Here is a 57,671-nt window from a genome sequence, read left to right as displayed (position 1 = left end):
AGAATGAGAAGCATTCCGGGCGTTGCGGTCTGCGGCAGCGGAACGCTGGCCTGAGCCGGTGCCGAGATAGGCTCAAGTTCCGCGTTGCCATCGACGCTCTGCAACTTATCGGCCGTCTGTAGATGCCTTGCATCAGCCTTCGCATCCCGCATTGCCTCGATGCCGAGGAGCTTGTTGTAATCCCAGCCCGCGGGAAGCTGCAATGGAATGTCGGCCTGTGTCAGCGGCGCGTTTGTCGATCGCAGACGCTTCGTATCGACGGCGACGAGACTTGTGAGGCGCGTCACCAGGTGATGGTCGAGTGCCAATTGCAGGATGCGCTTGTCGGCATCGGCCTGCGAGATTTTGCCGAGCGTGAGATTGACCTCGGCATCATCGATCTGGCGCCGTGCCCAGATCTTCGAGATGCCCTTGGCATTGCTTGCCTGATCGAGCGGCAGGGAGATCGTCCACGGGCGGTCACCGATCTTGCCGCTGACGGTCAGGGTTCCGGCTGCTTTTCCCATACGGGCCGCCAGAACGAGCGGTTCGCCACGGTAGATGTCGGGCAGGAGGTTTGGTGACAGGTTGACATTCTTTTCCGAAAAGGCAGCCGCGACGTCGGTGGCAGCCGGGTTCTCCAGCTTGTCGAATAGGGCGCGCATGCGCTCGTTCACTTCGGCGACCGAACCGATGTGGGTGAAGCTGCCACGGCCAAGTTCGGCGGCGCGGCTCATCATGTACGTGTTCGGCGCGGAACCGATGCCGACCATGAAGATGCGAGAGCGTCCTCGCGACTTCGCGATGGCATCGAGAAGCTGCTGCTCATTGCTGACTTCGCCGTCGGTCAGAAACACGACCTGGCGCAATCCGTTGGCCTGGTGGCTGTCGTCGAGTGCTGCTTGAAGCGGCGGCAGCATTTCCGTTCCGCCGGCAGCTTCCAGGCCGGTAACGAAGCGGCGGGCCGAGGCGATATTCTCAGCCGTTGCCATGACCGAATCGGGGAAGAATTTGGTCATCGTGTTGTCGAAGCGAATGACGTTGAAGCGGTCGTTCGGCTCGAGCCGGGACAGGGCATAATCGAGGCTCGCCCTTGCCTGTTCGATCGAGGTGCCGCCCATCGAGCCGGAATTGTCGATGACGAAAACCACCTCGCGGCCGGCCTTTTGCGGCGTCGCCACCGCCGGCGGCATCACATAGGCAAGCACATAGTCATCCTTGCCGACGTGTTCGCGGAAGAGGCCGACGCTTGGCATATTGCTTGCGACCGCGCTCCATTCGAGCACAAAGTCGCGGTCCGCAGTCGCATCGCCATCAAGAACGATCCGGCGCGCGCTATCGCTTACTTTGTCGATCTTGACTGCGTGATAGAGGCTTTTGACGTCATCGAGCGGAAAGCCGGCATTGAGATTGACCTTGAGGGTGACAGGGTTGGTGTGGTCGCCGCCGGGGGCCATGAGCGGCGCGGAGATGGGCTGGTTGCTGCCCTTGCGCGATGAACTCTGTTTGGACTGACCCCAGCCGGCTTTCAAATCGGCTTGTTGCGTGATGGGCGACGCATCTTGCGGGCTGTAGCGCGGTGCGACGACCAGCGGCACCCGCAGGGAGAAGCGACCGTCCGCCAGGTGGATCGACTGCTGATATTCAATCTGCACGACGATTTTTTCATGTGGGCCGATGTTTGCGACCGTATTGGTAAAGACATTCGGACGCTGCTGTTCGACCAGGGACGCCTTCTTTCCTTCTTTGCGCGCTTTCTCGTATATGGCGCGCGCAGCCTGCTTCTCCTTGATATCGGCGACAACGACCCGATTGCCGACGATCATCTTCAGGGAATAGACGGCGCTGTCTTCCGGAAGAGGAAATACATAGAGGGCTTCGACCCATTTGTCGGTCGTGTTCTCGAAGGCTTGCGTGAGGACTGCGCGTGCCGTCGGCCCATTGATGTCGAGATCGACATCGGTCGCAAGGCGGGGCGCCTCGATATATTTTCCGTCTTCGTTGGTCTGAAGAAGAAGGCTGCCCGCGCCCATTTGGTTCGGCGTGACGAAGGCTGCCGGTTGCGCGTGCGATTCCAGGGGATGCAGCAGTGCGAAAATGACGGCAAGCACCGGCAGCAGGACGGCATTGCTGAACCAGAGCAGCAGGCCGAATCTGATGAGGAAACTTTGCCGCTTCTGGTAGCGCGAGACGTTTGGCGAGGCTGACATGACAGGCTCCTTATTCGTTGGTGAAATGACTGAAGCCATTGTGAACAAAGGCCATTTTCTCGCCAGCGTAAGCTTTGCCCTGTTTCGTCCGCATCTTGCCGCAAACGGTCTTGCCGGTTACGGCCATGTGTGGAATTGTGAAGAAAATTACGCAAACAGGAAACGAAGGAATGGTCCAGGGCGACCCCTATTTGTCCGACAGCCAGAACAATGCCGTGGCGGCGCGGGTTCGCGAGGAGATCGCCCGACGGCGCATTTCCAGGCAGCGTCTTGCCAATGATGCACGTATCAGCCTCTCGACCTTGGAGAAGGCTCTTTCCGGCCATCGCCCCTTCACGCTTGCCACCCTCATTCGGCTTGAGCAGGCCATGGGCGTCGTCCTGCGGGAACCTGCTGGAACGCAAGCACCTGTCGTCAACGACAGGCCCGGTCATGCCCCTGAAGAGCTTGGGGCCTATTCCCGCGCCTCGGTTTCCTGGCTGGAAGGCACCTACCTGACGCTTCGTCCGTCCTTCGGCGATACGAAGGCGATTTTTGCCTATTGCACCGAGATCGCCTGGGATGGAGAACGGACATGTTTGAGCTTCCGGGAACGCGAGCGCAGCGATGCCTCGTTTTCACAGCAAGGTTCGGTGTCGGTGCCGCACCTGTCGGGGCATATCTATCTGGTGACGAATTCGTCCGGGCAGTATCGCATGGCGATATTGTCGCGGCCGAGTATCACCGGCGAGATGTTTGGCCTGCTGACGACATTGCGCGCCGGGCAGGGGTCGCATCTCACACCCGTCTCGACGCCGCTTGCCCTCCTGCCTATGTCGGCTTTCGCGCAGCCGTCGCTCGGGCGCATCTTGGCGGGCGATCAGAATCACGAGGCATACTCGGCCATCATGGACAGAATTACCGGAGAAAATTACGCCGGCTTCGTCGGGTAGCGACGCCCTCAGCGGGCGTCGTGAAAAATGATGCCGACAGTGTGGCGCATGCCCGAGCGGACCCGGCTTACCCCGTGCCTGAGATTGACACGGTAGTTCCCCTTCGATCCCCGTACAGGCCGATTATGGACTGCGAAGGCGACGGCATCACCTTGTCGAAGCGGCACGACGTCCACGCGGCTTTGCATGCGCGGCCGCTGTTCGGTCAGGACAAACTCACCACCGGTGAAATCCCGCCCCGGCTCGGACAGCAGAATGGCCACCTGGATTGGGAAAGCGAGTTCGCCATATAGGTCCTGATGCAGGCAGTTGAAGTCTCCAGGCACATATCGCAGCAGCAGCGGCGTCGGGCGCCTCTGACCGGCCTCGTGGCATTGCCTCAGGAAGGCAGCGTGATCATCGGGATAGCGCTCCTCGATGCCCATCCGTTCGTTCCAGCCGTTTGCGATGCCGGCAAGGTGAGGATAAAGCGCTGTGCGCAATCCACCGAGAAGTTCCGGCAGCGGATAGCTGAAGTAGCGGTATTCGCCTCTTCCAAAACCGTGGCGCGCCATGATGATATGGCTGCGGAAATGACGTTCCTCGGGGTAGAGCCCGGAGATCGCAGCGCATTCATCGGATGCGAGAAGCTTCGGGAGAACGGCGCAGCCGAAGCCGTCAAGTTCTCCCGCCAGTGACGGCCAGTCATAGGCGTCGACCCGGGCCACGATGGGGCTTTCCAAGGAACCCGGAGATAAAGTAGAGATCGATACGTTCATGTTCATATCCTCGGTCTGGGCGGGCTTTCGAGGGCGTTCGAGGCCTGCGAATGCCGCGATAACCTGGAGCCTAGCGCCCGAACCGGAACTGCCGCCACCCGATTTCCGATGAGCGGCTCACACGAATGGGCCTCGCCGGCTACATTGCGATACAATCGCGCCGTTTCCTGAAATTTCGCGGATACAATTCCAGGCGATCTTCCCGCGAGATCATCCATCAGGCAGGAGGCCAGAATGAAATTTGCGTTCTTTGGTGCATTTGCCGTCTCAAGCCTTGCCGTCGGCGTCGCCGCTTCGCTATCGGCGGGTTCCGCGACGCCGCCGGAAAATGCCTCGCCGATCTATGGTGTGACCATACCGGAAGACTACAGGGACTGGAAATTCATTGCGCCTGCGCAGGAGGCTCCGCCGCTCGACGAACTTCGCGCCGTGCTCGGCAACGATATCGCCGTCGACGCCTACAAGAAGGGTACCCTACCTTTTCCGGATGGGTCCATCCTCGTCAAGCTGGCCTATAAGCGCAAGCAATCGACGGAGTTCGCACCGGCAACGGTGCCGGGAGCGCCGACCACGGTTCAGGTCATGGTGAAGGATTCCAAGAAATATCCCGACAGCCACGGCTGGGGTTTCGGGCGGTTCGTCGATGGTAAGCCGGTCGATATCGCCCAACATGAAACCTGTCTGAGCTGCCATGTCGGTAACGTTAGGGATCACGATTACGTCTTCACGCGCTATGCGCCGTAAGGTGCGCTAACGCGATTAAGTGGAATTTGCCGGCCTGATCTCATCATACGCGGCCGGCTATATCCATGGTTCTCCTCCCGCCGGGATAGCCGCCTCTATTTGGCCGATGGGCGAGCGTTGCTCCGAGCAAGCGGCTATCGAGCCGCTTCCATCATCATGGAAGACAACTTTCACAAACCCGCGCAATCTCCATGGTGCCGCCTCGGGAGAGGTCTCCAAAATTCTTCTTCGCCGGCTAATTTGGCGGGTTCCGGAATTCCGGCGTGCATTTTGTCGGTGGCAAAGTCAACGCGCGTAGTTCTGTATTCTATTGTAGCCTCGGTCGATCAGGACATGGAAGGATACAATTTGGCTGGGTTGAGGACACAACCGGGATACACGCACAGAGCAAAACTTCGCGGCATTCAACAAACCTCCCAACCATATGGAGATTCTGATGTCGCCTTTATCATTCTCAATGAATAGACGTGCCTTTGTGACTGCGGCTGCCGTCGCTGGAGCGGCCTCGCTCCTGAAGCCTGCCATGTCCTTTTCCGCATCGGACGCTTTGCCCGACGGTGTCAAGCCGTTCAAGGTCCATATACCCGACAGCGCAATTGCCGAATTGAAGCAAAGGCTTGCAATGGCACGCTGGCCACTCAAGGAAAATGTTGCTGACGACTCCCAGGGCGTGCAACTCGAACGTCTGCGTGATCTCGTCGGATATTGGGCCGACGATTATGATTGGCGAAAGGTGGAACAGAAGCTCAATTCCCTGCCGATGTTCATCACGGAAATCGACGGGCTGGATATTCACTTCATTCACGTGCGTTCTCCGCATCAAAACGCAATGCCGCTGATCATGACCCACGGCTGGCCGGGCTCGATCCTGGAAATGCTCAAGGTGATCGATCCCTTGACGAATCCGACAGCGCATGGCGGCAGCGCCGAAGACGCCTTTCATCTCGTTGTGCCATCGATCCCCGGTTTCGGCTTCTCCGGTAAGCCGACGACGAGGGGGTGGGGCTCGGACCATATCGGCCGGGCTTGGGGCACGCTGATGCATCGTCTTGGCTACGAGCACTTCGTCTCGCAGGGCGGCGATTGCGGCTCCGTCATCTCCCAGCGCATGGCACTCCAGAACGTGCCGGGATTGCTCGGTATCCATCTCAATATGCCTGGGATCGTTCCCAAGGAAATTGCCCATATTCTGGCGGCCGGCGATCCCGCTCCGGCCGATCTGACGGATAAGGAGCGAGCCTGCTTCGACAAGCTGGCGGAGTTCTATCGCGATAGCTCGGGCTATGCCAACATGATGGTCACCCGCCCGCAGACCATTGGTTATTCGCTCGTCGACTCGCCGGTGGGCCTGGCGGCCTGGATCTACGACAAGTTCGCTACCTGGACCTATAGCGGCAAGCAGCCGGAAAAGGTCCTGACCCGCGACGAGATGCTGGATGACATCTCCCTTTACTGGTTCACGGAAACCGGAACCTCTGCGGCCCAGATCTATTGGGAAGACCATTCCAACAATTTCAATGCCATCCAGATTCCGACCCTGCCGGTTGCGGTCAGTGTCTTCCCGGGTGAAATCTACCAGGCGCCGAAAAGCTGGACCGAGCGTTGCTATGGCAACCTGATCTACTTCAACGAAACCGACAATGGCGGGCATTTTGCGGCTTGGGAGCAGCCGGCGATTTTTACCAACGAAGTCAGAGCGGCATTCCGGTCGCTGCGTTAAGCGGGCCGAAGCTCCTGGCTTGGTGAAAGCACCGCAGGCGAGCGATACCCACGCTCGGCTGCGGAAGAGGGGAAGCGTATAGCGTTCCCTCACTGTGAATAATGGATCCCGACGGATTTAATTGCAGGAGGCTTTCCCGGGATCGCAGAATGCTTACGCAAAGGCGCTTCGGCGTCCAGAAAGCGAACCCACACCCACCAGGGCGGCCAGGATGACCGGGATGCACACCAGATAGGCGGTGCGAATGCCGGCGTGTTCGGCAATGAAGCCAAGCAAGGGCGGCGCCAGAAAGAAGACGACAAAGGACATCTGCCCGAGGGCCGCGACGTTGACATGGGCGGGACGATCGGTGCGCTGGGCGGCGGCCGAGACCACAAGCGGATAGACCGCGCTGCAGCCGGCGCCCATGAAGGCAAATCCCAGAAGCGCGACGTTGGGGTGAGGTGCGAGCCAGACCGCGCAAAGCCCGGTTATCGCCAGGAGCATCAGGGAAAGCGCGACGGAGCGGGAGCCGTAGCGATCGACGAACCGGTCGGCAAACAATCGCGTCAATGCCATGAAGAAGGTGAACAGCGTCAGGCCGAGACCGCCGACGAAGGGCTCGACGTGAAAGACGTCGCGCATGTAGATCGCTGACCAGTCTATGCCAGCACCCTCGACCAGGAATGCCGCGATGCCGATGACGCAGAGCGGCAAAAGGCCGAGGGTCGGCAATGCGATGTGATGGGTCTCGACATGATCCTCGGTCGGGCGGGCCGGCGCGTTGCGCATGCCGGCAATGGTGATCGAGCCGACGATGAGGACGAAGATAAATGTCAGGCCGAGATGCATGTGCATCGGCACGCCCTCCTGCCGGATCACGGACGACACGAGTGCCGTTACAAAGAAACCGAGGCTCCAGAACCCATGGGCGCGGTTCATGACGCCGCGGCCAAGCTGGGCCTCGATGCGATCGATCTCGACGTTGAGATTGATTTCGAGCGCTCCCGCCAGCAATCCCTCGCAAAACAGGATCGCGAAGACCAGCGGAGCAACGCCCATCCATGGCACGAGCGCAAGGGATGCAGAGGTTCCGAGCACGGTGATGAATGCCGTCTTGCGCGCACCGAGACGCGCAACGATCGGGGAGGCGAAGGTGAGCGATATCAGCGCGCCGATGGCCGCACCGATCAGTGTCAGGCCGAGCTCGGATTTGTCGATCTGCAAGGCATCCTGCAGATCGGGAAGGCGCGACAGCATCGCCCCCATCGAGACCGCAAAGAGGAAGAAGCAGACGTAAATTCGCTGCTGCGGTTCAAGACGCATTTCGATGCTCCGGAGAATCTGAACACGAGAGATGGAAAGGGTCTATCCGAAAGCAACCTGCGCAGGCAATCCGAAGGCTCTTAATTCATCAGACAAATTAGGAGTGTGGGCTAATTCGGCAAGTGCGGCGCAGCCGATCAGAAACAAAACCCGCGACTGGACAAATAAATTTGCCGACCTAACTCAGCCGGGCAGGACACGCATAAATCGCATCGCACTCCATTTTTCATCCTTCGTCAACGGATCAAGAAACGGCAGATCAGATATGGGATTAGCACCGCTCACGAGGCCGACGGGCCAGACGCCGCAAACGGATTTGAACAGCTACCGGCTGATACCGCTCTCCAGTTGCCCGATTCTAGGCAGCAGTGCAGAATGGGGACTGCCGTCCGGCGTCGTTTTTTCCGGCCGCTCTTTCGAAGCGGCAAGCGATAACGCCCTGTCCTGCTGCGGTCGCTATAACCTGAGGAACAGCCTGCATCAGGGCGTAGCCGCAATTGGCGACGACGGACATCTGATCTTTGCGGTCAACAGCTGGGTGAGCGGACAGCGCTGCACGGTCATGGGTGCCTTTGACCCCTTGGGTAAGCCCGTTGCGCCAACCAAACCGCAGCAGGATTTGCTTGGAAAATATTTCCAGTCGCCCGAGCGTCCGATCGTTCTCGATTCAACGGCGAAGAGCGACATCGGCTTCAAGACGAATGGGCTCAATCCGAACGTCGGTGTCTATGTCGGCAACAAGACGATTATCTTCAACGTCAAGGCACGGTCGTCGGATGGTAAGACCGAAGGCAGAGCCACGATCACGACTGATTTCAACGGCAAGGTTCAGGATCAACTCTACGAGCTGTCGACTAAGGGTAACAATTCGTCCCTGAGTGGCAGCTATGAACGTAAAGGCACCCAGACAGCGGAGAGCCTGAAAGCATCATGGGATAAATGGTCCTTGGAGGGCAAGCATTCCCGGGATGGCACAAGCAGGAACCGCGAGTTCAATCTTTCTTATCGCGCCACGGACAATATAACGATCAAGGCCTCCTGGAGGCCGGACGTGAAGCCACCATCTACGCCTCCGCGCATAACCGACTATTCGATCTTTTCAGCCACCAACCCTAATCCGCCGCCGGCTCCTCCGAACTACAGCAACTATATGATTACGCTCGAAATCAACTGGCCGTGAAGCCGGTTTTCCGTGTAACGAAGAAGCCGCCTGCAGGCGGTGACAGCAACCTGCAGACGGCGTGATCGGACGCGGTATCGAGGACTTTCGACCCCTCATGCCTTCAAGCGCCGCAATTGGCCGGCAGTGATGACGGTTTGCGCGTGCCGATCAACACCAACGCTAAGCCGGCAGTGGCCAGCATGCCTCCGGCGATCGAAACTGCCGCATAGCCGAAACCAAGGCTGATGACGGCGGCACCCGCTGCGGCCCCAAGGGCGTTACCAAGATTGAAGGCACCGACATTGATGGAGGAGGCAAGGCCAGGCGCTTCTGCCGCTGCTTCCATGACGCGCATCTGTACTGGCGGGACGATGGCAAATGCAGCCCCGCCCCAGAGAAGCAGGCCGATGGCGGCTCCTACGTGGGTGATCATTGCCAATGGCAGCGCGAACATGATGGCGGCGAGCAAGGCCAGGAAGATCTTGGTCGCGCCGTCGAGCGACCAGTCGGCCAGTCGACCGCCAAGCCAGTTGCCGATCGTGAAGCCGACGCCGATTAGGACCAGTCCAAGGGTCACGAAGCTATTGGATGCGCCCGTGAGCTCGGTAAGCGTGGGAGCGACATAGGTATATAGCGAGAACATCGCGCCTGCACCCATGACGGTGGTTGCCATTGCAAGCAGCACAGTGGGGTGGGTAAGCACGGCGAGTTCCCGCCTGATATCAGGCATCGCGCCGCGCTCGCCTTTCGGCAGTGCAAACCATAGCGCTGCAATGGCGGCAATGCCGATCAGCGCTGTGCCTGCGAAGGCCATGCGCCAGCCGATCTGCTGGCCAACCCAGGTTGCGGCCGGCACGCCGCCAATATTGGCGATCGTCAGCCCCATGAACATGGCGGCGACCGCACTTGCCTGTTTTTCCTTCGGCACTACGCTTGCCGCCACGACGGCGCCCAGACCAAAGAAGGCGCCATGGTTGAGGCTGGTGACGAGGCGGGCGAGCAGCAGTGTGAAGTAGCCCGGCGCCATCGCCGACATGAGATTGCCGATCGTGAAGATGCTCATCAGCAGCATCAGCGCCGTGCGCTTGCCGAAGCGGCTGAAGGCGAGCGTCATGAAGGGGGCGCCGACCATGACGCCGATCGCATAGGCACTGATGAGAAGGCCGGCGGTCGGGATGGAGACATCGACCCCTTTGGCAATGACCGGGAGAAGGCCCATCGGCGAAAACTCGGTCGTGCCGATGCCAAAGGCGCCGATCGCAAGGGCGAGAAGAGCCCATCGGGCGTGAAAGGAAGTTTGGGCCTTTTCGGCCGTCGAAATCTTGGCGTCCATGTTGAAACTCCTTAGGCGTCCCATTGGGGGGCGAGGCCTGGAGGGCTGACGATGCGGCCATCCGGGCGGGCGAGAGCGGCGATGGCGGCTATATCCGTCTCATCGAGATTGAAGTCAAAAATCGCGATGTTCTCCCTGACGCGCTCGGGATTGGCCGTCTTGGACAACGCGATGTGGCCCTGCTGGATCAGCCAGCGAAGACCAACCTGCGCGGCGCTCTTACCGTATCTGGCGCCGATCCGCTGCAGCACTGGATCCTTCGGCGCCGCACCGTCGGCCATTCCGTAGTAGGCGGTGATCGCAAGGCCGCTTGCCTTTGCGGCCGCAACGAGCGCGTGCTGTGGCAGATAGGGATGGATCTCGACCTGATTGGTCACGATCGGCGTGCTGGAAAGTCTGACCGATTCTCGCATCTGCGCGATATTCTGATTGCTGACGCCGACAAAGCGGGTCTTGCCCGCTGCCTTGACAGTGTTCAGCATTTCGATCTGCTCCGCGACCGGAACCTTGTCGCCTGGCCAGTGCAGCAAGAGGAGATCGACGCGTTCGGTCTTGAGCTTGTCGAGGCTTTCGTCGACTGAGGCGCCGAACTTGTCCTGACTATAATTGTCGACCCAGACCTTGGTGGTCAGGAACAGTTCTTCGTGTCGCGCACCGGCCCTTTGCAGGGCTCGTCCGAGCGCTTCCTCGTTCTGATAGATCTGTGCGGTGTCGAAATGACGGAAACCGGCCTCGAGCGCAGCTGGAATGACATGCTCTACTTCCGCGTCCGACATTCGGAAGACGCCGAAGCCGAGCGCCGGAATTGAAGCGCCATGGGCAGTAACGGTGAGCATCGAAAACTCCTTTTGAAAACCTCGGCAGCTTTGGCCGCCTAGAATGGACGAGCGCCGGATTGAGGGCGCAATCCCTTCGGCCTATGAAATAGAGTGAACGTACACACTTGATAATTGGGTGAGTTTTCACATTATTTATGAAACAAAATCAAAAATAGGTGCTTCGTGGACAATCGCGCAGGTGAGATGCAGGTATTTCTTCGCGTGGTGGAAGCAGGCAGCTTTTCAGAAGCGGCGCGCCTGCTGCGCATGACGCCTTCGACCGTTAGCAAACTGATTTCACGCATCGAAGCCAGGCTCGGCGTGCGGCTTGTCGAACGCTCGACACGACGGCTGTCGCTGACCCCGGAGGGCCAGATCTATTATGAGCGCAGCCAGGCGCTGCTGCATGATCTTGACGAGATCGAACAGGAGCTGGCACAGGGTGCGGCGACGACGGGCGGCACCGTACGGGTCAATATCGCCGTTGCTTTGGGCGTGCTCGGCCTCGAGCCGCTCTTGCCGGAATTTTGGCGGACCTACCCTAATGTCGTCATAGATCTGTCGCTGTCCGATGAAATCGTCGATCTTTATCTCGACCGCACCGACGTTGCTTTTCGTGTCGGTGCCTTGCCGGCGTCAGGCATGATTGCGCGGCGCATCGGTATTGCCCGCCGCAAGATCGTCGCCGCGCCCAGCTATCTCGATCGCCACGGAATACCGCTTACCGTCGATGATCTCTCGCGGCACAATTGCCTGGGATTCAATTTCCGCCGTCTTGCACCCGTCTGGCCGATCAGGGAAAGCGGCCGTATCGTCGATCGCGCCATGACGAGCTCGCTGCTTGCCAATAATGGCGAAACCGTGCGGCGTATGGCGCTGGCGGGTGTGGGGCTTGCGCGCATGGGTGATTATCATGTCCGAGCCGACATTGCTGCCGGCCGTCTCATTGAGGTGCTCGCCGATGTCGTCGAGCCGGATGAAGAGCAGATTCACGCGGTCTTTCTCGGTGGTGCGCGCATGCCGCAGCGCGTGCGCGTCTTCCTCGATTTCGTCGTGCCGCGCCTCCGGCAATTCCTTGAGGAGGAAGCTTGAGAGGCCTTGGCAGGGATTTAATCCCGACTACGCTCTGTGGCGGCAACCCGCCACCAAGACGTCGGCGGGCAGGGATCACTGTGGGGGTCGCGGTATCGCGCCGGGTCGAGGCTGGATCGACAGATTTTCGTCTTCCTGATCGGTCTCGAGCCGCTGCAGGATTGGGCAATGCGGACGATGGTCGCCCTGGCAGGAATTAACGAGCATGGTGAGTGTGTGCTCCATATCCTGCAGGTCTGCGATCTTTTTCTTCAGTGCCGCGATATGACCTTGAGCGAGGTGCTTGACCTCGGCGCTCTGGCGGCTTTCGTCGCGCCAGAGTTCCAAAAGCTCGCTGATTTCGGCAACCGCGAAGCCAAGATCGCGCGCCCGGCGAATGAAACGCAGCATATGCACGTCGGTATCCGAATAGTCGCGGTAGCCCGATGCAGTTCTGCCGGCGGCCGGGATAAGGCTGGTCTCCTCGTAGTAGCGGATCATCTTGGCCGATACGCCCGATGCTTTCGCCGCCTGTCCGATATTCATGAATGTTCTCCTGACAGGCATTGCCTGATATCGCCGATGGAAGGTGCGCCTTCCAACCATGGGAAGGTCAATAGCATATTTTTCGCTGGAGGACACTTGACCTTACCATGGTTGGAACCTTCACTTTGAGCAGCATGAGATCAAAACAGATGAGAATTCTCATGGAGCTGAGACTTGAAATTACGGCCTGCGGCGGCTGCGCCAGATCCGTCACTAAGGAATCACTCTGTCAATCCAGACGCCGGAGTCGCGACCAGTCCAGATGCGTTCACGGTAGTGAGCGGCCCTATGAGGATATCGCTGAGTAAGAGGAAGCAATCGATGCATCGACGTAATTTTCTGGCAGGGCTGGCGGGCCTTGCGATTTCCGGGCCGGCCGCGGCCCAGATGATGCATGACATGGGGCATATGGGGCCAAACGGCGCTGATGACATGCCGATGACCGGCGGTAGGCCTGTCTTGCCGGAAGGGCAGCCTTTACGCGAGTTGCCGCGCTTGGTGAACGAGGCTGGCGAAGCCGGTCTGTTCAAAACAAGGCTTACCGCCGAACCGGGTTCGGTCCGCTTCGCCGAGGGGCTCGACACGCCCGCGCTCCTCTATAACGGCGGAAATCCGGTAATCGAGGCGCATGAGGGCGATAGAATCGAGATCAGCTTCAGGAACAGGATTCCCGATGAGCCGACGACGGTTCATTGGCATGGCATGCCGGTGCCGGCGGATCAGGATGGCAATCCCATGGAACCTATCGCCTCGGGCAGCGAGCACATCTATGCTTTCGATCTGCCGCAAGGCAGCGCCGCATCCTTTTGGTTCCATCCCCATCCGCACGGCTTCACCGCCGCGCAGGTCTATCGCGGCCTCGCAGGTATCTTTCTCGTGAAGCCCAAGGATGACCCGATCCCTGCCGAATATGGCGATACGGTCCTGATGTTCACCGATCTTCGGATCGCCGAAGATGGAAGCATGCCGGCGAGCAACATGATCGATGTGATGAACGGGCGTGTTGGCGATCATGTGCTGGTCAACGGCCAGAAAAATCCGGTGCTGACCGCGAGGAAAGGGGAGAAGCGCCGCCTGCGCCTTTTCAACGCGACAAATGCGCGCTTCCTGCGGCTGACCTTCGAGAATGCCGCTATGGTGCTGGTCGGAACAGATGGCGGTCTTATCGAGGCTCCGATCGGCATCGACGAGTTGCTGCTTGCACCTGCCGAACGCGTCGAACTCATCATCTCCTTCGATAGGCCGGGAGCGGCAAAGCTTGTCACGCTCGACTATGAGCGCGGATGGATGGGACCCGGTAAGCCCAAGGATGCCGGCATCACCCTGCTGACCGCAAATGTTTCAGAGGAGGCTGCACCTGGTGTGCCGCCGCTTCCAGCGAGATTGCGTTCCATCGAACGCCTTGCGGACCCGGTAGTCACACGTCGTTTTGAATTGACGGAATCCATGGAAGGCATGGAGATGAAGTTCCTCATCAATGGTGCGAGTTTCGATATGAACCGCATAGACCAAGTCTCGAAGGTCGGGCAAGTCGAGTTATGGGAGATCGTCAATCAGGCGGATATGGATCATCCGTTTCATGTGCATGGGACGCAGTTCCAGCTTGTCGAACGCGAAAGGGATGGCGCGGTCATAAAGTCATCCTACCGGGCGTGGAAAGACACCGTGAACGTTGCTGCTGGCGAGACGGTACGCATGCTGCTGCGGCAGGATTTGCCGGGGCAGCGCATGTATCACTGCCACATTCTCGAGCATGAAGACCTCGGCATGATGGGCACAGTCGACGTCAAGGCCTGACGAGCTCCATCATCAATCGAAGCATGGAGGGAACTGTCGTTCCCTTCATCTCTGGCCGCGGAACTTGCATTCGAGAAGGGTGTGGCCGGTTTCGCTTTTGCCGGTGTGAACGTGATGTCGGGTCTTGCATAAACAGCAGGTTCGGCGCTTTTATGTAAGCGCATTCTACTGCAGCAAGCGCTTCGCGGCGGCCTCGGAGGAGGGCCGATTGCGATCCCGCAGTGGATGCCAAATTGTACTGAGGGTGGCATTCAGGGGAGGGGACTCGATGGCCGCTGATCATCAGATGCAATATCGCGAACGCGTGCGCTCTGCCCATGAGGCCGTTGCCTTGATACCATCAGGCGCGAAGATCGCCATGCCGATCGCTGCCGGCCAGCCGCCTGCCATCCTTGCAGCGCTGGCCGAACGGGCCCGGGCCGGCGCGGTGGACGATGTCCGGCTGTACTATCTCCTTTGTACAGGCGTCGCCGGCTCGAGCGTGCTCGACTTCGACCTGCGCGACCGCATCATTCCCATGAGTTATTTTCATGGAGCGGTGGATCGCGCCCTGGATAAGCGGCGAATGGCGGAGATGCTGCCTGCCGCCGAAATCGTGCCGTGCCATTTCAGTCAGGTGCCGCGTTCCCTGGTGGAACATGTCGGCGTCGATACCTTGATAGCTACCGTCTCGCCGATGGATGCGGACGGGAATTTCAGTCTCGGCGCCAGTACGGATTATGCCCTTGCGGTCGCCCGCAAGCCCGGTGCCCGGCTGATCCTCGAAGTCAATCCCAGCATGCCCTATGTGCGGGGCAATTGCATGATCCCGGTGTCGAGCGTCGCGGCTGTTGTCGAGAATGACGCAAGCCTGCCGGCGCTCGCTGCCGCGCCTCGTTCGCAAGTCGATGATGCGATCGGCGCCATCATTGCCGGGCTTGTTGATGATGGTGATTGCCTGCAGATGGGCATCGGTGCGTTGCCGGATGCAGTTTGCGCCGGCCTATCGCAGCACCGCCACCTCGGCATCCATACAGAAATGATGACATCGGGACTTGCCGCTCTGGTCAGGGCCGGCGTGGTCGACAATAGTCGCAAGCAGATACATGTCGGGCGAACCATCTTCACCTTTGCGCTAGGAGACAAGCCGCTCTACGACTTCCTAAACGATAATCCCGATGTTGAAGCGCATCCCGTTGATTATGTGAACAACCCGTTCGTCATCGCTCAGAATGATCGCATGGTGTCGGTGAATGCGACGCTGCAGATCGATCTCAATGGTGCGTGCAATTCCGAATTCGTCAACGGACGGCAGTTCAGCGGCTCGGGCGGACAGGTGGATTTCGTCCGAGGCGCCTACGGCTCACGCGGCGGGCGCTCGATTATCGCCTGTCACGCCACGGCGGCGAAGGGAACGCTTTCTCGTATCGTTCCGACCCTCACGGGCCCGGTAACGACGTCGCGCAACGATATCCATATCGTTGTTACGGAATATGGCTGGGTGAACCTCAAGGGCAAATCGGTGGCAGAGCGGGCAAAGGCGATGATCGCGCTTGCTCATCCCGATTTTAGGGAGGCGCTGGATCGCGCCGCCCATCAGGCGGGATACTATGCGCCAGACGGATGTCGTTTCTAACGGCGGGAAGGGTGCCGGTTCGCCGGAGTAATAAAAGGAGCCGGAGGGAAAACCGGATCCTTTGCTTTGATCGGAGGTCAACCGATCGATGAAAGAAGCCTGACGGATTGGAACGTCAGGCTTCTCATACCCGGCGGCTAAGCCGGGTAATTCGATATTAGAAGCTACGCTGGAAGCGCAGGATACCAGCCCACTGATCCTGGTTCACAGAATCGAAGTTGGTGTAGGAGACTTCCGGCTCGATGAGCAGGTTCTTGACCGGGTTCCACTTGACGTTGGTGGTAGCGGCAAAGATCTTCGAGTCGGTGTAGGCGAGCTGCAGGTTCCACTTCAGCTTTTCGTTGATCGGAACGCCAACGCCGCCCCAGACAGCCCAGTCACCCCAGCCGCACTTCGATGCATCGTTAGCCGGGCAAGAAGAACGAGCCAGGTTGGTGCCGGCATACTTGTTCAGGTTGTCGCCATCGGTGTTCCAGCCGCCCATCAAGAAGGCCGAGAAGACGCCGAAGTCGGCATCGACGCGAGCCTTGATGGCGCCTTCCGACTTGATCGAGTCGTAACCGCCGACGACCTTGAAGCCCCATGCGCCCGACTTGAAGCCAGCACCGGCGACAACATCAGGAGCGTAGTGGTTAGCCTTGTCGTCCGACGCCCAGCTTGCGCCGTAGCCGGCGCCCGAGCCGCTGGAGTTCGAGTCTTCAACCGAGACGACAGCCGTGAAGCCATTACCGGCATCGTAGTTGTAGGTCAGCTGATTGAGTTCGTACGGACCGTCATAGATCACGTCGTCGTTGATGACGTCGCCGGCGTAACCGATGTAGGAGTTGAACTGCGAATCGGCCTTACCGACCAGGAAGCCGCCGAGGCTGATGTTTGCGAACAGCAGCTTGGAGGAGGTGGAGTTGCCTTCCTGCCAGTCCCAACGGATGACCGTGTTGGTCTTCAGCGGACCGTATTCGGTGTCGGTCGCGGTGTCGAGGCTTAGCTGAGCACGGGTATGCCAGAGAGTGCCGTTATGGCTATTGGCATTGTAGGCGTCGTACCACTTGCCTTCGGTGCGAACCATGCCGCCGACCTTGAGGCAGGTTTCGGTGCCTGGAATGAAGAAGTAGCCTGCACCGTATGCATCGCAGATGCGAACGTATTCCAACGGCTCGGGCTCAGCAGCGACGATCGCGTCGGCCGCATGGGCGCCAGAAACTGCTGCCAGTGCAGCAGCGGAGCCGAGAAGAAGGCTCTTGATGTTCATTATTAAACTCCTGGTTGTAACTGATCGTAGACATTCCAAGGAGCGAGCATAATGGACCGTCCCGGAGGCGCTTCTTCCAACAAGAAGCAAATACCAGGCACTGCATCTGCAATAGACCGCGGGTATTATCCCCACCCCTTTGGAACCTCGTTAGCTGGCGGCTGAAACATACCCCACCAGATCGCAAGCTAATTAGCTCCTGGCAACATAGGTATATACATTCAGATTGTTTGTAAATTGGTGCTGGAACCACTCGGAAACGGAAAAATGGGTTGTTGATTTCATGCAACACATGCCAGGCGCGAAAATTCGGGCTGGAGGTGGGAGAGGAACCGGCCTCCCGTTAACGCCCTGCGCGCATCTCTTGTGTGCCGCTTCAATGAGCGACCGTGAACAGCTCCATCGCCTCGGCAAAGCCCTTCAGCCTCTGCCGGCCAACGGAGATTGCGTCTTTTATTCCGGCCTTGGCTCGAAACGCGTCTGATATCAGGAGTGCTTCGCCTCTTTCGCTGCAGACGTTCTGTATGCGGCTAACGATATTGACATCAGGACCAATCAACGTGAAATCCAGGCGGTTGCCGGAGCCGACATTGCCATAGCTCACCTCGCCATAGTGCAATGCGATGCCGACCTTGACTGGCACGTTGCAATATTCAAACCCGCTTATCTCGGAGAGGATTGTCTTTGCTGCGGTCAGCGCTGCATCGCAGGCCCCGGACGTGTCAGCGCCTGGAAAGAATGCCAGAACTGCATCGCCCATGAATTTCAGGACTTCACCGCCCTCATGGGTAATCGCCGGTATTACCTTGTCGAAATAGGCATTCAGCAGCTCGAGGACGGTGCTGCCGGGCAGACGGTTGGAAAGCTCGGTGAAGCCGCGCAGGTCGCACAGCAGAAGCGCCGCCTCCATCGATTCGATTTCGCCGCGACGAATGTGTCCGGCAAGGATACGGCTCGCCGTCAGCGGGCCGATATAGGTATCGAGAAGGCTGAGTTCGCATTGTCTGAGGACGCGCAGTTCGCAGCTATTGCGCAATGCCGGAAGAATGCGCCCGAGCAGATCCCGCTCGCCGAATGTGAAGCCGCCGGGCCGCCGCGTGGCGAAGGCCGCGCAGCTGATCGGTCCGTCGGCGTTGCAAAGTGGTGCTACGATCAGTTGCACAAGCCCGCGTCCGGAAAACATGTCGATATGCTGCCAGCGGCCATAGGGGCTTTCGCCCGGGCCGACGATGAGTACTTCGCGCATTTCCTGCGCCTTCACGAGCGGCGTATCGGCAAGCGCGAGGCGTGAGCCATGTTCGCGCTCATGGATCTCGACAGGTTCGCCAGGCGCCCAGGCGAAGGTGCGGCCGATGAATTCGGGATGCAGCGTCGTCAGGTGCAGCGTCAATCGGTCGACAGGAAGGCCAAAGGCCTGCAGGCGGCGCCCGAGCCCCGCAACCAGGCCGGCCTCATCGAGAGCATGGCATTCGTCTCCAGTCAGCCATTCGATCAGGCTCAGCGTTGCCGCGGTATCGATGCTGCCGCTGCGCGTCACTCTCGAATTCATAATTGCCGTCTTTGGCATATCCTGCAGCAAGGTCATGACGGCCTCCTCCTCTTCGAGGTGCGGTGCTTAGTGTGCCGCACCACTGGCAATGTGACCGGCTTTCTTCAGAAGCAGGCTGGCGGCGAGGGCAACGACCAGCGCGACGCCGAGCAGATAAAAGGTGTCGCTGAAGGCCATGATATTGGCCTGCTTGCGAAGGCTGGCGGCTACCGCGACGATGGCCTTGTGCGTTGCAAGCGCCTGATCGCTCACCCCATGGTTCATGAAGTAGCTGGTGAGGCTGGCAACGCGTGCGCGGGTCGCCTCTTCGAACACCGAGACTGAATTGGTGAGAATGTTCGAGTGGAACTGCTCGCGCTTTGTAAGAAAGGTCTGCAGCGCGGCAATGCCGACTGCACCGCCAAGATTGCGCATCATGTTGAAGAGCGCAGAGGCGGAGCCGGCATTTTCCTGTTCGATGCCGGCGGTCGCAATTGCAGTCAGCGGTGTGAAGGCAAGGGCCTGGCCGACGGCACGTACGATATTGGGCCAGAACAGCTGGTCGCTTGCATAGTTGCCCGTCATGTAAATGTTCATGAAGTTCGAGGCAGCAAAGAGCGCGAAGCCGATAATGATCAGCAGGCGGGCATCGATGCGCTTCATCAGCCGCGGGACCAGCGGGATCAGGATCAGCTGCGGAATGCCGGTCCAGGCAAGCACCATGCCGATCTGCTCGGAATTGTAGCCCTGGATGCGCGTCAGATAGATCGGCAGGATGAAAACCGAGCCATAGAGGGCGACGCCCATCAGGAAATTGGCGACGATACCGAAGCCGAAATTGCGGCGCATCAGCAGACGCAGATTGAGGAGCGGATGAGAAGCGCGAAGCTCGATGATGAGAAAGAGCGTCAACGAAACCGCGGCAATGATGGAGAGACGGACGATGAATGGCGAACCGAACCAGTCGTCCTTGTTGCCTTCTTCGAGCACGGTCTGCAGCGCTGCAAGGCCGACCGCCATGGTGATGATGCCGGGCCAGTCGCCCTTGGCGAGCAGAGAGAGGTTCATCGGCGCGCGGTCGAGTGAGATCCAGAGCATGCCGATCATCAGCACGCCGGGCACGAGATTGACGTAGAAGATATATTCCCATCCCCAGTTTTCGGTGAGATAGCCGCCGATGGTCGGGCCAATCGCCGGCGCGAAGGTGGCGGAAAGGGCAAAGAGGGCAAGACCCATCGGTTGCTTGGGTTTCGGCAGCAGCGTGATGATGATCGTGAAGGCCATGGGGATCAGCACGCCACCGGAAAAGCCCTGTATGGCACGCAGAATGATCATCTGCTGCAGGTTTGCGGCAAAGGCGCAGGCGACCGAAAAGAGCAGGAAAAGGATCGCGTTGGTCAGCAGATAGTTGCGGACGGAAAAGACGCGGGCAAGCCATGCGCTAAGCGGAATGACGACGATCTCGGCGATCAGGTAGGAGGTCGAAATCCAGCCACCATCGTCCGTGCCGGCGCCGATTGCGCCCTGAATGTCGGCAAGCGAGGCATTGACGATCTGGATGTTGAGGACAGCCATGAAGGCGCCGAGCGTGGAGCCGACCACGGCGGTCCACATACGCAGCGGGCTCATGGCCGGTCGGACGACGGCAGCGGTTGAAGCACCCCGCGATGCGGCTGGATTATTGTTTGCGGCGATCTGAAGAGTGGCCACGATGTGTCTCCTTCCGGCTCATGCCGGAACAATTCCATGACGATGCTGAGGCAATAAACGATGCGGATCGGAAAGGATCATCCAGCGTGGCTGGATGATCTCTGCGTGTCGGCTGTCGATGTTCGGGCGGCCTTGGTGTCGATTTCCGGCTCCACCGACATGCCCGAGCGCAGCAACCCGGCGAGATCATCGTCGTCGATGACGATCTTCACCGGAATGCGCTGGACGATCTTGGTGAAGTTGCCGGTGGCGTTGTCAGGCGGCAGCAGCGAGAATTCGAGCCCGCTTGCCGGCGAGAGGCTGTCGACATGGCCCTTGATGGTGACGTCAGGGAAGCTGTCGACCTTGATCTCGACGGATTGGCCGGGACGTACATAGGTCAGCTGCGTTTCCTTGAAATTCGCAACGACATAGACCGAATGCAGCGGCACCACGGCCATCAGCTGCGTACCTGCCGTTACATATTGTCCCACGCGGATCGAGCGGGCGCCGACCGTGCCGTCAACGGCTGCGACGATGTTGGTATAGGAAAGATTGAGCTCGGCCTGCTGGACGGCGGCAGCGGCTCGATCGCGCTGGGCAGCTGCCTGGTCTCGCTGGGTCTGCAGCACGGGGACTTTGGTTTGAGCTGCAACGAGCGCGGCCTGGTCGCGTTCGACAGAGGCCGCGGCCTGCTTTCTGGCCGATGCCGTCTCTTCAGCACGGGATTGCGTGCCGACACCGTTGGTGATCAGACGAGCCGAACGCGCAGCATCCGATATCGCATAATCCAGAGAAGCTTGCGACGCGTCGACCGTTGCTTTGGCCTGCCCGATCAGAGATTGCTGCAGCTGGATCTGCGCATCGATATTGGCGATTGCTGCGTCCGCGGCCTTGAGGTCCGCCTTCGCCTGGGAAAGTGCGGCCTGGAAATCGCGGTCGTCTATGTGGGCGAGCACCTGGCCAGCCTTGACATGATCATTGTCGTTGACGAGCACGTCCTTGATGTAGCCGGCGACCTTCGGGGCGATCGTGGTGTAATCGGCCTTCACATAGGCGTCGTCGGTCGATTCGATGAAGCGTCCGACCGTCCAGTAGCGGTAGCCGAAATCCGCTGCGACCGCGACACCGGCCAGCAGCGCGGCGATCAACACGCCTCGCTTGATGAGCTTTCTATCTGCCTTAGGGCTGGCGGCTGCGACGGGTGTGTCGGTAACTCTTCCTTGCGGAATGTCGGCCGCGGGAGATTTCACCACCTCGCTGACTGGAGCAGCATCGGCCTGGCTTGCGTTCTTGAATGCCTCGTTGCGCGGTAGTTCGACCATCGTCCGTTTCCTTCAGTGCGCCACCCCTTTGTTCGGGGTCATTTTTGATGCGATGAAGATGCGTCCGAACGATCCTTCTGATAATCTCCTCAAATCGGGAAGGATCATCAAGTCACAGTGGATAATCTAAGGACAATATGGATCGCTTGACCAGCCTCACAGTTTTTGGCCGGGTGGTGGAATGTGGCGGTTTTTCCGCCGCCGCCCGCCGCCTCAACATGTCGGTCACCATGGTGGGCAACCATGTGCAGTCATTGGAAGATCACCTCGGCGTGCGGCTTCTGAACCGTACGACGCGCCGGGTCAGCCTGACGGAAACCGGCAAATATTATTATGAGCGATCCTCGCAGATCATTGCCGATCTCGAGGAGGCCGACCGGACGGCGGGCGCGCTTAGCACTATGCCGCGGGGCACGCTGAAGCTCTATACCAGCGGCGCAATCGTCCGCTTCCTGCTCCCCGTCGTCAACGAGTTCATGACGCTGTACCCGGCGATCTCGCTTGATTTCAACGTCGGCGAACGGTCGATCGACATGGTCGAGGAGGGCTACGATCTCATGATCCGAACCCTGCCGGCGCCGGATTCAACGCTCGTCGCGCGCAAGCTCGCGCCTTGGCGCCATATGCTGGTCTGCTCGCCCGAATATCGCGACACGCATCCAATGCCGAAAGTGCCGGCCGACCTCGTGGAGCATAATTGCCTGCAGTACACCTATTATCCTTACGGCGACGAATGGCGTTTCGAAGATGCCGACGGGAAGCAAGTGAGGGTCAAGATTTCCGGCAATGTCGTCTCGAACAATGCCGAGACGCTGCGCTTTCTTTTGGCGAGCGGGCAGGGCATCTTTCTGGCCCCGAGCTTCATCGTCTTCGAAGAGGTCGCCGCCGGCCGTCTTGTGCGTGTCATGCCCGACTATCGCGCCGTGGAATTCACCATCAGCGCCATCTATCCGAACCGCAGCCATCTGCCGACGAAAGTGCGATTGTTCATCGATCTTTTGGCAGAGCGCTTTGTCGAGCACCGCAAGTGGATGACCTGAGGGTTTTACCACGTACTGATCACCGGTCGGTCAGGCTTGCGGCTGCTCGACCAGTCGCCCTCTGATATCGGGCCAAGTCCCACGAGCCATCAGGCGCGTTACCCGACGTTACCGAACCAGGAGGCGGCCGTTCAACAGGGTAGAAATTGCGGTCAGGAAAGCGAGTGGATGAGGATAGCTCTATCTGATCAAATCGCGGTAAAGCCGTTGTCGACGAAAAGATGGATGCCGTTGACGAAGTTGGACTCGTCGGAAGCAAGATAGAGGGCGGCTCGCGCTACATCTTCCGGCTCGCCGATCCGACCCTGCTGCGCGGCGATTGCCGCATCCGAGACATCGACGCCGAGGGCTTGCAACTCCGCCACTTCGCGCAGCCCATGCGGCGTGCGAATGAAGCCCGGGCAGACGGCATTGCAGCGGATGTTGCGATCACGGAACTCGACGGCGATCGCGCGGGCGAACATATGAACCGCCCCTTTCGTCGTGTCGTAGAGCACCTCCATCGGCGTTGCGGCCACAGCCGAGATCGACGAGGTGCAGACGATGGAGCCACCGCCGGCAGCTATCATGCCCGGCAGTACGGCCTTGGTCATCAGAAACATCGAGCGGACATTGACGCCGTGCAGCCATTCCCATTCCTCGAGGGTCGTTTCGAGGAACGGCTTGATGACGATGGTGCCGGCATGATTGAAGAGCACGGTTACCGCGCCAAAGCGGTCTTCGATGCCCTTGACTGCCGCATTGACCGCCGCCTCGTTCGAGACATCGGCAACCCAGTGGTCGGCAACACCGCCGGCATCGCGGATTTCGCGCGCGGTCTGTGCCGCCGCATCGCCATTTCTGTCGATGATCGCGACCTTCGCGCCTTCGGCCGCGAAAAGGCGGGAGGCCGCACCGCCCATGCCGGTGGCGCCCCCCGAAATGATGGCGATCTTGCCCTTGAGCCTGTCTGTCATGTCTTCCCCCATCCGCCGCATGTCCAGGACCGGCGCCTTGCGATCGTCTTGCGATGCCCTTCGAAACGCTCGAGCCCGCCGAGCTTATCGCGAAAGATGCGCTCGGTTCCATGGTGAGGCAAGGGCAATCAGGGGGCGGTTCCGGATTACCTCATCGCAGATAGTGAATATGCGGCCGGGCGTGGTGGGGAGAGGTCTCGATCCTTGCCTCGACGGCAAAGACATTTCCTAGCAAGTCTTCTGTCAGCACGGCTTCCGGGGTGCCGGAGGCGACGATCCTGCCTTGCTGCATGATGATCAGCTGATCGCAGAACATGGCGGCATGATTGAGATCGTGAAGGGCGATGATGCTGGTGACAGGCAGGCCGGCAACCAGGCGCATCAGGCTGATCTGATGCTGGATATCGAGATGGTTGGTCGGCTCATCGAGGATCAGTTCCTTCGGTGCCTGTGCCAGGGCTCGTGCGATTTGGGTGCGTTGCTTTTCGCCGCCCGAAAGGCTCTGCCACCGGTCGTGGCGTTTCTCCCTCATCCCGGCGCGCTCGAGGGCGCTTTCCACGGTTTCGTCATCCGCCGAAGTCCAGCCTGAGAACATCGACCGATGCGGAAATCGGCCGAGCTTTACGACGTCGATGACCTGGAGATTGGCATTGGTCGTGCTGTGCTGTTCTACAAAGGCGACACGCCGTGCGATCGCTCGGCGCGGCATTTTGTCAAGGTCGCGCCCTTCAAGCGTGATGCGGCCGGAATTCGGCTTCTTCAACCCGGCCAGCAGACGCAGGAGCGACGTTTTCCCCGAGCCGTTCGGCCCGAGCAGGCCAAGCATTTTTCCCGCGGGCGCCTCGAAAGAGACGCCGTCGAGCACGGTCTTTCCGCCGATTTTCCAGGTGATATTGTCGGCCTTGATGCTCATGACGCGCGTTGGAACCGATAGAGAATGATCGCAAAGAACGGGACGCCGACAAGCGCCGTAACCACCCCGATCGGCAGGACCTGCTGCGGAATGAGGGCGCGTGAGGCGATATCTGCCAGCACCATGAATATCGCTCCGATGATGGCACAAGCCGGCAGCAGCCGGATGTGAAGCGGCCCGACGATGAAGCGCGCCGTGTGCGGTACGACGAGACCGACAAAGCCGATCGAGCCGACCATGCTGACGATGGTCGCCGTCATCATCGCGGTCAGCGCAAAGAGTCCCATCCGCGCTCGCCCGACATTGACCCCAAGGGACGACGCTGCCTCGTCGCCAAAGGCGAAGGCATCCAGGATGCGCGTGTAGAGCAGGCAGGCGGTAAGCCCGAAGCCGACGATCGTCGATACCAGCATGAATTCCGGCCAGCGGACGCCGCCGAAACTGCCAAGCAGCCAGAACATGACGTCACGTGCCTGTTGGGCGTTCCCCGATGTCGTTACGATATAGGACGTCGCGGCGTTGAATAGCTGAGAGACGGCGACGCCGGCTAGGATAGTGCGGTCCGCACCGCCTCGCGTGCCGTTCGAAAGCAGAGCGACGAAGAAAAAGGCTGCGAATGCGCCGGCAAAGGCGCCTGCCGACAGTGAAACGGCACCGGCGCCGACGCCCAGGATGACGACTGCTACGGCCCCTGTCGAAGCGCCCGCCGAGATGCCGAGCACATAGGGTTCGGCAAGGGGATTTCGAAGAAGCGCTTGCATGATTGCGCCCGACAGCGCCAAGCCCGCTCCACAGAAAGCCGCCACCAATGCCCGGCTGAGGCGATAATCCCAGATGACCGTTTCGTGGATGCGGTTGAGCTCAACGCCTGTCCAGCCCAGCCTGTTGGTGATGGCGTAGAACGTCGTCGACAGCGGTATCGGCAGGTCGCCGATGCCGACGCTGATACCGATGATCAGGCCGATCGCTGCAAGGGAGGCCAGCAGCAACAGGCCGAAGGCAGCCAGTTGCCGCAGGTTGCGGTATGCGTCGATCACTTCAGCAGACCCAGGGCCTTGAGCTGCTGGGCCACCTGCTCGGCGCCATAGATCGTGCGGATGGTCGGGTTCATGGCCTGACCGTCCATAACCACGATGGCCTTGTTCTTGACCGCGGGAAGCTGGCTGACGGCCGGATCGGCGGTGAGAAACTTGATCTTGGCTTCCGGCTTGTCGAGCTCCCAGCGATTGCGGTCGAGGCTGGCGACGACGATGACGTCCGGATTGGCGGCTATGATGCTCTCCCAGCCGAGTGTCGGCCATTCCGCTTCGGTGGTAATGGCATTGCGGCCGCCGAGGAGGTCGGCGATATAACCTGAAGGGCTGTTCTTCCCGCCGACATAGGCATCTGCAGATGGCGACGGGCTGGAGAACCAGAAGACATAGGAGAGCTTCTTATCATCCTTCGGCGCAATCGCCCGCAGTGCCGCTTCCCGCTTTTTCAGATCAGCGACCAGCGCCTGGCCCTTGTCGCGGACATCGAAAATCTGCGAGAAATCGTCGATTTCCTGGTAGAGCGCGCTCATGTTCCAGAGCTGGCTACGGGCGGCATTGCCGTATTTGTCCTGAGAGGCGCCCTGGGCTGGGCAGATGCTGGGGGAAACATAGGTGGGAATATTGAGCTTTTCGAAGTCCTCGCGCTTTGCCACCTTGCTGCTCGGTCCCATCAGGGTCGGTAGTGCGGCGGTAACGAAATCGGGATTTTCCGAAAGGATCGATTCAAAGGTCGGAAACTCGACCGTCAGCAGTTTGACCTTGGAATTGGCTTCCGCAAGCTGCGGCAGAACCTTGTTGGGCCAGAAGGCGGTACCGGCCATTTTGTTTTCGAGGCCGAGCAGAAGAAGAATTTCGGCACTGTTCTGGCCGAGCGCTATCGCGCGCTCCGGAGCCTTCTGGAACGTAACCTTGGCGCCGCAATTCTCGATTGTCAGGGGATAGGTGGTCGAAGCGGCAGAGGCTGTCGACACGGCAAAACCAAGGGTCACACAAAGAGCCGAAAGGGTCAAAACTGATTTCAATATGGTCACGAAAATATCCTGATGACTATTGTCGACGAGATCGAACGGAGGCGCGTGCGCGATATAGCCGTGCCATCGGATCAAAACAAGAGAAAAAAAGTCATATTATTTTATGCGACGTGTGCTTGTAAACTTTGCACGCCATGCATTCTCGCGAGAGGACGTACTTCTCATCGGTCTCGATCTACTATGTTGTCACGCCTGACTCTGGAAAGGAGCAGGCGATTCATCTCTGGAACGAAGCGAATGGTCTTGAAACCTGCCGTTTCCAAGATCTTCTTGGAAGCAGCGTTTTCGGGATGGGCAAAGGCGCGGACTTCGCCAAGCCGCAACTCCCTGTCGGCAAAATGTAAGGCCGAGGCGACCAACTCCGATGCGTATCCATATCCCCAGGCGTCCCGACGGAAAAAGTATCCGATTTCGCAGCCCCAGCCTGGGTCAAACGGATCGTCGTACAAGCCGCCCCAGCCGATGATTCTTGCGTCATTCTTCCTGATAACGGTCCAGGGTGCATATCCATCGTGCCGCCGGCGCCATTCATGAACCGCGATCCTGCGACGGCATTCGCCAGGCGTCACGTCCACATGCGTATGCTTCATGGCTTCCTTGTCGCCCAGAAATTCGAACAGAGCAGGAGTATCGGATAGACGCGAAGGACGGAGCAGCAGCCGCGGCGTTTCGATCTGCGATCCGATGTTTCTCATATGATTTCGCCTTTCATATTTGCGTACTTCATGAAAGGATCGCGCCGCGCACCAACTTTGTTGCAGAGCGCGCTAGAGAGAGTAGCTCAAAACTATCGAAAGAAGAGAAGACGCGACTATTCCTGCCCCTCTAGTCTTTTCAGGGATTCTTGCGCAGTCGCTAGTCCCTGGTCGGACGCCTTACGGAACCATTTGATTGCCTCGGCCCGATCCCGCACAACTCCATGGCCCAATGCATACATGTTGCCCAGATTGCCTTGGGCCACATCCAGGCCTTTGTCGGCGGCTTTTTTATACCAGACGATCGCCTGACCGTAATCCTGCGGAACGCCCAGACCTTGGTCGTATAGGAGACCGAGGGCGTACTGGGCCGTGGCAAAGTCCTGATCGGCGGCGCGGCGATACCAAATCAACGCTTGCGCATAGTCCTGGGGAACGCCTTGGCCGCTTTCGTAGCTGTATCCCAGATTATATTGGGCAACAGCGAGCCCCTGCTCCGCTGCTTTACGGCCCCAAATCAACGCTTGCGTATAATCTTGCGGAACACCTTGGCCGACGGCATAGAGATCACTAAGGCTGCTTTGCGCTTCCGCCCAACCTTGCTCCGCTGCCTTGCGAATATAGGTGACAGAAAGGGCGGAATCGCGATCGACACCTAAACCGAACTGATAAAGCCCGGCGAGCTTATATTGCGCGGCCGCTTCCCCTTGATCGGCGAGCGGTTTCCAGTAGCGCAGGGCGGCGGCGTAGTTGCCACTATTGTAGGCGGCCTGTCCTTCCTCGATCGCAGATCTGTCGGAAAGGTGCGACTTGGCTGTCGCGGAATTGGTACCGGGCCCTGGCAGAGCAACAGCGGATGCGGACATGGCTTGGCTGTTCCAGTTCGACAGCTCGGGCAGACTTGCCGGCAGGTCCTCGCGCCACACATGGCTCATTGCAGTAATCTTTATACCGCCACTTTCCGCAGCAACTGTTTCTGTCGCTTCAAGTGTCGAGCCGTCGCGCAGGGACACGATGAATGCCATCGTCACGTTTTTGCTGGCAATTCTGGCGGCAGCCAATTGTTCGCCAGTAAGCTGCTTGGCCTTTTCGCCAAAACTTGCGATCACTCCCTCGGCGGCTGATGCCTGCGATTGTTGAAACGCCGCATTGTCATAGGTTTTTTTGAGGCTGAAAGTGGCTGTTTGATCGGCCAAATCCGCGGCTTCGAGCTTCCATTCGATGGTGACGGGAACAGGCGTCCCACGCGAATATTCCACCGTCGACGCCGTTCCCGTTTGGCCAACATCGTATGTCGAGCCATCCTGCTCTTGTATGGTGGCGAGCAGCTCCGCTTCCGGTGCGAGATTATGAATAACCAGCAGCGGATTGCCTTTTATACCCTCAATAATATTTGTGAGACTGCTTTGCGGTGTGACAGAAAGGCCGTCTGGTCCGACTGCAGCCGCATTCTGTATGTTACGGAGGATTACGTCGAATCCGACGAGTTTACTCGGGAAGCCGTTCAACCCCGCTTCATATTCCAGTTGCCGGATACCATAGGCTGACAATGAAATTCCATAGAGGGCGTTCATTGCGTAAGAATCGACGGCGCCTTCGGCACCTTGCGGCAGATCCGCGCTGAGCGACCAGCGAACCTGCATGCTATTCGTATTCCGCGAGACGACCGTCATACGCTGACGGAAATCGCCACGTATGATCGCGGCCGGCTTATCGAACCATAACGACATGTCGGTGGAGGTGGTCTTGTGAGAGCGATAGACGTATTCGACGCCCGTTTTGGGGGCGTATCCTGGAATCGTCACGCTATCGGCAGCGCGAGCAGTCTCCAGACAAACCAAAAGGCAGGGCGAGAGAAGTAAAAGCAGGCTCTTCTGCAAGCTGTCCATTTTTATTGTTCCCATTCTTCAACCAGATTGGCGCGAACCGAAATATCCAAGGAGTGGCTGCGGCCAGAATACCGGCGCAACCGCTTTTCGATTTCCTGCGCATTTCCGACCCGGGGACCGATCGTGAATTGACCAACGGCGACGGCCCCGTTCCCCATCATTTACTCAAGGTTGCGGCATCTGCCAATATGGCGGCAATACAACCGCGCCGCCCGCAAATTATTTCAATCTGAGAAGGTGCCGAGATTACGACAGGAATACGGTCATTGCCCAGCCGAAATGGCATCTATGAGGGTGGCGAAATCCGATCTCGCGCCTATTTCAACAATCGGGAGATGGAGAGTAGGAGGATGAGAACAATGGCAAAGAACACGATTTGCCTGTGGTACGACAAAGACGCAGAGGCCGCCGCCAATTTTTATGTCGAGACTTTTCCAAATAGCGCCATGGGTGCCGTCATTCGCGCGCCAGGAAACTATCCGGAGGGCAAGCAGGGCGATGTGCTGGTCGTCGAGTTCACGGTCGCGGGTGTTTCCTGCGTTGGATTGAACGGCGGTCCGGTGTTCAAGCACAATGAAGCTTTTTCATTTCAGATCTATACCGAGGATCAGGAGGAGACGGATCGCTATTGGAATGCCATTGTCGGCAATGGCGGCCAGGAAAGCGAATGCGGCTGGTGCAAGGACAGATGGGGCGTATCCTGGCAGATCACCCCGCGTGTTCTGATGGACGCACTGCGTGAGGGCGGCGATCCGGCAAAGCGGGCTTTCGACGCGATGATGACCATGAGGAAGATCGATGTGGCCACAATCGAAGCGGCACGGCGTGGCTGAGGCCTGAAGCGCTTCCTCAATACATCTCGTTTCTGGATCGCCGATGCCGCGGCAATTTGGGATGGCAGCAGCGGTCGACGCCATGATTGCTTTTATTCAAGACTCCATTAAATATGGCTTCAGGAATATGCAGCCGGCTGTTGTGGATCTGATATCAGCAACTTATCCTTGATCAAGTGAAGCGGCGGCCGTTGGCGTTTGGCTGGTGAGGTTTGCAGAGAATGGCCGCACGAAACGCCGCCAGCTGGAATCATTGCAAGATCAGTATCGTCTTCGGCGGGCGAAATCCATTGCTGCATGACAGGCGTAGCAGCCAAGGAATTTGGCTGATCGAACCTGTCAGCCTTGATAAAGGCTACTTTCCATACAGAGATTGGCCTCAGGCTACCATATGCTTGCGACTGCCTCGGCGCCGGAGGGCTTCTGATAGAGTTGCCGCGAAATCTCGTTGCGTCGACGCCAATAGAATTTCTCCCGACCTATTCCCGAAGAGTAGAGCTGACACTCATGATAAAGCGCATGATCATCATGTTGGTCGTCATTGGCCTGATCCTTGGCGGGATCTTCGGCTTCCAGGCATTTAAGAACCGCATGATTGCGGCCTACCTGGCTAATCTCAAGTCGCCACCGCAGACGGTCTCGACAATCACCGCGGCAATGAGCCCGTGGCAGACGACGCTGCAGTCGATCGGCAGCTTCAACGCCGTCGAAGGCGCCAATCTCTCGGCGCAAGTCCAGGGCATTGTCCAGAAGATCGGCTTCGAAGATGGTCAGGACGTCAAGAAGGGTGATCTCATAGTGCAGCTGCTTGCCGATCAACAGATCGCGACGCTGGAGCAATACAAGGCGTCGATGGCGAATGCACAGATCGCCTATGAGCGCGATTCCAAGCTGATCAAGGCAAATACGATTGCGCAAAGCCAGGTCGACAGCGATCTGGCGAACTGGAAGGCGGCGCAGGCGCAGGTTGCATCGCAGCAGGCGTTGATCGATCAATATTCGATCCGCGCTCCCTTCGATGGCCACCTTGGCATCAGGCTGGTCAGCCTCGGCCAATATCTGTCTGCTGGTACAGCAGTCGTCACCTTGCAGTCGCTCGATCCGATCCAGTTCGATTTTTCCATGCCGCAGCAGGCCCTGTCACAGCTCAAGGTCGGACAGACAGTGACGGCGACGGTCGATGCCTATGGGAACCAAACGTTCGATGGCAAGATCACGGCGATCAGCCCGTTGGTGGACACGCAGAGCCGCAACATCACCATTCGGGCGACCTTCCCCAATCCCGATCGCAAGTTGCTGCCGGGTATGTTCGGCAGCGTAACGGTGGTGGTCGGTGAGCCGAAAGATTATATCTCGCTGCCGCAGACCGCCGTTACCATCAATCCCTATGGCAATGTTGTCTATGTGGTGACCGACAAGGGTAACGGGGCGGATGGAAAGCCGCAGCTCGTCGCCAATCAGAAGTTCGTCAGCACGGGGCAGGCGCGGGGTGATCAGATCTCCGTGACCAAGGGCTTGAATGCGGGTGAAGTGGTGGTCACGTCGGGCCAGCTGAAACTCAACAACGGCTCGCTCGTCATCATCAACAACGATGTGCAGCCGTCGAACGATCCCAACGCGGATCCGGCAAACCCCAACTGAGGTGTGGCGATGAATATCACCGATATCTTCATCAAGCGCCCCGTTCTTGCTCTCGTGGTCAGCGCGCTGATTATCGTGATCGGCTACCAGTCGTTCCGTTCGCTGACCGTGCGACAGTATCCGCGAACCCAGAACGCCGTCGTCACCGTGACGACCACCTATCCCGGTGCGGCGCCAGACGTCATCGCCGGCTTCATCACGACACCGCTTGAAAACGCCATCGCACAGGCCAACGGCATCGATTACATGACCTCGACGAGCACTAGCGGCACGTCGACGATCACCGTCAATCTTCGGCTCAATTACAGTGCCGATGCGGCGATGACCGAAATCAACGCCAAGGTATCCTCCGTTCTCAATCAGCTGCCCACGGGCACGCAGCAGCCGATCATGACGGTTTCCATCGGCCAATCGATCGACGCGATGTATATCGGCTTCCGAAGCGACGTTCTGGCCAGCAACCAGATCACCGACTATCTGACGCGCGTCGTCCAGCCCAAATTGCAGGCGGTCAACGGCGTTCAGACGGCCGAAATTCTCGGCGCGCGAACCTTCGCCTTGAGAGCCTGGCTGCAGCCGGACAAGCTCGCCGCCTATGGCCTGTCGGCTGGCGATGTCTGGACCGCGCTCAGCGCCAACAACTACATCTCCGGCATCGGCACCACCCGCGGCCAGATGACTCAGACGGTGCTGACGGCGAAGACCGACCTGCATTCTACCGACGAATTCAAGGAAATGGTGGTTAAGCAGATCGGCAGCACGATCGTGCGGTTGAAGGATGTCGCGACCGTTGCGCTTGGATCCCAGAACCCCGACGTCCAGATCGGTTTCGATGGGCAGGACGGTGTGTTCATGGGGATCCAGATCGCCCCGACGGCCAATCTCCTCGACGTGATCGCCGGTGTGCGCGCAGTCTTTCCAAGCATCCAACAGCAGTTGCCGCAAGGGCTTGAAGGCTACATCGTCTACGATTCCAGTACCTTCGTCACCACTTCTATCGATGAGGTCGTAAAGAGCCTGGTCGAAGCTCTCCTGATCGTCATTTTCGTCGTGTTCGCTTTCCTCGGTTCTCCGCGATCCGTCGCCATTCCCGTCGTCGCCATACCTCTGTCGCTCGTCGGCACTTTCGCGATGATGCTGATCTTCGGCTTCTCGATCAATCTTCTGACGCTGCTCGCTCTGGTACTGGCGATCGGCCTCGTCGTTGACGACGCCATCATCGTGGTCGAGAACGTCAACCGCCACATCGAAGAGGGATCGACACCCATGAGGGCGGCGCTGGATGCGGCGCATGAACTGGTCGGGCCGATCCTGGCCATGACGGTGGTGCTGGTCGCCGTCTACGTACCGATCGGTTTCCAGGGCGGGCTGACGGGCGCATTGTTCACGGAATTCGCCTTCACCCTGGTCGGCGCCGTTACCGTATCCATGATCATTGCGCTGACGCTGACACCGATGATGTGCTCGCGCATCCTGAAGCCGCACCTGACCGATCGCAGCGGCTGGGAAGAGCGTATCTCCGACTTCATAGATCGCCGCTTCTCGGAAATCCATCGTCCCTATGTGCGTATGCTGCATGGCAGCCTGAATACCGTGCCGGTGGCGTTGGTCTTTGCCGTGATCGTGCTGGGCAGCATCTATTTCCTCTATACCAGTGCCAAGACCGAACTGGCTCCCAACGAAGACCAGGGCTTCCTGGCCGCCCAGGTGACGAACCCTCCCAATGCAACGCTTCAGCAAAAGCTGCTGAATTCCAACCAGGTCACCAAGATCTTCCGCAGTTTCCCCGAAACCGACAAGACCCTGCAGGTCGAGGTGCCAGGTACATCCTTCGAGGGCATGGTGCTGAAGCCGTGGGACCAGCGGACGAGAACGGCGGATCAGCTGCAGCCGCTGGTACAGGCGGATCTGGCAAAGATCGCCGGCGGACAATCCGTCGTCTTCCAGATACCACCGCTGCCCGGCGCCAGCGGTCTGCCCGTGCAGTTCGCCATCGGCAGCACCAGCGGCTTCGAGCAGCTCAACGAGGTGTCCACCGCCTTCCTGCAGGAGGCACAAAAGTCAGGCGAGTTCATCTTCTTGACGAAGGATCTTTATGTCGACAATCCGCAATATTCCATCCAGATCGACCGCAGCAAGGCCTCGGCTCTCGGCCTCTCTATGAACAATGTCGGTTCCGCGCTCGCCTCCATGCTGGGCGGCGGCTATGTCAACTATTTCAGTATCGACAACCGCTCCTATCAGGTTATTCCACAGGTGGAGCAACGGTCCCGTCAGACGATCGATCAGATCATGAATTATCCAATCGCAAACGTGAACGGCAACAAGATCCCGCTTTCGGCGATCGCCACGGCGAAACTCCAGGCCACGCCGCGCTCGGTCGCGCATTTCCAGCAATTGAATTCGGCCACCATTTCCGGCGTGCCGGCACCCGGCGTTGCCGTCGGCGATGCTCTGAATACGCTGAAGTCGATTGCGGCGCGGACATTGCCGCAGGGCTACTCGGTCGACTATGGCGGGCAGTCGCGTCAATATGTGCAGGAATCGAGCGGCATGGCGACCACTTTCGCGCTGGCCCTGATTATCGTGTTCCTGGCGCTTTCGGCGCAGTTCAACAGCTTCCGCGACCCGTTTATCATTCTCGTGTCCGTGCCGATGTCGATCGCAGGCGCGCTCGCCTTCATCAGCCTCGGCATCGGCGGTGCGTCGATGAACATCTATACGCAGGTCGGGCTGGTGACGCTGATGGGGCTGATCAGCAAGCACGGCATTCTGATCGTCGAGGTGGCGAACACGCTGCAAGCCGAAGGAAAGACCAAACGCGAAGCCATCGAAGGCGCTTGCGCCATTCGCTTGCGACCGATCCTGATGACGACAGGCGCCATGGTTCTCGGCGTCGTGCCGCTGATCCTAGCGACCGGAGCAGGGGCTGTCGCCCGCTTCAACATGGGCCTCGTGATTGCCGCCGGTCTTGCCATCGGAACGCTGTTTACGCTCTTCGTCGTGCCGGCGGTCTATATGCTGCTCGCAGCCGATCATCACAAGAAGGATGCACCGGAGGTTGAGCCGGCTCCTGCACATTGAGTGGCGGCCCGGCGGCACACTCTTTACGCCGGGATCGCCATATTGAGTTCTGCCTGACGTCCGAGATGCGTCATCCAGTCGACAAAGTCAGGCCGCTTCTTGATCTGCCGACCATAGTGACGGGCAAGTGCGGCGTTCAAATCCCCCTTCCGGCCGAGCTGCTCGTCGGCAAAGCCGATCATCTGGGAGTTCGGCCAAGCCTGCGGGCGGATAGCTACCAGACGAACAAACAGGCTCTCGCCCGATTCTTCGGGGTTTGCTTGCGCCATTAACAAGAGCATGGCTGCGGTCGAGCGCGATACGCCCATATGGCAATGCACCAGCAGATGGCTTGGCGCCTCAGGGGCTTGCTGCGCCTGAAACTCGGAACCGAATTTCAGGATCGTTTCGACATGTTCCGGCTGCGGCATCACACGCCCAGGCGCCGTCGCGATGATGTCGTGAAAACGCAGCGTCGTGCGATGATGCCTGGCATAAGAGTGGAAGACGTCGAGCTCGGGATATTCCGGATCGAGGAGGGAAAGCACGTGGGTGACGTTGCGCACGCGCTGATCGGGCAGCTCCTCAATGCCGCAAACCGTGAGTTTGGGAGAAAGAAGCACGCTCATTGTCATATCCTTCAAATCAGCTGGCGATTCCGCCTTGCTTGATACGATAAGTATCATCGCTCTGAAGTGAAAGCGCTTTTTACTCCTTGCCAGCCACGCCATGAACTTGGGCGAGTTCCATTCCAGCGATTTGGTTCTCGGGAACAAAATGCTTGCAAATGCGGTTCACTCGCACCGGCAGCCGCCATGATGCGCTGTGCCCGGTTTCTGCTGGGAGGCAGTCATGAGTGACTATCAGTTGGATAACAAAAGCTCTGTCGTCGAACCTTCAAAACCCCGTTTGTTAGAAATCCTAGGCCCTGGCTTGGTCACCGGCGCTTCAGACGACGATCCCAGCGGGATCGCGACCTATTCGCAAGCGGGAGCGCAATTCGGCTACATTGCGAGTTGGACCTTGCTCCTGACCTATCCGCTCATGGCTGCCGTGCAGATGATCAGCGCGCGCATCGGCCGGACCACGGGACGGGGGTTGGCGGGCAGCATGGCGAAGTGTTATCCCCGATGGGTGGGGATAAGCATCACTTTTCCGCTCCTGATTGCCAATGTCATCAATCTTGGCGCCGATCTCGGTGCGATGGGGGATGCCGCACATTTGCTGCTGAACGGCAATTCGCTGATTTACGTTGCGGCCTTCGGCATCATTTGCATCCTTCTGCAGGTCCTTCTCAAATACAAGCGGTACGTTGCCGTCCTGAAATGGCTGAGCTTGGCGCTTTTATCCTACATCGCGACCCTGTTCGTGGTGCATATCGATTGGTCGGCCTTTACCCTCGGTCTGCTGCTGCCGACCTTCAAGGCTGATCCGAACTACTGGTCCATGATCGTCGCGATTTTTGGAACGACGATCAGCCCCTATTTGTTCTTTTGGCAAGCGTCCCAGGAGGCTGAAGACCTGAAGGAGAAGCCACGGGAGGAGCCTCTTGTGAAACATCCGCAGGAAGCGAAAAGGGCGGACACTCGCATCACGCTGGATACCCTCATCGGCATGGCGGCATCCAATATTGTCGCGCTCGCGATCATCACGACGACAGCAGCCACGCTTAACAAGGCCGGTGCCACAAGCATCGAAAGTTCCGTCGACGCAGCGAAGGCGATCGAGCCGCTGGCCGGACAATTCGCCAAGATCGTTTTTGCCGCGGGGATTATCGGAACAGGCCTTCTGGCTGTGCCCGTTCTCGCAGGGTCGGCAGCGTATGCTGTCGGGGAGGCGGCCCGGTGGAAGGTCGGGCTATCGCGCGAGCCGAGCGAGGCGAAGGCTTTCTATACGACGGTGAGCCTGGCGACGGTGGTGGGCATGCTGTTGAACTTTACGCCCATCCCACCAATGAAGGCCCTATTCTGGAGCGCCGTCATCAACGGCATCGTCGCGGTGCCCGTTATGGTAATCCTGATGCTGATTGCCACCAATCACGACGTCATGAAGCAGTTTGTCATCAGAGGCGGGTTGAAAGCACTTGGCTGGATCGCCTGCGCTATCATGTTCGTCGCCGTGATCGGCATGGCCGTGACCGCATTTATGTAGGAACGATCGGGCGACGCAAATTGCCGTTTGGTGAGAGGTGATTCGGGCAAACCGTCGGCATGCGCTTACATGGATTCCTGTTGCGCCCGAGTGCACTACCCGAAATTCCGGGTAGTGTCATGTCTATAACCATTAGAGCGGTCTGACGTTTTCCGCCTTTGTCTTGCCAGTTTTCCGATCCTGACCGAGATCGTAGGAAACGGACTGTCCCTCCCGAAGCACGTTGCCGTACTGCAGGGCGGAGACGTGAACGAAAACGTCAGGTCCTCCGCTTTCCGGCGTGATGAAGCCGAAGCCCTTGTCTGTGTTGAAAAACTTAACCGTGCCAGTTGGCATGATATCCCCATATCTTTGCGTTTGATTGCGGCGGCAACCTAGCGGGCAACCGCTGTCAGATCAAGCAGATCTGCTGCAGCTACCAGAAAATGCCTATGATCAGACCGCTGATCGAGCCTCGGGCTGAATTGAGCTGAAGAGTTCTTTGACGTTCAATTGCCTCGCTCGGCCATCTAAGCCTGCGTGGCTTAATTCCCATGCGGGAACCAAGGCGGAGGAGGACGGTTCGGATTGTGATCGATCAATCGGACAAAATGGGTGGTTTTCTTGAAACGGTAAGGCATTGCCCCGCCCGAGAGACCACCGAGATCAGGAGGTGTAAGGTGGAAATCTATCATCGATATCGCGAGAACGCCGTCCCGCCCGGTTCCATTGTCGTCAAATTCTATCATTCTGGCGATCAGATCCGAGGGTTCCTGCGCAAGGTTACGCCGCCCGGAGAGGACGACGCCATCTTCCCAGGCGAGGAGATGGAGCCCGATGACGCTTTTCGGGCAGCCCGTAACAAAATGTCCGGTGAAGTCGTGCGGCCCATTTACGTCGAATTGTCGGAAGGCGTGAATTGGAACCCGGCATGGAGTCAGCTCGAATGAGCGGAGTTGATTACGCAGGTCGCTGTTGCTGCGGCCCGGACTTCGCGATTTCGCCCCGACGCCCCCGCGGATTCTTCGCCCGGGAGGAGAGCTCCTTTTGCGGAGCTAGTCCAAGACGCTCGTTCAATCGCTGCGCGTCGGCTGGTGCCCGTACTTTTACGTCATTGTCGAAATAGACATAGACGTCTCGGCCAGGCTGTGGCTGTTTCAGCCGCTCCAGGACACGGTTGGCCTTGCTCGGCTCGCGCCCGTGCGCCCAGTCGTCGATGCGTTCTGCCCAGGCCTCCAGGGCTTCGTCGTCATATCCGCTGACATATAGCTCCTCGGAGCCATGCAGGCGGCAATAGACGAAGTCCGCTGTGACATCCATGAGCAAAGGCCATTCGACAGTATCTGCGCAGACGAGTCCGATCTTATGTTTCCGCAAGAGCTCGATAAAGTCGGGGTTCACGAAGCTCTCGTTGCGGATTTCGAAGGCGTGGCGGAGTGGTATCTTTTCTTCCGTCTGCAGCCAATCGCGACCGTTCAGCCGCTCGTCATGGCGCCTGGCCAGATGGGCGGCTTCATCGCTATCTTTCGGCAGCATCTCTATAAAAGAGGAAAATAAGGCCGGGTCGAAGCGCAGTCGCGGAGGAAATTGCCAGAGGATCGGGCCGAGTTTTCTTCTCAGGCGCAGCACGCCGGACGCCATGAAATTGGCAAGCGGTACCTCGACATCGCGAAGCCTGCGCAGATGGGTTATGTAGCGAGATCCCTTAACTGCGAAGACGAAATCGTCCGGTGTCGTGTCTCGCCACCTGGCAAAAGTTTCCGGAGTTTGAAGGCCATAGAAGGTGCCGTTGATTTCGATGGATGGAAATTGCGAGGAGGCATAGGCGAGCTCCCGTTTCTGCGGCACGTTCTTCGGATAGAAAACACCGCGCCACGGAGCGTAAGTCCAGCCTGAAATACCGATACGAATGGTTCCAGTTCTTTTCATGTTGCCTATTGCGTTCGTATTGGCCTGCCCTCATGAGGGACGTTGCCGATGTCCAATGCTTTTCGTTTCAAGTAACGTTGATGGAAGGCAGGAATGACATGACTTCACTGCGTCGCTTAGGTGGCAGTGTCTCAATCTCCATTTGCCAGAAGGATTCCGCTTCGATGGGATCGGCCTCCCAACTGTTTGTTGAGAGGATGTTGTCATCCATTACAAGCAATCTTCTGCCACCAAGCCTAAGATATTCCTCGGCGATCTCCTGTGCACTGTTCATCATGATTTTTCTCCTCGAATGATCAATTTGTTGCCGACAAGCCATACTATGGATGCCGGCAACAACAGAAATTTGGGAAGTTCAGATAGTGTTTTGACGTTTAATCGACACTTATTACTGCGGGCAATTGCTGTTTGAGGTGCTGTCGCTTGACTGGCTGCTGCTTTGCGTATCCGTACCCTGCGCGGTATTCTTGCCAGTCTTCATGGCGTTGCAATCCTGCGATTGACCATTGGAATTTGGGGTGCCATTGGTTCCCGTCGTATTGTTGCTGGCACCTCCATTTCCGCTCGGAGCAGCTCCGTTTTGTGAACTGGTGCCAGCACCGTTACCACTTCCCGAATTACCGGTGCCGGTTGCGCCGGAGCCCGATTGCTGCGCCATGGCCGCCGTGGCCATGCCGATTGAAAGGGCACATACTGCGATCATTCTCGTCAACATTGGTATTTCCTCTCTTTAGCTTGCTCCCTTCCAACTGGAAAACCGTGCCGTTGTTTCCGGATTTTTTTGGTTTTTTCGTCCATGAGGGCCGGATCGGCTACAATTGCCTCAGTGCCGGAAACAAGCCGCTGCCGTGAAAGTTAGAGTTCTCTTTATCGGAGGGCTCGATCATGTCTGCTTTTAAAGATCGTCCTGTCATCAGCGACTTTCAGCGCCCGGTCAGGCTCCGAGCGGCGATCCCTTCTTGGGCACAATCGATAGCGAGTTCGCCGACAAGGGCTTCCTCGTGTCGGTTTTCAACATGCTGCAATTATTTGGATTCCCGTGGAACAAGCTCGAGGTGCAACCGTTCCCTTGAAGGATGTGAGGAGCATCTCAAGTAGGAGAAGGCTCCGAAGCATCTTGAATATGCATCACCGCGCATAACGAGCAGCAAATCTGCACAAATCATCGGGGTCGTTTCGTCCAAACGCCTGCCGACTGTGACGACATGCGCTGCGCTTCGGTAGCAGCCGAGCCACGGCCTTGCCAGTCAATGCCGAGGGATTCCGCTGTGCGCTGTTTTCCAAGGAAGAGGCTTATGATCGATATGTACCGAACCGCCGGTCTGCAAGACGAAATCGTTGAGCTTATCCCAGCTCTTCGCGCCTTTGCGCGCAGCTTTCACAGAAATGCCAACGATGCCGATGATCTGGTCCAAGAGACCTTGACGAAAGCGTTGGCCAATCTCGACCAATTCGATCGTGGCACCCGGTTAAAATCCTGGCTGTTTACGATCATGCGCAATACGTTCTGCACTAAATTCCGTATTAGCAGGCGCGAAGCTCCCGGCGCCAATAAATGCGTTTCGGGTGATGGAGTGGCGCAGCCATCGCAAGAATGGACCATCCGGGCAAAAGAGCTTGAGGAGGCCTGTAATCTGTTGCCGGAGCATTATCGCTCGGTACTTCAATACGTTGTCATCGAAGGGCGTTCCTACGATGCTGCCGCAGAAAGATTCGGCTGTGCAATCGGCACGGTGAAAAGCCGGATAAACCGCGCCCGCCAGCAATTGGCGGTGCGCCTTGGCGAAGACGGTCATTGACGATCTTATCATCCCCCAACCGTGCCTCCACCAACGAGACCCCGGCTTTGCACAGGTCGCCATCTGTCCCCCGCAAATGCCCGTCAGATGCAGGCTCCGGAGCCGGCGCGAAGACCTCCGCGAGGCAGCGCGGTCTCGAGGATTTGAGGAACAAAAGCCGATATCCGTTGTTCGGGTCCAGTAAAAAGCGGACATCCAGAAGATGGAAACAGGCAGGAGATGGGAGGATTGGATGTACGATGTCATTGATGTGGAATTCACGACGCTTTGGACCCACCCAGTCCGCCTTGCGGCCGGTGGTCGAGACGATCAGATGATCCGAGGACCGGAGGAGGCGATCCATTTCCTGTCGCAACGATGGCCCTGTAAAAGAAACTCCGCTTACATCAATGCGAAGGCCAAATGCGCCGCAGCCGTTTTGCACAAAGTTCCCGTTGAAGCATCAAGAGCCGCTTTCGTGACCGCCTGCGTCGATGCAAGCCTTGTGTTGGAGCAGGCATAGCCATGAAAACCGGAAGTGATGATAGGAACTCCGAAAGCGATGCCTATGAGCTGGGCAGAAAGGCCTTTGCGAAAGGGGCGTGCAGTGACAACAATCCGTTTCCGCAGTGCGATCAGCGGCGCGATGAATGGGCGCATGGCTTCATGGACGCGCAAAAAATTCGCAGCGATCAGCATAAGCCGGGCCACCCTCCAAACTGATTGTGCGTGAAGAGCGGCGACATGCCTTAGCGACGGCTTTCCCGTTCGTTGATCTCAATCTGGCCTTTCTCTGTAAGGATCGGCAAGGCGATATTATGTTGTGCCTCGTCCATCTCCTGCACAGTGACCAGCGTTCCTCCCTGTTCCAGCGCTGCCGCATAGGCTGTGCGCTGTTCTTCATGAAAGAAGATGCCCGTTAACGCGTCGAGAAAGCCCATATGATCGATTGGCGCTGTATCGGGCCGATTACCCGGCGTCATCGTAATTGCGTCTTTCGGAATGCCGGCATCCACCAGTTCCTGAGCCGCAGCTTCTGCATCATATTCATCAGCGAAGAATGCACTCAGCGCGAGGGAGCCGGGTTTGCTTTGACTGTTCATGAGGATTTCTCCCTTTTGGATGTTCCTATCGCTCTAACGAATGCCGATAGCGCGGGTTCCCCGTAGTGATAGGGCCGCACGAATGGAACAAACAGAAGGGCGATTAGTTGATCGTTGGAGAATCTGGAACCCATTGCGAGCCCCCAATGCTCGAGAGATTTGCTTCGGCCGGCGCAGGCCCTTCACTGGCGTATGAACATGCAGACGCAGAGACACTCGGCGAGCTGCACGACGATGCGCAATCCTGTCAACGTTGCGACCTCTATCGCAACGCCACCCACCTTGTATTCGGCGAGGGGCCTCCTACCGCCGAAATCGTGCTCGTCGGAGAACAGCCCGGCGACAAGGAGGATCAGGCTGCTCGGCCTTTCGTAGGCCCCGCAGGCCGTCTGCTGGATCAATGCCTTCATGAGGCGGGCGTCGACCGCGATCGCTGCTACGTCACCAACGCGGTGAAGCACTTCAAATACCAGATGCGCGGCAAGAAGCGTCTGCACGCAAGGCCGAATGCCGGCGAGATACAGCGTTGCGCATGGTGGCTTGGCGCGGAACTCGAGCTGCTGCAGCCGAGGTTGGTCGTCGCACTCGGCGCAACCGCCATATCCTCCTTGCTCGGAACGAAGGTGAAGGTCATGCGCGATCGCGGACATATCCTGCATTCGTCTGCGAAGCTCGATGTTCTCGTGACCATCCATCCGTCGGCCCTGTTGCGGATCAGGGAGGCAGAAGAGAGGGAAAGAAGCCGAGCTGCCTTTATCGCGGATCTGAAAAAGATCACGCGCTTTCTACAGGGCTGATCACCTCTTCATTGAACCGCCGAAGTCGGATTGAGCAGGACAAAAGCAAAGGTCATGTCATGGCTGACAATCAACCCACAAACATGGAAACCAGGCCGGACCGGCCGACACAGCAGGCATCAGATGAAACCGACCGTCGGAAAGAGGCCCCGCAGGAAACAAAGCGGCCTTCCTTCCTTCGCCGTCATCCCTTCTGGATCTTGCTCGGTGTTGTGGTTCTGGCGGTTCTCATTGCTGCCGGATGGTTCGCCTGGAAGGTGTATTTCTATCCTTACGAGACGACGGACGATGCATTCGTCGGCGCCCGCAATTTCTCCGTCGCCGCCAAGGTCTCCGGCTATGTTTCCGACGTGCCGGTGACCGACAACCAGCATGTCAAGGCCGGCGATATCATCCTGCGGATCGAGCCACGGGATTACCAGATCGCGCTTGACCAGGCCAACGCGCAGATAGAGGCCGCTAAGGCCTCTGTCGAGAGCGCGAGTGCACAGATAGAGGCGGCTACCGCTTCCGTCGATGTGGCAAGGGCGCAGCTGAACTCGGCCGACGCGGCCCTGCAATACGCGCAGCAGGAAGCCAATCGCCAGCAGCAGCTGGTCAAATCCGGATCAGGCAGCGTGCAGGCGGTACAGCAGGCGGCGTCCACCTTACAGCAGGATCAGGCAAGCCTTGCCCAGATGCAGGCGAACGTCACATCCGCGTTGAAGAACAGGGCCGTGGCCGAGGCACAGAAATCGAGCGCGCTGGCAAGCCTCAAGCAGGCGCAGGCGCAGGCGGAAGAAGCCCAGCAAAATCTCAGCTATACGACGATAGCGGCTGCCCAGCCCGGCCGCGTCGTCCGTCTCACCGGCGCAAAGGGGCAGTTTATCGATGCCGGCCAGGCGATCGCGACTTTCGTCCCGGATGAGATCTGGATCACTGCGAATTTCAAGGAAACGCAGCTGACCGACATGCGTCCGGATCAGCCGGTGGACGTGACGATCGACGCCTATCCGGACCATACGCTGCACGGCAAGGTGGCCTCTGTCCAGCCAGGCTCCGGCACCGCCTTTTCGCTTCTGCCGGCGGAAAACGCGACCGGCAATTATGTGAAGGTCACGCAGCGTGTCCCCGTTAAGATCGTCGTCGACCAATGGCCCGCCGATCTCCCCATCGGCCCCGGCATGTCCGTCGTGCCGACGGTCACGGTCCGGCCGAGGAGCTGAGATGAGCGGCGCGGCAACGGCAAACGGAGGCGCGGCCTCATCCGAGCGCGCTACGAACCCTTGGCTCATCGCCATCGTCGTGTCGCTTGCGACCTTCATGGAGGTGCTGGATACCACGATCGCCAACGTGGCGCTGCGCTACATTTCCGGCGGCCTTGCCGTCAGCTCCGATGAAGCCTCCTGGGTCGTGACGACGTATCTCGTCTCGAATGCCATCGTGCTCGTGGCCAGCAGCTACTTTGCGGAACGGTTCGGCCGGCGGCGATTTTATCTTCTGTGCCTCGCAACCTTCACCATCGCTTCCATCCTGTGCGGGTTGTCCTGGAATCTTGAGACGTTGCTCATCTTTCGGATGATCCAGGGTTTTGCCGGCGGCGGCATGGTGCCGACCTCGCAGGCGATCCTGGCGGATGCATTCCCGCCGGCAAAGCGCGGGCAGGCTTTTGCGCTCTTCGGCGTCGCCGTGGTCGTCGCGCCGGTCATCGGCCCGACGCTTGGGGGGTATCTCTCAGATAATCTTTCCTGGCACTGGTGCTTTCTCATCAACGGTCCGGTCGGCGTCTTCGCCTTCATCCTCGTTTATGCCCTCCTCAAGGAAACATCGAAGACGAAGAAGACGCGTGAGGAGTTTCGGCGCAAGGGCGTGCGCTTCGACATTGTCGGTTTTCTGCTGGTTGCGACCTTTCTCGGTTCGCTGGAACTTACGCTCGATCGGGGGCAAACCGATGATTGGTTCGGTTCCAACTTCATCATCGTGACTGCGGCCATCTGCCTGCTATCTTTTCTTCTTGCCATTCCATGGGTTCTGACGAAGGCCAATCCGATCATCGATGGCTGGCTGCTCGGTACGCGGCAATTCGGCTCCTGTTTCATCGTCATGATGGCGGTCGGCGCGATCCTGATCGCGACGACACAGTTCATTCCCGAAGTCGTGCAGGAGAACTACGGATATACAGCAACATGGGCGGGGCTGGCCTTGTCGCCGGGCGGCCTTGTCACCATGGTCATGATGTTCGTTGCCGGACGCGTCAATTCCGTGATTCAGCCGAAATATCTGATCGCGATCGGCGCAGCGATCATTGCGGTATCCATGTGGCAATTGACCAGGCTTTATCCGGGATTGAACTTCAGCTTCTTCGTCTGGTCGCGTCTCTATATAGGACTTGGTCTGCCGCTGATCTTCATTCCGATTACCTCAGCTTCCTATTACGGTCTGAGACCGGAGCAGACCAATCAGGCATCCGCCATGATCAATGCTGCCCGCAATATCGGCGGTTCGATCGGTGTCTGCATTGCATCGAATGTGCTTGCCCATCGCGAGCAGTGGCACCAGAGCCGGCTCGTCGAGCACATCACGCCATCCTCACCCGCCTACCACGATGCGCTGCAGGTCATGACGCGCTATTTTGCCGAGAAGGGAGCGACCATGGCGGATGCGAAGGCGCAGGCGATTGCCTGGGTCGGCCAGCAGGTGCAGACCCAAGCGAGCTTCTTAGCCTATATCGATGTATTCCACGTCCTGATGCTGATCGTGCTCTGTGCCATTCCACTCGCCTTGATCCTCAGCAATGTCGATCTCAAGGAGGGAGGCGGCGGTGGCATGCATTGAGTCTCGGCCGCAATAGCATCATGCCAGGGAACCAGGAAATGCCGGAGATCGTTCCCTTGTATTGGAGGAAAGATCATGGCTCCGCGCTCTTTCTGGAAAGGCTATCTCAAACTGTCGTTGGTCACTTGCCCGGTCGCCATGGCGCCGGCGACAAGCGACAATGAAAAGGTTCGTTTCCACACGCTCAATAGAAAGACGGGCAACCGCATCGTCAGCCAATACGTCGATTCCGTCACAGGCAAAGCGGTGGATGAGGACGATGAAGTGAAGGGCTATGAGCGCGGCGAGAATGACTATGTCATCCTGGAGGATGAAGAGCTTGACGCGGTCGGACTGGAAAGCACCCGGACGATCGATATCGAGATGTTCGTGCCGCGTGACAGCATCGAATGGATCTGGTTCGATACGCCGCATTATCTTACGCCGGACGATGCTGTCGGCGAAGAAGCCTACTGCGTGATCCGCGATGCGATGGCCGCGAGCCGCATGGTCGGCATATCCCGGCTCGTCATGTATCGCCGCGAACGGGCCGTCATGCTGGAGCCCAGAGATAAAGGGATCGTCCTTTGGACCCTGCGGTTCGGCGACGAGGTGCGCGATGAACGGAACTATTTTGGAAATATCGGATCAGAAACCGTGGACGCCAAGCTGATGAAGCTGGTCGGCGAGCTGATAGACGAACGAACGAAACCATGGGATCCGGCGATGGTTTCGGACCCCGTTCAGGAAAAGCTGCTCGATATCATCGCCGCTAAAAAGAAAGGGCGCAAGCGCCCCGCCAAGGCAAAGGTGGAAGAGGCCCCGGCGCCAAGCAACGTCATCAGCATCATGGATGCCCTTCGCAAGAGCCTTTCGCAGGAAAAAGGCGCAAAGAAGCGCTAGTCACCTGCAGGCTTCCGCCGCCAGGAAGGTATTTGTTCGTTAATACTTACGCTTAGCCTTCGCGGACGGCTGCCGCAAGGGTTCGGCAGCTTTCCGGAAGTCTGCCCAGGGATCCGAATGCAGTGCTGCAAGCCGCGTCGGCACATTGAGCACGGTGAAATAATCCGGCCCTATTGCAGGGCTCAACTCCTCCCAGGATAAAGGCGTCGAGACTGCGGCGCCCGGCCGGGCGCGGGTGGAATATGGGGCGACGGCCGTCGAGCCGCGTTGATTTCTTAGATAATCGATCAGGATCTTACCGCGACGCTTCGACTTGGTGATGGTGGAAACATAGCGATCGGGACTGTCGGCGGCCATGGCGTCGGCGATACTCTTGGTAAAGGCTTTGACGGCCGGCCATTCGGCCTTGGCAACCAGAGGGCAGACGATGTGCAGTCCTTTTCCGCCGGAAGTCTTCACGAAAGGGACGAGCCCCGTTTGCCTCAGCCGTTCCGCCGTTTCTTCCGCCGCGGCGATGATCTTGCTCCAGGCGACGCCAGGACCCGGATCGAGGTCCATGATGATCATGTCAGGCCTTTCCCAACTGCCGATCATCGATCCCCAGGGATGGATTTCGAGGACTGCCGCCTGCACGAGGCCGATCAGGCCATTCAGGTCGTCGATGCTGACATAGGGTTCTTCGTCTTGCGGATCTTTCGCCAAAGCGATATTCCTGTTCATGCCCTTCCAGGCATGCTTCTGAAAGAAATGCTGACCGGCGATACCGTTGGGACAGCGTACGAGCGCGAGCGGCCGGCCGACGACGAAAGGCCCCATATAGCGCCAGACCTCGGTATAATAATCCGCAAGCCCCGCCTTCGTAACACCTTCGTCCGGCCAATAGAGACGATCGCCGTGGGTCAAGGATACGCTGCTGCGCGCAGGCTTTTCAGCCGAAGACTTGGCCGTGGATCTCGGTGTTTCGCGGACGATCTCGAGCGGATTCTTGTCTTCTCGCAATCCGCGGAAGGAGGCGTGACGCAAATGGCCGTCCGCCGTCCAGGCGCGAAATTCGACTTCCGCAACCAGTTCGGGCCGCACGAAGCGGACGCCGCGATGTTCTTCCGCAGTCAGTTTGGCCGCAAAGGGATTTTCCTCCGCTTTAAGACGGCTGAGCCTTTTGAAGAGCTGTTCGGCGACGGTGTGTGTGTACCCTGTGCCAACACGACCGACATGCTCGAGCTTGCCGTCTTCATAGACGCCGAGCGCCAGCGAACCGATGGCCTTTCGCGATGTTGTCGAGGGAACCCAGCCGGCGATCACGAATTCCTGCCGAGACGAACATTTTGATTTGACCCAGGTCTTGCCGCGACCGGAGCGATATGGATCGTCGGCGATCTTCGACACGATCCCTTCCAGGCTCAGCCTGCAGGCATGCGACAACAGCAAGTCGCCATTTTCATCAAAATGACTGCTGAAGCGAAGGATCCCGGTTTCGGACGGGATGATCTTTCGCAGCAATTCCTTGCGGCCGATCAACGGCGAGGCCTTCAGGTCATAGCCGTCGAGATAGAGGAGATCGAAAGCATAGAAGACGAAGCGGTCGCTACGGCCTTCGCTAAGATCCGCCTGCAGGGCAGAGAAATCGGAAGCGCCGGCCGCTGGTTCAACGACGAGCTCGCCGTCGATGATTGCGGTGCCGACGGGGAGATCGCGGAAGGCGCCGACAATCTCCTTGCCGAATTTCTGGCTCCAGTCGAGACCGCTGCGCGTCAGCAGCTTGACGCGGCCTGCTTCGATGCGAACCTCGAGCCGATAGCCATCGAATTTGATTTCGTGAAGCCACCGAGAGCCTGTGGGCGGCTTGGATACCAACGTCGCCAAAGCGGGTTCGACGAAGGATGGCAAAGCGGCCTTTCGGGCACCCTTCAGGGAAGATGGATCAACCGGCGTTGCATCCGTTTGCCTCTCTGTTTCGTCGGCTTGCTCCCCGGCGGCATCGTCCTTCTTTCGGACCGTCCTGCGACGGATCTTCCCGGTCTTGGAGGACCAGCCCGGCTTTTCGTTCTCGACTTCGTCTATGATGCGCCCCGTCTTTGCTGATTCCGGTCGTTCTTCGAGAATATCGGCAGCGTCTTCCAGCCGGGCCGCCTCGTCTTCGCCTTTGATCAATAGCCAGTTTTCTCGCTTCTCGCGCGGCTTTCCCGCCATGCGGATCAGATGCCACCGACCGCCGAGTTTTTTTCCATGGAGCTCGAATTCGAGATGTCCCTTTGCAAGGCCCTTATGAGCGTCGCCAAGCGGCGTCCATGAGCCGCTGTCCCAGACGATGACTGTCCCACCGCCATATTCGCCCTTCGGGATCGTACCTTCGAAATCACCATATTCCAGCGGGTGATCTTCGGTCTGCACCGCCAGCCGTTTTTCGCCGGCTATCAGGCTCGGCCCCTTGGTCACGGCCCAGCTCTTCAAAACCCCGTCCAATTCGAGGCGAAAATCATAGTGGAGCCGGCGCGCATCGTGCTTCTGGATGACATAGCTGTTGCCAGATACAGCGATCTTTTTCCTGCCGGTCCGCCCTCTCGGCTCGGTTGTCTTGCTGAAGTCGCGTTTGCGGTTGTAGGTCTCCAATGCCATTGTCAGCTCGCCTTGCGTTGCGGCCGGAAAGAAGATTTCGTTCGCGATTTCGCCGTCTTGCGGGAGACCGTGCCCGATTTCCCGGCGGGTTGCTTAGCGCTAGTCTTACCTTGACCACTCACGCCGGCGCTCTGGCGCAGAGCCTCCATGAGATCGGTGACCTTGGCAACCTTCGCCGGCTTGCGTTGCGGGATCTTCTTGCCCTCGATCTTGGCCTTTACCAGTTCTGCAAGCGCTGCCTCGTAGCGATCGTCGAATTCGCTCGGGTCGAATTTACCTTTCTTGGTGGAGATGATGTGCTTGGCGAGGTCGAGCATTTCGCCCTTGATTTTCATGTCCGGCACATCTTCGAAGGCTTCTTTTGCCGAGCGAACCTCGTAGTCGAAATTCAATACCGTCGCGATCAATCCGTTGCCGTGAGCACGGATCATGACGGTTCGCAGGCGGCGAAACAGAACGGTTTGAGCAATGGCGGCAACCTGCTTCTTGCGCATTCCTTCGCGGATCAACGCGAAGGCCTCTTCGCTCGCAGGAGTGGAAGGGGCGAGATAATATGGTCGATCGAAATAGATGTCATCGATGTCGTCGCATGCCAGGAAGGCCTTTATCTGCAAGACCTTGTCGCTTTCCGGCACCGCAGCGGCAATCTCCTCGGGCTCAAGGACGATGTAATCGTCCTTGTTGAGTTCGTAGCCTTTGACCTGATCCTCGCGAGGCACCGGCTTTCCGGTCGCGTTATCTATGAATTCCCGCCGGACGCGGTTGCCGGTTGCGCGGTTCAGCGTGTGAAAGGAAATCCGCTCGGAAGTGGAAACCGCCGTATAGAGTGCGACTGCCCAGCCGACCTCTCCAAACTTCATATATCCTTTCCATTGCGCACGCGCACTCATCAGCGGACTCCATATCGACGATAGGAAACAAACGGCACCTAGCGGTCATTGTTCCCTGTTGCCTTTGTTTTTGTTGGAGAAGCCGACATAGGCGCGTGGCGATTTTTTTTGATCCGCGAAACTGTCGAAGAGCGTGGTTTCGCAGGCACATTGGCTTTTCATGGCAGCCTCCATCATTTATGACGGATTTATGACAATGCACATTCGGAGCGCCGAGAGTGAACTGGTTCCGTAAATTGATGCCCCGGGAAGATCGCTTTTTTGAGTTGTTCGGCCGGCATTCCCGTACAATCGTCAGCGCTGCAGAAGCCCTGAACGAACTGCTAAGGGGCAAAGACACCGAACAGCACTGCAAACGTATCGTCGAACTCGAGAACGAGGCCGATGACATCACGCGCGAAGTGTTGCTCGCGATACGGCGCAGTTTCATCACGCCTTTTGACCGTGGCGATATCAAGGATCTCATCATGTCGATGGACGATGCGATCGACATGATGCACAAGACGGTCAAGACAATTCGTTTGTTCGAGCAGAATAGCTTCGATCCCGGCATGCAGGAAATGGGCGGCGCTATCGTTCAGGCGGCAAAACTGGTGGCGGCTGCAATTCCTCTTCTCGATCGCATGAGCGCCAATTCCTCCCGCCTCAGCGCGCTCACGGAAGAAATCGTTAATGTCGAAGAGCGTTCCGATGAACTCCATGAGCAAGGGTTGAAGGATCTCTTTCGCCGCCATGGCGCAACGAACCCCATGGGCTATATCATCGGCAGCGAGATCTATGGTGAGCTGGAGAAGGTCGTCGACCGGTTCGAGGATGTCGCCAATGAAATCAGCGGCATCGTGATCGAGAACGTCTGATGGAGGCCACGCTTGCTCTTCCGCTGCTGGTGGGTCTCATTGCGGTGGCATTGTTCTTCGACTTTTTGAACGGGCTGCACGATGCCGCCAATTCCATTGCCACCATCGTCTCGACCCGGGTTCTGCGTCCGCAATATGCCGTCCTATGGGCTGCATTCTTCAATTTCATCGCCTTCCTGTTCTTCGGGCTTCACGTTGCCGAAACCCTGGGCACCGGCATCATCGATCCCCACATCGTCACGCCGCAGGTCATCTTCGCCGCCCTGATGGGGGCGATCGTCTGGAACATCGTGACGTGGGTGTTCGGCATTCCGTCGAGTTCGTCGCATGCTCTGGTCGGTGGCCTCGTCGGCGCCGGCCTGGCTAAAATCGGCATGAGTGCCATTGTCTGGTCCGGGTTGCTGAAAACGGCCGGCGCCATCGTCATGTCTCCCCTGCTGGGCTTCGTTCTCGCGCTTTTCCTCGTGCTGTGCGTGACTTGGATATTCATTCGCCAGTCGCCCTTCGCCGTCGACAGTACCTTCCGTGTACTGCAATTTGTCTCAGCCTCGCTCTATTCCCTTGGTCATGGCGGAAACGACGCTCAGAAGACGATGGGGATCATCGCCGTTCTGCTCTATTCGCAGGGGCATACCGGAGCGGAATTCCATGTCCCCCTTTGGGTCGTATTGTCCTGCCAGTCGGCAATGGCGCTTGGGACGCTATTTGGCGGCTGGCGGATCGTGCATACGATGGGTTCGAAGATTACCAGGCTCAATCCAATGCAGGGTTTCTGTGCCGAGACGGGCGGTGCCTTGACACTGTTTGCTGCCACATGGCTCGGCATCCCGGTCTCGACGACCCATACGATTACGGGCGCTATCATCGGCGTCGGTGCCGCCCGGCGCGTCTCCGCAGTCCGCTGGGGATTGGCGGGCAATATTGTCATCGCATGGGTAATAACCCTTCCGGCTGCGGCTGTAATCTCTGCATTCGCCTATTGGATGACGAATTGGGCCGGATAGACCGTGCCTTCAGGATCGAGGGCATCCTAAGCACGAATATTCTACAAATTTAGTAGAAAAAGAACGACCTGTCTTTCTGAGGCCAGAGGGTCACGCTAGCATTCTGTCCAATCCGATGAAGGAAACTATAGGACATCGATATGCCGACCGAATTCATCAGCGTCACCTTTCCGAATGCCTCGACCGAGCTCAATCCTCTGGAAAACCCCGCGCTCGACCCACAGTTCATCGAGCGCTACGCCCGTTCGCTCGATGATTACGGCTTCAACTATACCCTCATTCCCTATGATAGCGCGTCCTTCGACCCCTTTACTATCGGCGCAACGGTTGCGGCTCACACGAAGAATATCAAGATCATCATCGCCCTTCGACCGAACACGATCTATCCGACAGTCGCGGCAAAATCGCTGGCAACGCTCGATCAGCTGAGCGGCGGGCGTGTGGTCGTCCACTTCATTGCCGGCGGAAGCGACGAGGAACAAGCCAAGGAAGGCGACTTTCTCGACAAACATCAGCGCTATGAGCGGCAAGAGGAGTATATCCGCATTCTGCGACGCGTGTGGCAGTCGAGTGAACCTTTTGACTTCGACGGCCGCTATTATCAATTCAAGCAGTTCCACAGCCGTGTGCGCCCGGTAAACGGCACCATCCCGGTGTCAGTCGGCGGCTCATCGGACGATGCCTATCGCATCGGCGGCGCGCTTGCCGATATCTTCGGCCTATGGGGTGAGCCGCTGGCGGAAACCAAGCAGCAAATCGACCGAATCTATGCCGAAGCGGCGCGCGCCGGGCGCAAGGATCGCCCGCGGATCTGGGTGACTTTCCGTCCGATCGTTGCCGAGACGGACGAACTTGCATGGGCCAAGGCGCATCGCACCCTCGACCTCCTGAAGGAAAATCGCGCAAGGGGTCTTGGCAAGGTGCCGCCATCAGCGCCGTCTCCGCAAAATATCGGCTCGCAGCGCCTGCTCGAAATTGCCTCGCGCGGCGATGTCCATGATCGGGCTCTCTGGTATCCGACAGTGACGGCGACGAATGCGCGTGGTGCCTCCACTGCCCTGGTCGGCTCTCCAAGAACCATTGCGGACTCCATTCTCGATTACGTCGATCTCGGCGCGGATCTGATCTCGATCCGAGGATATGACAACCTCAACGATGCTATCGATTACGGCCGCTATATTCTGCCGCTCGTCAGGGCGGACCTGGCGGCACGAAAGGCACCCCAGCAGGCGGTCGCCTGATCCCGCGTTGTCACGCGCACCAACAAGCAGAATTGGCGAACGCCATTCGCATTGTGTTTGCAAAGACAGGCCATGGCGCGGCAAAGCTCGCGCATGGCACTCCCTGCTGCTTCGAAGAGGCTGATGCAACGTGTCCTTTAATACCAACGATCTGGCGGATGTGACCCGCAAGCTTGCCGCCGCAGCTGCGGCGGCAGATGAATCCAGCGCCTTCCCTTGGGCCGGCATCGAGGCAGTCCATGCTGCGGGCCTGCTCGAAAGCACCGTGGCGCCGCGGTTCGGTGGAAAAGGTGCGGGTATTGCCGATGTCGGGCGCATCCTCGCAGCGCTTGGTCGTGGCGATCCTTCGGTCGCCCTGATCAGTGCGATGACCATATTCACCCATCTCGGACAGGCCGCGGGCAGCAAATGGCCGGAGCCGCTTTATCGACGTTTGCTCGACGACGCGCGCGATCGCCCGATCCTGCTGAACGCGGCCCGTGTCGAGCCCGAGCTTGGTTCTCCCGCCCGGGGCGGTCTTCCGGACACATTGGCGCGTCGCACGGCAGGTGGATGGTCGATCACAGGGCGCAAGCGTTTCGTAACGGGTGCGCTTGGCCTGACCCATTTCCTCGTATGGGCCCGCACCGATGAGACACCGCAGCGCGTCGGCACTTTCGTCGTTCCATCTGAGCTTCCCAGCATCAAGGTGATCGAAAATTGGAAGAGCCTGGGAATGCGGGCAAGCGGCTCGCACGACGTCGAGTTCAAGGATGTTGAAGTGCCGCTTGAGGACGTCCTCGATCTTGTCGATGTTACAGTCGGCACGCAGGACAACCGCGCCCATGCCGCCGGCAATGTCGCGCTCACCGCCATATACCTCGGAGCCGCAGAAGCTGCCCAGGAGGCTTTCATCCGTTTCGGTCATGAACGCATCCCCGCCAATCTCGGTGTTCCGATCGCAAAAACGGAAAGGTTCATTTCCGCAGCCGGTGAAATCGACTTGCTCGTGGGCGGCGCGAGACAGATCCTGTTCAACGCGCTCGACCATTCGCTGGATGAACCTGAAGCGCTCATCAGAGCGCGCCTTATTGCAGCCCGCAACATACGCGATGCGGTTCAGCTTGCCGTTCGTACGCTCGGCAATCCCGGTCTGAATGGCGATCTCGGGATCGAGCGGCATTTTCGCGACATCCAGTCGGTTCTCGTCCATGCACCGCAGGAAGACACGTCTATTTCCATTCTCGGGCGCTCGGCCTGTGACCGATGGAGCCGAAAGACAGAGGAACCGCCGCATCTTTTCCCGGTTGAAAAGGTGCCAGCCGTGCCACTTGGTTCCCGGCAGGCGGAAGACGCGCGGGAGCTCGTGAATGTAGTTTCCGGGCGGCGAGCATGACGCGCTACATCATCATCGGAGCGGGCGCCGTCGGTGCAAGCCTTGCCGCGCAGTTTGAGCTTTCGGGGATAGACTACGCCCTTGTCGGGCGCGGTGCCCAGATCAGGCATATCGTCGATCATGGCCTCGTCTACCAGCGACCCGCCGTCACCCGGCAGATCCGCCTCAATGCTTTCGACACGGCTGAACCGCCATCACTGAGGCAGGAAGACGTCTTCCTGCTGACGGTGAAATCGCAGGATGCCGCCGAAGCCCTCTCCTTTTGGGCCTGGCGTCCAATCGACGATACGGAGGGACTGACTGCCTCTGCCCTGCCGATCGTCACGTTTCAAAATGGTCTGGCAACGGAAGCGGCTGCTCTTAGACTATTTTCGAATGTCTACGGCGCCAGCATCCTGACGCCCGCCCGCTTTACGGAAACCGGTCACGTCGTGGTCGGGGGCGATCCGCAAGTGGCAATCGTTACCATCGGCCGGTACCCGCACGGCTCGGACGAGATTGCGGCCAAGATCGTCGCGGATCTCAGCCGGTCGGATTACATTGCCGAGACAACAAGCGATATCAAGCGATGGAAGGCGGCGAAGCTTCTTCACAATGTGCGCAATGTGCTGGAGCTTTTCGACGGCGCAGACGACGAAAGAGCAACGTTCAGCGCGGCTCTTGTCGAGGAGGCCGAGACTGTTCTCAAGGCGGCGGGCTACACATTTGCATCTCCCTCGGAGCGCACGGTCAGCATAACGCACTGGAAGATTGCCGAAAACGCCGGTATTCGGCCCGGCCAACAATCGACCTGGCAGAGCTTCACGCGCGGCGCCTCGAGCGAAGTTGACTATCTGAACGGAGAAATCGTGCTTCTCGGCCGCCAGCATGGGATAGCGACGCCCTGTAACCGTGCCGCCCAGGAAATTGCCGGTTTGGCCGCGCAACAGGGTGGCTTCACGGCGCTCCTTCCTTTCGCTAGTCTACGCCGGCTTGCCGAGAACTACCTGTCTTCCTCACGCTCACCCATTCGAGGCCGAAAGCGCATCTGACGGGCGAGTCCCGAGATCATGCAATGACGGCATCCGGACCTATGCAATGAAAATTTCAGACCATATCCTGACCACCGCCGGCGCCCTTTTTTATAGGGACGGCATTCGCGCCGTCGGCATCGATCGCATCATCGACGAAGCCAATGTTGCAAAGGCCACACTCTACCGGCACTTTCCATCCAAGGATCATCTTGTCGCGGCCTATCTGACCGAGCGTCACGAACGTGTCCTTCTCCAGTTAAAGGAGGTCATAACCACTGTCGCCCTGCAGCCGCGTGACCAGATCGCCTTGATTTTCGAACGCTTGTTCGAAAAGGCCGACAGCCCAGAGTTCCGCGGCTGCGCCTTCGCGTTGGCGGTTGCCGAGCATGGCGATTCCGAGCGGGTCGTCACCATCGCCCGCGAGCATAAGAATGCCGTGCGCGAGATTTTCCGTTCCGTCATGTCGGCCGCAAGGTGTCCGACCGAGCAGGCGGCTGCGCATCTGTCTCTGCTTTACGAAGGCGCTTTGGCTACGGTCGCCGTCGGCCGCGACCCCCGGTCTGTTCTGATCGCGCGTGATTGCGCGCTGTCCGTTTTCGATATGGCGACCACAGCACCGGGCGTCACATGTGACGCGTAAAGGTCGCTCCAGCAATTTAGATCTGGTTCACATTTGATCCCCTCGGGAGGAAAACTTTATGACCAAAACCATCGACTACTTCTTCGGCATCGGATCGCCCTGGGCCTATATAGGCTTTGACGCGTTTGTCGAACTCGCGGCGCGATCGGGCGCCGAGATCCGGCCCTATCTCATTCCGCTGATCGTCGAAAATGGCGCGATCTACTCGCGTGATCGCCCGGATGCCCGCCGTGCCTACTGGATGAAGGATCTCCGGCGGTGGGCCGCTCTTCGCGGCAAGCAGCTCGACTTTACAAACCGGTCGGCGCTATCCGATCCGACGCCCGCCGGCTTTCTTGTCTTGGCGGCGCAGCTCGATGGGCAGGATTGGACCGCTCTCGCCCGCGCGTTGCAACACGCTTTCTGGGGCGCCGCTGCGGATATCGGCAATGCCGATGTGCGAAAGGCGATTGCCGACGCGGCAGGTTTTGACGGCGCCGCGCTCGAGGCGCGTGCGGCCCGTGCCGATATTGCCGAACTCTGGAGCAGCAATCGCGATATCGCCAAGGAGGCGGGCGTCTTCGGCCTTCCAACCTTCCGCTACGAAGGCGAGCTCTATTGGGGGCAGGACAGCCTTCCCTTCCTGGAGCGGCATCTCAAGGGTGAAAAGCTGGTGGCGTGATACAGGCTGAAAAATAGCAGGCGACTTGCTATGGAAGCATCGCCCGGCAAGAGCTGTCATCGTCCAGCCCGGATGGCTTGGGCGAGGGCAGTCGTATGCAATGATGAATCAGATCGGCGGATGAAAAGGCCGCGGGAGACCAGAGCTGTATTCGTATCATCCTGAACATGATCCAGTTTCTTATCTGGACTTCGCGTCGAGGTCGACCGAAGGATGTCTAAATGGTCAATTTGGCGAGAGATCGAAAGCCTTTTGCTGGAGATCCGTGCGACCCGCGATTGCTTTCGGCCCATTGCAGGCATGTGGAAATGAATGCGCAGTTGTCGGGGCTTTCTTCCCAGAATGCCATTGGGGCCTGATTTCAAAACTCGACGTCACATTTCGTCAGATGAGGAATGTTCTCCGGGTCGATGCCTATGTCCCATAGACGTTGCTCAGTAAGACGACGCAGGTCTCGCTTGAGGTGATGCAGTGTCCGCCTCCGCTGCTTTTCCTCATTGAATCGACGCACTAGATTGTGCATTTTTGAATTAAAAAAATTGATGGTAATTTTGGTCGAGTTCATGGGGCATATTCCTTGCCGTTCTCCCAGTGACCTGATATTTCTCGAATAATTGACATACTCGCATATTGAATGCGGGCAGGGAAACGAGTATTCCTGTTCAGAATTTCAAACTTTCTTTGAAACAAAAATGAGCATAATTCCTGGAATGCGGGCGCTGAGAGCGCTTGATGCCGCGGGGCGACATCTGAACTTCAGTCGAGCGGCCGACGAACTTGGCCTGACCCCGGCGGCGGTCAGCTACCAGATCAAGGAAATCGAAGACCAGCTCGGCCTGTCGCTTTTCAAGCGCACCAATCGCTCGATCCGCATGACGGAGGCGGGATTGATCCTTTGCCGCGCATCCGGTGACGCGCTCGAACTCATGAAGCGTGCCGTCGCGCAGGCCCGCAGGAGCGAGCGCGGCTCCCGCCACCTGAAAATCACCGTCGATCCGGACTTTGCCGTCAAATGGCTGATGCAGCGGCTGAAACGCTTCCGTGGCGCTTGGCCGGAAATCGACG

The 57,671-nt window shown here is 58.5% G+C and carries 52 protein-coding genes (1 of these 52 running past the window's edge); 28 read left to right on the top strand and 24 right to left on the bottom strand.

The annotated features are described in order from the left end of the window. Positions 1-2,189, bottom strand: partial view of a marine proteobacterial sortase target protein gene (locus ACYJRZ_RS28075; protein WP_459464237.1) — the 5' portion only. The gene continues 70 nt to the left of window position 1, outside the view; only the first 2,189 of its 2,259 coding nucleotides appear in the window; the start codon lies at positions 2,187-2,189; the stop codon falls past the left edge of the window. Positions 2,190-2,359: 170 nt separating this feature from the next. On the opposite strand from ACYJRZ_RS28075, the gene ACYJRZ_RS28070 reads away from it, so the two are divergent. Continuing rightward, the gene (locus ACYJRZ_RS28070) at positions 2,360-3,121 is read left to right on the top strand and encodes a helix-turn-helix domain-containing protein (RefSeq protein ID WP_459464235.1); all 762 of its coding nucleotides are present in this window, start codon (positions 2,360-2,362) and stop codon (positions 3,119-3,121) included. A gap of 8 nt (positions 3,122-3,129) precedes the next feature. Here ACYJRZ_RS28070 and ACYJRZ_RS28065 read toward each other — a convergent pair whose 3' ends face one another. Next, positions 3,130-3,879, bottom strand: a complete 750-nt coding sequence (locus tag ACYJRZ_RS28065) for a 2OG-Fe(II) oxygenase (protein ID WP_459464233.1) — start codon at positions 3,877-3,879, stop codon at positions 3,130-3,132. 234 nt (positions 3,880-4,113) lie between these two features. Here ACYJRZ_RS28065 and ACYJRZ_RS28060 point away from each other — a divergent pair, with 234 nt between their 5' ends. Continuing rightward, positions 4,114-4,623 carry a cytochrome P460 family protein gene (locus tag ACYJRZ_RS28060; RefSeq protein WP_459464231.1) on the top strand — a complete coding sequence of 170 codons (510 nt, stop codon included), beginning with the start codon at positions 4,114-4,116 and terminating at the stop codon, positions 4,621-4,623. A gap of 436 nt (positions 4,624-5,059) precedes the next feature. Then, positions 5,060-6,343, top strand: a complete 1,284-nt coding sequence (locus ACYJRZ_RS28055; protein ID WP_459464229.1) for an epoxide hydrolase family protein — start codon at positions 5,060-5,062, stop codon at positions 6,341-6,343. 153 nt (positions 6,344-6,496) lie between these two features. On the opposite strand, the gene ACYJRZ_RS28050 is transcribed toward ACYJRZ_RS28055, so the two are convergent. After that, complete coding sequence (locus ACYJRZ_RS28050) at positions 6,497-7,648, bottom strand: MFS transporter (RefSeq protein ID WP_459464228.1); 1,152 nt, start codon at positions 7,646-7,648, stop codon at positions 6,497-6,499. 31 nt (positions 7,649-7,679) lie between these two features. On the opposite strand from ACYJRZ_RS28050, the gene ACYJRZ_RS28045 reads away from it, so the two are divergent. Beyond that, positions 7,680-8,828 (top strand): hypothetical protein, encoded by a 1,149-nt coding sequence (locus ACYJRZ_RS28045; protein WP_459464226.1) that lies wholly within the window; start codon positions 7,680-7,682, stop codon positions 8,826-8,828. Positions 8,829-8,931: 103 nt separating this feature from the next. On the opposite strand, the gene ACYJRZ_RS28040 is transcribed toward ACYJRZ_RS28045, so the two are convergent. Together ACYJRZ_RS28040 and ACYJRZ_RS28035 are read right to left on the bottom strand one after the other, a co-directional pair. Continuing rightward, on the bottom strand, positions 8,932-10,143 hold the full coding sequence (locus ACYJRZ_RS28040) for an MFS transporter (RefSeq protein WP_459464224.1): 1,212 nt from the start codon (positions 10,141-10,143) through the stop codon (positions 8,932-8,934). An 11-nt stretch (positions 10,144-10,154) separates the two neighbouring features. After that, positions 10,155-10,979 (bottom strand): aldo/keto reductase, encoded by an 825-nt coding sequence (locus ACYJRZ_RS28035; RefSeq protein WP_459464222.1) that lies wholly within the window; start codon positions 10,977-10,979, stop codon positions 10,155-10,157. A 165-nt stretch (positions 10,980-11,144) separates the two neighbouring features. On the opposite strand from ACYJRZ_RS28035, the gene ACYJRZ_RS28030 reads away from it, so the two are divergent. Then, complete coding sequence (locus ACYJRZ_RS28030) at positions 11,145-12,053, top strand: LysR family transcriptional regulator (protein WP_459464220.1); 909 nt, start codon at positions 11,145-11,147, stop codon at positions 12,051-12,053. Positions 12,054-12,128: 75 nt separating this feature from the next. Here the strand turns inward: ACYJRZ_RS28030 and cueR are convergent, their stop codons facing one another. Beyond that, entirely contained in the window at positions 12,129-12,578 is a 450-nt protein-coding gene (gene cueR / locus ACYJRZ_RS28025; RefSeq protein ID WP_459464218.1) for a Cu(I)-responsive transcriptional regulator, read from the bottom strand. Between the two features lie 321 nt (positions 12,579-12,899). Here cueR and ACYJRZ_RS28020 point away from each other — a divergent pair, with 321 nt between their 5' ends. Next, complete coding sequence (locus ACYJRZ_RS28020) at positions 12,900-14,375, top strand: multicopper oxidase family protein (protein WP_459464216.1); 1,476 nt, start codon at positions 12,900-12,902, stop codon at positions 14,373-14,375. Positions 14,376-14,643: 268 nt separating this feature from the next. Then, entirely contained in the window at positions 14,644-15,990 is a 1,347-nt protein-coding gene (locus tag ACYJRZ_RS28015; protein ID WP_459464214.1) for an acetyl-CoA hydrolase/transferase family protein, read from the top strand. Positions 15,991-16,147: 157 nt separating this feature from the next. Here ACYJRZ_RS28015 and ACYJRZ_RS28010 read toward each other — a convergent pair whose 3' ends face one another. The 4 genes from ACYJRZ_RS28010 to ACYJRZ_RS27995 all read right to left on the bottom strand — a co-directional run bounded on the left by ACYJRZ_RS28010 (position 16,148) and on the right by ACYJRZ_RS27995 (position 21,781). Further along, complete coding sequence (locus ACYJRZ_RS28010) at positions 16,148-17,239, bottom strand: porin (protein ID WP_412474955.1); 1,092 nt, start codon at positions 17,237-17,239, stop codon at positions 16,148-16,150. A gap of 376 nt (positions 17,240-17,615) precedes the next feature. Then, a complete protein-coding gene (locus ACYJRZ_RS28005; protein WP_459464324.1) occupies positions 17,616-18,806 on the bottom strand; it encodes an adenylate/guanylate cyclase domain-containing protein in 1,191 nt (396 codons plus the stop codon). Between the two features lie 48 nt (positions 18,807-18,854). Beyond that, entirely contained in the window at positions 18,855-20,477 is a 1,623-nt protein-coding gene (locus tag ACYJRZ_RS28000) for an MDR family MFS transporter (RefSeq protein ID WP_459464212.1), read from the bottom strand. Positions 20,478-20,554: 77 nt separating this feature from the next. Beyond that, positions 20,555-21,781: an HlyD family secretion protein gene (locus ACYJRZ_RS27995; RefSeq protein WP_459464211.1), complete on the bottom strand. Its 1,227-nt coding sequence runs from the start codon at positions 21,779-21,781 to the stop codon at positions 20,555-20,557. Between the two features lie 137 nt (positions 21,782-21,918). Between ACYJRZ_RS27995 and ACYJRZ_RS27990 the strand changes: the two genes are divergently transcribed. After that, positions 21,919-22,821 (top strand): LysR family transcriptional regulator, encoded by a 903-nt coding sequence (locus ACYJRZ_RS27990; RefSeq protein WP_459464209.1) that lies wholly within the window; start codon positions 21,919-21,921, stop codon positions 22,819-22,821. Between the two features lie 188 nt (positions 22,822-23,009). Here the strand turns inward: ACYJRZ_RS27990 and ACYJRZ_RS27985 are convergent, their stop codons facing one another. From ACYJRZ_RS27985 to ACYJRZ_RS27960, 6 genes are all read right to left on the bottom strand, one after another. Continuing rightward, complete coding sequence (locus ACYJRZ_RS27985; protein WP_459464207.1) at positions 23,010-23,777, bottom strand: SDR family NAD(P)-dependent oxidoreductase; 768 nt, start codon at positions 23,775-23,777, stop codon at positions 23,010-23,012. Between the two features lie 151 nt (positions 23,778-23,928). Then, entirely contained in the window at positions 23,929-24,690 is a 762-nt protein-coding gene (locus ACYJRZ_RS27980) for an ABC transporter ATP-binding protein (RefSeq protein WP_459464205.1), read from the bottom strand. Next, positions 24,687-25,727: a FecCD family ABC transporter permease gene (locus ACYJRZ_RS27975; RefSeq protein WP_459464203.1), complete on the bottom strand. Its 1,041-nt coding sequence runs from the start codon at positions 25,725-25,727 to the stop codon at positions 24,687-24,689. Before ACYJRZ_RS27975 ends, ACYJRZ_RS27980 begins: the two co-directional genes overlap by 4 nt. Further along, a complete protein-coding gene (locus ACYJRZ_RS27970) occupies positions 25,724-26,755 on the bottom strand; it encodes an ABC transporter substrate-binding protein (RefSeq protein WP_459464201.1) in 1,032 nt (343 codons plus the stop codon). The genes ACYJRZ_RS27975 and ACYJRZ_RS27970 overlap by 4 nt, the downstream gene beginning before the upstream one ends. 161 nt (positions 26,756-26,916) lie before the next feature. Further along, a complete protein-coding gene (locus ACYJRZ_RS27965; RefSeq protein ID WP_459464199.1) occupies positions 26,917-27,450 on the bottom strand; it encodes a GNAT family N-acetyltransferase in 534 nt (177 codons plus the stop codon). A 116-nt stretch (positions 27,451-27,566) separates the two neighbouring features. After that, positions 27,567-29,339 carry a tetratricopeptide repeat protein gene (locus ACYJRZ_RS27960; protein WP_459464197.1) on the bottom strand — a complete coding sequence of 591 codons (1,773 nt, stop codon included), beginning with the start codon at positions 29,337-29,339 and terminating at the stop codon, positions 27,567-27,569. Positions 29,340-29,698: 359 nt separating this feature from the next. Here ACYJRZ_RS27960 and ACYJRZ_RS27955 point away from each other — a divergent pair, with 359 nt between their 5' ends. The 3 genes from ACYJRZ_RS27955 (at position 29,699) to ACYJRZ_RS27945 (ending at position 34,897) form a co-directional block, all read left to right on the top strand. Further along, on the top strand, positions 29,699-30,172 hold the full coding sequence (locus tag ACYJRZ_RS27955; protein WP_459464195.1) for a VOC family protein: 474 nt from the start codon (positions 29,699-29,701) through the stop codon (positions 30,170-30,172). 519 nt (positions 30,173-30,691) lie between these two features. Then, positions 30,692-31,813: an efflux RND transporter periplasmic adaptor subunit gene (locus tag ACYJRZ_RS27950; protein ID WP_459464194.1), complete on the top strand. Its 1,122-nt coding sequence runs from the start codon at positions 30,692-30,694 to the stop codon at positions 31,811-31,813. A gap of 9 nt (positions 31,814-31,822) precedes the next feature. Further along, the gene (locus tag ACYJRZ_RS27945; RefSeq protein WP_459464192.1) at positions 31,823-34,897 is read left to right on the top strand and encodes an efflux RND transporter permease subunit; all 3,075 of its coding nucleotides are present in this window, start codon (positions 31,823-31,825) and stop codon (positions 34,895-34,897) included. Positions 34,898-34,920: 23 nt separating this feature from the next. Here the strand turns inward: ACYJRZ_RS27945 and ACYJRZ_RS27940 are convergent, their stop codons facing one another. After that, complete coding sequence (locus ACYJRZ_RS27940; protein ID WP_459464190.1) at positions 34,921-35,505, bottom strand: tyrosine phosphatase family protein; 585 nt, start codon at positions 35,503-35,505, stop codon at positions 34,921-34,923. A gap of 223 nt (positions 35,506-35,728) precedes the next feature. Here ACYJRZ_RS27940 and ACYJRZ_RS27935 point away from each other — a divergent pair, with 223 nt between their 5' ends. Then, positions 35,729-37,027 (top strand): NRAMP family divalent metal transporter, encoded by a 1,299-nt coding sequence (locus ACYJRZ_RS27935; RefSeq protein ID WP_459464188.1) that lies wholly within the window; start codon positions 35,729-35,731, stop codon positions 37,025-37,027. Between the two features lie 132 nt (positions 37,028-37,159). Here the strand turns inward: ACYJRZ_RS27935 and ACYJRZ_RS27930 are convergent, their stop codons facing one another. Beyond that, positions 37,160-37,363 (bottom strand): cold-shock protein, encoded by a 204-nt coding sequence (locus tag ACYJRZ_RS27930; protein WP_015343887.1) that lies wholly within the window; start codon positions 37,361-37,363, stop codon positions 37,160-37,162. Between the two features lie 233 nt (positions 37,364-37,596). On the opposite strand from ACYJRZ_RS27930, the gene ACYJRZ_RS27925 reads away from it, so the two are divergent. After that, complete coding sequence (locus tag ACYJRZ_RS27925; RefSeq protein ID WP_459464186.1) at positions 37,597-37,956, top strand: hypothetical protein; 360 nt, start codon at positions 37,597-37,599, stop codon at positions 37,954-37,956. Positions 37,957-37,966: 10 nt separating this feature from the next. Here the strand turns inward: ACYJRZ_RS27925 and ACYJRZ_RS27920 are convergent, their stop codons facing one another. The 3 genes from ACYJRZ_RS27920 to ACYJRZ_RS27910 form a co-directional block, all read right to left on the bottom strand. Next, entirely contained in the window at positions 37,967-38,935 is a 969-nt protein-coding gene (locus ACYJRZ_RS27920; RefSeq protein ID WP_459464184.1) for a DUF72 domain-containing protein, read from the bottom strand. Between the two features lie 67 nt (positions 38,936-39,002). Further along, entirely contained in the window at positions 39,003-39,212 is a 210-nt protein-coding gene (locus ACYJRZ_RS27915) for a hypothetical protein (protein ID WP_459464182.1), read from the bottom strand. 111 nt (positions 39,213-39,323) lie between these two features. Then, positions 39,324-39,650, bottom strand: coding sequence for an oxidoreductase (locus ACYJRZ_RS27910; RefSeq protein WP_459464180.1), 327 nt, complete (start codon positions 39,648-39,650; stop codon positions 39,324-39,326). Between the two features lie 580 nt (positions 39,651-40,230). On the opposite strand from ACYJRZ_RS27910, the gene ACYJRZ_RS27905 reads away from it, so the two are divergent. From ACYJRZ_RS27905 to ACYJRZ_RS27895, 3 genes are all read left to right on the top strand, one after another. Further along, entirely contained in the window at positions 40,231-40,734 is a 504-nt protein-coding gene (locus ACYJRZ_RS27905; protein WP_459464178.1) for a sigma-70 family RNA polymerase sigma factor, read from the top strand. A gap of 202 nt (positions 40,735-40,936) precedes the next feature. Next, a complete protein-coding gene (locus ACYJRZ_RS27900) occupies positions 40,937-41,236 on the top strand; it encodes a DUF982 domain-containing protein (protein ID WP_459464176.1) in 300 nt (99 codons plus the stop codon). 2 nt (positions 41,237-41,238) lie between these two features. Further along, positions 41,239-41,436, top strand: a complete 198-nt coding sequence (locus ACYJRZ_RS27895; RefSeq protein ID WP_459464175.1) for a hypothetical protein — start codon at positions 41,239-41,241, stop codon at positions 41,434-41,436. 26 nt (positions 41,437-41,462) lie between these two features. Here the strand turns inward: ACYJRZ_RS27895 and ACYJRZ_RS27890 are convergent, their stop codons facing one another. Next, complete coding sequence (locus ACYJRZ_RS27890; protein WP_459464173.1) at positions 41,463-41,816, bottom strand: hypothetical protein; 354 nt, start codon at positions 41,814-41,816, stop codon at positions 41,463-41,465. Positions 41,817-41,962: 146 nt separating this feature from the next. Here ACYJRZ_RS27890 and ACYJRZ_RS27885 point away from each other — a divergent pair, with 146 nt between their 5' ends. The 4 genes from ACYJRZ_RS27885 (at position 41,963) to ku (ACYJRZ_RS27870) (ending at position 46,309) form a co-directional block, all read left to right on the top strand. Further along, complete coding sequence (locus ACYJRZ_RS27885) at positions 41,963-42,613, top strand: UdgX family uracil-DNA binding protein (protein WP_459464171.1); 651 nt, start codon at positions 41,963-41,965, stop codon at positions 42,611-42,613. Positions 42,614-42,672: 59 nt separating this feature from the next. Further along, the gene (locus ACYJRZ_RS27880) at positions 42,673-43,818 is read left to right on the top strand and encodes an HlyD family secretion protein (RefSeq protein WP_459464170.1); all 1,146 of its coding nucleotides are present in this window, start codon (positions 42,673-42,675) and stop codon (positions 43,816-43,818) included. 1 nt (position 43,819) lies between these two features. Further along, on the top strand, positions 43,820-45,427 hold the full coding sequence (locus tag ACYJRZ_RS27875) for a DHA2 family efflux MFS transporter permease subunit (protein ID WP_459464168.1): 1,608 nt from the start codon (positions 43,820-43,822) through the stop codon (positions 45,425-45,427). Between the two features lie 75 nt (positions 45,428-45,502). Next, a complete protein-coding gene (gene ku / locus ACYJRZ_RS27870) occupies positions 45,503-46,309 on the top strand; it encodes a non-homologous end joining protein Ku (RefSeq protein ID WP_459464166.1) in 807 nt (268 codons plus the stop codon). A 39-nt stretch (positions 46,310-46,348) separates the two neighbouring features. Here the strand turns inward: ku (ACYJRZ_RS27870) and ligD are convergent, their stop codons facing one another. Both ligD and ku (ACYJRZ_RS27860) read right to left on the bottom strand, forming a co-directional pair. Next, entirely contained in the window at positions 46,349-48,925 is a 2,577-nt protein-coding gene (gene ligD / locus ACYJRZ_RS27865; protein ID WP_459464164.1) for a DNA ligase D, read from the bottom strand. 2 nt (positions 48,926-48,927) lie between these two features. Beyond that, a complete protein-coding gene (ku, locus tag ACYJRZ_RS27860) occupies positions 48,928-49,815 on the bottom strand; it encodes a non-homologous end joining protein Ku (RefSeq protein ID WP_459464162.1) in 888 nt (295 codons plus the stop codon). A 239-nt stretch (positions 49,816-50,054) separates the two neighbouring features. On the opposite strand from ku (ACYJRZ_RS27860), the gene ACYJRZ_RS27855 reads away from it, so the two are divergent. From ACYJRZ_RS27855 to ACYJRZ_RS27820, 8 genes are all read left to right on the top strand, one after another. Beyond that, positions 50,055-50,672, top strand: a complete 618-nt coding sequence (locus tag ACYJRZ_RS27855; protein WP_459464322.1) for a DUF47 family protein — start codon at positions 50,055-50,057, stop codon at positions 50,670-50,672. Then, positions 50,672-51,676, top strand: coding sequence for an inorganic phosphate transporter (locus ACYJRZ_RS27850; RefSeq protein ID WP_459464160.1), 1,005 nt, complete (start codon positions 50,672-50,674; stop codon positions 51,674-51,676). Before ACYJRZ_RS27855 ends, ACYJRZ_RS27850 begins: the two co-directional genes overlap by 1 nt. Before the next feature lie 140 nt (positions 51,677-51,816). Then, positions 51,817-52,917, top strand: coding sequence for an LLM class flavin-dependent oxidoreductase (locus tag ACYJRZ_RS27845; RefSeq protein ID WP_459464158.1), 1,101 nt, complete (start codon positions 51,817-51,819; stop codon positions 52,915-52,917). 130 nt (positions 52,918-53,047) lie between these two features. Next, the gene (locus ACYJRZ_RS27840; protein ID WP_459464156.1) at positions 53,048-54,292 is read left to right on the top strand and encodes an acyl-CoA dehydrogenase family protein; all 1,245 of its coding nucleotides are present in this window, start codon (positions 53,048-53,050) and stop codon (positions 54,290-54,292) included. Beyond that, positions 54,289-55,323, top strand: a complete 1,035-nt coding sequence (locus ACYJRZ_RS27835; protein WP_459464154.1) for a ketopantoate reductase family protein — start codon at positions 54,289-54,291, stop codon at positions 55,321-55,323. Before ACYJRZ_RS27840 ends, ACYJRZ_RS27835 begins: the two co-directional genes overlap by 4 nt. Positions 55,324-55,369: 46 nt before the next feature. Beyond that, on the top strand, positions 55,370-55,945 hold the full coding sequence (locus ACYJRZ_RS27830) for a TetR/AcrR family transcriptional regulator (protein WP_459464152.1): 576 nt from the start codon (positions 55,370-55,372) through the stop codon (positions 55,943-55,945). 58 nt (positions 55,946-56,003) lie between these two features. Then, positions 56,004-56,606, top strand: coding sequence for a DsbA family protein (locus tag ACYJRZ_RS27825; RefSeq protein WP_459464150.1), 603 nt, complete (start codon positions 56,004-56,006; stop codon positions 56,604-56,606). Between the two features lie 692 nt (positions 56,607-57,298). Beyond that, positions 57,299-57,671: LysR family transcriptional regulator (locus ACYJRZ_RS27820; RefSeq protein ID WP_459464148.1), on the top strand; the 373-nt coding region annotated here is incomplete at its 3' end.

The sequence above is a fragment of the Rhizobium sp. No.120 genome (assembly GCF_054558365.1).
This window is presented reverse-complemented; position numbering and strand designations above follow the sequence as displayed.

Bases quoted from the DNA above. Each gene is read 5' to 3' on its own strand.
- ACYJRZ_RS27845 (WP_459464158.1), top strand. From the start codon at position 51,817: ATGCCGACCGAATTCATCAGCGTCACCTTTCCGAATGCCTCGACCGAG.
- ACYJRZ_RS27965 (WP_459464199.1), bottom strand. From the start codon at position 27,450: ATGAGAAACATCGGATCGCAGATCGAAACGCCGCGGCTGCTGCTCCGT.
- ACYJRZ_RS27935 (WP_459464188.1), top strand. From the start codon at position 35,729: ATGAGTGACTATCAGTTGGATAACAAAAGCTCTGTCGTCGAACCTTCA.
- ACYJRZ_RS28040 (WP_459464224.1), bottom strand. From the start codon at position 10,143: ATGGACGCCAAGATTTCGACGGCCGAAAAGGCCCAAACTTCCTTTCAC.
- ACYJRZ_RS27900 (WP_459464176.1), top strand. From the start codon at position 40,937: ATGGAAACAGGCAGGAGATGGGAGGATTGGATGTACGATGTCATTGAT.
- ACYJRZ_RS27905 (WP_459464178.1), top strand. From the start codon at position 40,231: ATGATCGATATGTACCGAACCGCCGGTCTGCAAGACGAAATCGTTGAG.
- ACYJRZ_RS27960 (WP_459464197.1), bottom strand. From the start codon at position 29,339: ATGGACAGCTTGCAGAAGAGCCTGCTTTTACTTCTCTCGCCCTGCCTT.
- ACYJRZ_RS27880 (WP_459464170.1), top strand. From the start codon at position 42,673: ATGGCTGACAATCAACCCACAAACATGGAAACCAGGCCGGACCGGCCG.
- ACYJRZ_RS27890 (WP_459464173.1), bottom strand. From the start codon at position 41,816: ATGAACAGTCAAAGCAAACCCGGCTCCCTCGCGCTGAGTGCATTCTTC.
- ACYJRZ_RS27915 (WP_459464182.1), bottom strand. From the start codon at position 39,212: ATGATGAACAGTGCACAGGAGATCGCCGAGGAATATCTTAGGCTTGGT.
- ku (WP_459464162.1), bottom strand. From the start codon at position 49,815: ATGAGTGCGCGTGCGCAATGGAAAGGATATATGAAGTTTGGAGAGGTC.
- ACYJRZ_RS28045 (WP_459464226.1), top strand. From the start codon at position 7,680: ATGGAAAGGGTCTATCCGAAAGCAACCTGCGCAGGCAATCCGAAGGCT.
- ligD (WP_459464164.1), bottom strand. From the start codon at position 48,925: ATGGCATTGGAGACCTACAACCGCAAACGCGACTTCAGCAAGACAACC.
- ACYJRZ_RS28050 (WP_459464228.1), bottom strand. From the start codon at position 7,648: ATGCGTCTTGAACCGCAGCAGCGAATTTACGTCTGCTTCTTCCTCTTT.
- ACYJRZ_RS27945 (WP_459464192.1), top strand. From the start codon at position 31,823: ATGAATATCACCGATATCTTCATCAAGCGCCCCGTTCTTGCTCTCGTG.
- cueR (WP_459464218.1), bottom strand. From the start codon at position 12,578: ATGAATATCGGACAGGCGGCGAAAGCATCGGGCGTATCGGCCAAGATG.
- ACYJRZ_RS27995 (WP_459464211.1), bottom strand. From the start codon at position 21,781: ATGGTCGAACTACCGCGCAACGAGGCATTCAAGAACGCAAGCCAGGCC.
- ACYJRZ_RS28070 (WP_459464235.1), top strand. From the start codon at position 2,360: ATGGTCCAGGGCGACCCCTATTTGTCCGACAGCCAGAACAATGCCGTG.
- ACYJRZ_RS27985 (WP_459464207.1), bottom strand. From the start codon at position 23,777: ATGACAGACAGGCTCAAGGGCAAGATCGCCATCATTTCGGGGGGCGCC.
- ACYJRZ_RS27920 (WP_459464184.1), bottom strand. From the start codon at position 38,935: ATGAAAAGAACTGGAACCATTCGTATCGGTATTTCAGGCTGGACTTAC.
- ACYJRZ_RS27930 (WP_015343887.1), bottom strand. From the start codon at position 37,363: ATGCCAACTGGCACGGTTAAGTTTTTCAACACAGACAAGGGCTTCGGC.
- ACYJRZ_RS27955 (WP_459464195.1), top strand. From the start codon at position 29,699: ATGGCAAAGAACACGATTTGCCTGTGGTACGACAAAGACGCAGAGGCC.
- ACYJRZ_RS28015 (WP_459464214.1), top strand. From the start codon at position 14,644: ATGGCCGCTGATCATCAGATGCAATATCGCGAACGCGTGCGCTCTGCC.
- ACYJRZ_RS28005 (WP_459464324.1), bottom strand. From the start codon at position 18,806: ATGCCAAAGACGGCAATTATGAATTCGAGAGTGACGCGCAGCGGCAGC.
- ACYJRZ_RS28065 (WP_459464233.1), bottom strand. From the start codon at position 3,879: ATGAACGTATCGATCTCTACTTTATCTCCGGGTTCCTTGGAAAGCCCC.
- ACYJRZ_RS28060 (WP_459464231.1), top strand. From the start codon at position 4,114: ATGAAATTTGCGTTCTTTGGTGCATTTGCCGTCTCAAGCCTTGCCGTC.
- ACYJRZ_RS27835 (WP_459464154.1), top strand. From the start codon at position 54,289: ATGACGCGCTACATCATCATCGGAGCGGGCGCCGTCGGTGCAAGCCTT.
- ACYJRZ_RS27825 (WP_459464150.1), top strand. From the start codon at position 56,004: ATGACCAAAACCATCGACTACTTCTTCGGCATCGGATCGCCCTGGGCC.
- ACYJRZ_RS27875 (WP_459464168.1), top strand. From the start codon at position 43,820: ATGAGCGGCGCGGCAACGGCAAACGGAGGCGCGGCCTCATCCGAGCGC.
- ACYJRZ_RS27950 (WP_459464194.1), top strand. From the start codon at position 30,692: ATGATCATCATGTTGGTCGTCATTGGCCTGATCCTTGGCGGGATCTTC.
- ACYJRZ_RS28055 (WP_459464229.1), top strand. From the start codon at position 5,060: ATGTCGCCTTTATCATTCTCAATGAATAGACGTGCCTTTGTGACTGCG.
- ACYJRZ_RS27830 (WP_459464152.1), top strand. From the start codon at position 55,370: ATGAAAATTTCAGACCATATCCTGACCACCGCCGGCGCCCTTTTTTAT.
- ACYJRZ_RS28020 (WP_459464216.1), top strand. From the start codon at position 12,900: ATGCATCGACGTAATTTTCTGGCAGGGCTGGCGGGCCTTGCGATTTCC.
- ACYJRZ_RS27940 (WP_459464190.1), bottom strand. From the start codon at position 35,505: ATGAGCGTGCTTCTTTCTCCCAAACTCACGGTTTGCGGCATTGAGGAG.
- ACYJRZ_RS28010 (WP_412474955.1), bottom strand. From the start codon at position 17,239: ATGAACATCAAGAGCCTTCTTCTCGGCTCCGCTGCTGCACTGGCAGCA.
- ACYJRZ_RS28035 (WP_459464222.1), bottom strand. From the start codon at position 10,979: ATGCTCACCGTTACTGCCCATGGCGCTTCAATTCCGGCGCTCGGCTTC.
- ACYJRZ_RS27910 (WP_459464180.1), bottom strand. From the start codon at position 39,650: ATGTTGACGAGAATGATCGCAGTATGTGCCCTTTCAATCGGCATGGCC.
- ACYJRZ_RS27850 (WP_459464160.1), top strand. From the start codon at position 50,672: ATGGAGGCCACGCTTGCTCTTCCGCTGCTGGTGGGTCTCATTGCGGTG.
- ACYJRZ_RS27855 (WP_459464322.1), top strand. From the start codon at position 50,055: ATGCCCCGGGAAGATCGCTTTTTTGAGTTGTTCGGCCGGCATTCCCGT.
- ACYJRZ_RS27895 (WP_459464175.1), top strand. From the start codon at position 41,239: ATGAAAACCGGAAGTGATGATAGGAACTCCGAAAGCGATGCCTATGAG.
- ACYJRZ_RS27990 (WP_459464209.1), top strand. From the start codon at position 21,919: ATGGATCGCTTGACCAGCCTCACAGTTTTTGGCCGGGTGGTGGAATGT.
- ACYJRZ_RS27980 (WP_459464205.1), bottom strand. From the start codon at position 24,690: ATGAGCATCAAGGCCGACAATATCACCTGGAAAATCGGCGGAAAGACC.
- ku (WP_459464166.1), top strand. From the start codon at position 45,503: ATGGCTCCGCGCTCTTTCTGGAAAGGCTATCTCAAACTGTCGTTGGTC.
- ACYJRZ_RS27885 (WP_459464171.1), top strand. From the start codon at position 41,963: ATGCTCGAGAGATTTGCTTCGGCCGGCGCAGGCCCTTCACTGGCGTAT.